Annotated in this window: 64 protein-coding genes and 1 pseudogene (2 of these 65 only partly in view); 32 read left to right on the top strand and 33 right to left on the bottom strand. The window is 70.8% G+C overall.

The features are described 5' to 3' along the window. Positions 1-107, top strand: the end of a protein-coding gene (locus FM051_RS38535; RefSeq protein ID WP_158852051.1) for a TetR/AcrR family transcriptional regulator. It extends 484 nt beyond the left edge of the window; only the last 107 of its 591 coding nucleotides appear in the window; its start codon lies beyond the left edge, outside the window; its stop codon occupies positions 105-107. A gap of 45 nt (positions 108-152) precedes the next feature. Here the strand turns inward: FM051_RS38535 and FM051_RS38530 are convergent, their stop codons facing one another. Both FM051_RS38530 and uvrA read right to left on the bottom strand, forming a co-directional pair. Next, on the bottom strand, positions 153-614 hold the full coding sequence (locus FM051_RS38530) for an SRPBCC family protein (protein ID WP_158852050.1): 462 nt from the start codon (positions 612-614) through the stop codon (positions 153-155). Positions 615-681: 67 nt separating this feature from the next. Then, positions 682-3,555, bottom strand: coding sequence for an excinuclease ABC subunit UvrA (gene uvrA / locus FM051_RS38525; RefSeq protein ID WP_158852049.1), 2,874 nt, complete (start codon positions 3,553-3,555; stop codon positions 682-684). Between the two features lie 242 nt (positions 3,556-3,797). Here uvrA and FM051_RS38520 point away from each other — a divergent pair. Then, a pseudogene (locus FM051_RS38520) lies at positions 3,798-4,493 on the top strand (maleylpyruvate isomerase N-terminal domain-containing protein); the annotation flags it as partial. Here the strand turns inward: FM051_RS38520 and FM051_RS38515 are convergent. Then, on the bottom strand, positions 4,445-5,632 hold the full coding sequence (locus FM051_RS38515; protein ID WP_238412956.1) for an acyltransferase family protein: 1,188 nt from the start codon (positions 5,630-5,632) through the stop codon (positions 4,445-4,447). The pseudogene FM051_RS38520 and the gene FM051_RS38515 sit on opposite strands and share 49 nt — an antisense overlap. A gap of 116 nt (positions 5,633-5,748) precedes the next feature. On the opposite strand from FM051_RS38515, the gene FM051_RS38510 reads away from it, so the two are divergent. Beyond that, positions 5,749-6,426 (top strand): MBL fold metallo-hydrolase, encoded by a 678-nt coding sequence (locus FM051_RS38510; protein WP_158852047.1) that lies wholly within the window; start codon positions 5,749-5,751, stop codon positions 6,424-6,426. A gap of 19 nt (positions 6,427-6,445) precedes the next feature. On the opposite strand, the gene FM051_RS38505 is transcribed toward FM051_RS38510, so the two are convergent. After that, positions 6,446-6,850 carry a type II toxin-antitoxin system VapC family toxin gene (locus tag FM051_RS38505; RefSeq protein WP_158852046.1) on the bottom strand — a complete coding sequence of 135 codons (405 nt, stop codon included), beginning with the start codon at positions 6,848-6,850 and terminating at the stop codon, positions 6,446-6,448. After that, the gene (locus FM051_RS38500; RefSeq protein ID WP_158852045.1) at positions 6,843-7,121 is read right to left on the bottom strand and encodes a type II toxin-antitoxin system Phd/YefM family antitoxin; all 279 of its coding nucleotides are present in this window, start codon (positions 7,119-7,121) and stop codon (positions 6,843-6,845) included. Before FM051_RS38500 ends, FM051_RS38505 begins: the two co-directional genes overlap by 8 nt. A gap of 172 nt (positions 7,122-7,293) precedes the next feature. On the opposite strand from FM051_RS38500, the gene FM051_RS38495 reads away from it, so the two are divergent. Next, positions 7,294-8,076 (top strand): nucleoside phosphorylase, encoded by a 783-nt coding sequence (locus tag FM051_RS38495; RefSeq protein ID WP_158852044.1) that lies wholly within the window; start codon positions 7,294-7,296, stop codon positions 8,074-8,076. Here the strand turns inward: FM051_RS38495 and FM051_RS38490 are convergent. Further along, a complete protein-coding gene (locus tag FM051_RS38490) occupies positions 8,043-8,636 on the bottom strand; it encodes a DUF7711 family protein (RefSeq protein ID WP_158852043.1) in 594 nt (197 codons plus the stop codon). The genes FM051_RS38495 and FM051_RS38490 overlap by 34 nt on opposite strands. A 42-nt stretch (positions 8,637-8,678) precedes the next feature. Continuing rightward, positions 8,679-8,924 carry a hypothetical protein gene (locus tag FM051_RS38485; protein WP_158852042.1) on the bottom strand — a complete coding sequence of 82 codons (246 nt, stop codon included), beginning with the start codon at positions 8,922-8,924 and terminating at the stop codon, positions 8,679-8,681. Between the two features lie 151 nt (positions 8,925-9,075). Between FM051_RS38485 and FM051_RS38480 the strand changes: the two genes are divergently transcribed. Beyond that, positions 9,076-10,047 carry a hypothetical protein gene (locus FM051_RS38480; protein ID WP_158852041.1) on the top strand — a complete coding sequence of 324 codons (972 nt, stop codon included), beginning with the start codon at positions 9,076-9,078 and terminating at the stop codon, positions 10,045-10,047. 99 nt (positions 10,048-10,146) lie between these two features. On the opposite strand, the gene FM051_RS38475 is transcribed toward FM051_RS38480, so the two are convergent. Next, complete coding sequence (locus FM051_RS38475) at positions 10,147-11,004, bottom strand: SGNH/GDSL hydrolase family protein (protein WP_162470781.1); 858 nt, start codon at positions 11,002-11,004, stop codon at positions 10,147-10,149. 175 nt (positions 11,005-11,179) lie between these two features. On the opposite strand from FM051_RS38475, the gene rnhA reads away from it, so the two are divergent. After that, the gene (gene rnhA / locus FM051_RS38470; RefSeq protein ID WP_158852040.1) at positions 11,180-11,659 is read left to right on the top strand and encodes a ribonuclease HI; all 480 of its coding nucleotides are present in this window, start codon (positions 11,180-11,182) and stop codon (positions 11,657-11,659) included. Positions 11,660-11,823: 164 nt separating this feature from the next. Here rnhA and FM051_RS38465 read toward each other — a convergent pair whose 3' ends face one another. Both FM051_RS38465 and FM051_RS38460 read right to left on the bottom strand, forming a co-directional pair. Then, a complete protein-coding gene (locus tag FM051_RS38465) occupies positions 11,824-15,384 on the bottom strand; it encodes a toll/interleukin-1 receptor domain-containing protein (RefSeq protein WP_158852039.1) in 3,561 nt (1,186 codons plus the stop codon). Continuing rightward, a complete protein-coding gene (locus tag FM051_RS38460; RefSeq protein ID WP_158852038.1) occupies positions 15,381-16,100 on the bottom strand; it encodes a hypothetical protein in 720 nt (239 codons plus the stop codon). The genes FM051_RS38465 and FM051_RS38460 overlap by 4 nt, the downstream gene beginning before the upstream one ends. On the opposite strand from FM051_RS38460, the gene FM051_RS38455 reads away from it, so the two are divergent. From FM051_RS38455 to FM051_RS50905, 3 genes are all read left to right on the top strand, one after another. After that, positions 16,057-17,409, top strand: coding sequence for an NsdA family TPR-like regulatory protein (locus FM051_RS38455; protein WP_338019518.1), 1,353 nt, complete (start codon positions 16,057-16,059; stop codon positions 17,407-17,409). The genes FM051_RS38460 and FM051_RS38455 overlap by 44 nt on opposite strands. A gap of 885 nt (positions 17,410-18,294) precedes the next feature. Then, entirely contained in the window at positions 18,295-18,531 is a 237-nt protein-coding gene (locus FM051_RS38450) for a hypothetical protein (protein ID WP_158852036.1), read from the top strand. Positions 18,532-19,207: 676 nt separating this feature from the next. Further along, positions 19,208-19,369 carry a hypothetical protein gene (locus FM051_RS50905; protein WP_202919233.1) on the top strand — a complete coding sequence of 54 codons (162 nt, stop codon included), beginning with the start codon at positions 19,208-19,210 and terminating at the stop codon, positions 19,367-19,369. A gap of 78 nt (positions 19,370-19,447) precedes the next feature. Here the strand turns inward: FM051_RS50905 and FM051_RS38445 are convergent, their stop codons facing one another. From FM051_RS38445 to FM051_RS38415, 7 genes are all read right to left on the bottom strand, one after another. Then, a complete protein-coding gene (locus FM051_RS38445) occupies positions 19,448-20,113 on the bottom strand; it encodes a hypothetical protein (protein WP_158852035.1) in 666 nt (221 codons plus the stop codon). Positions 20,114-20,127: 14 nt separating this feature from the next. Next, positions 20,128-20,523 (bottom strand): hypothetical protein, encoded by a 396-nt coding sequence (locus FM051_RS38440; protein WP_158852034.1) that lies wholly within the window; start codon positions 20,521-20,523, stop codon positions 20,128-20,130. Between the two features lie 147 nt (positions 20,524-20,670). Beyond that, on the bottom strand, positions 20,671-20,826 hold the full coding sequence (locus FM051_RS52345; RefSeq protein ID WP_238412955.1) for a LuxR C-terminal-related transcriptional regulator: 156 nt from the start codon (positions 20,824-20,826) through the stop codon (positions 20,671-20,673). 16 nt (positions 20,827-20,842) lie between these two features. Next, positions 20,843-21,964 carry a sensor histidine kinase gene (locus FM051_RS52340; RefSeq protein ID WP_158852033.1) on the bottom strand — a complete coding sequence of 374 codons (1,122 nt, stop codon included), beginning with the start codon at positions 21,962-21,964 and terminating at the stop codon, positions 20,843-20,845. Beyond that, the gene (locus tag FM051_RS38425; RefSeq protein WP_158852032.1) at positions 21,946-22,131 is read right to left on the bottom strand and encodes a hypothetical protein; all 186 of its coding nucleotides are present in this window, start codon (positions 22,129-22,131) and stop codon (positions 21,946-21,948) included. Before FM051_RS38425 ends, FM051_RS52340 begins: the two co-directional genes overlap by 19 nt. Continuing rightward, positions 22,128-22,388 carry a hypothetical protein gene (locus FM051_RS38420; protein ID WP_158852031.1) on the bottom strand — a complete coding sequence of 87 codons (261 nt, stop codon included), beginning with the start codon at positions 22,386-22,388 and terminating at the stop codon, positions 22,128-22,130. Before FM051_RS38420 ends, FM051_RS38425 begins: the two co-directional genes overlap by 4 nt. A gap of 226 nt (positions 22,389-22,614) precedes the next feature. Next, the gene (locus FM051_RS38415; protein WP_158852030.1) at positions 22,615-23,763 is read right to left on the bottom strand and encodes an aminotransferase-like domain-containing protein; all 1,149 of its coding nucleotides are present in this window, start codon (positions 23,761-23,763) and stop codon (positions 22,615-22,617) included. 212 nt (positions 23,764-23,975) lie between these two features. Between FM051_RS38415 and FM051_RS38410 the strand changes: the two genes are divergently transcribed. The 3 genes from FM051_RS38410 to FM051_RS38400 are packed head-to-tail and all read left to right on the top strand — an operon-like array spanning position 23,976 to position 25,422. Continuing rightward, a complete protein-coding gene (locus FM051_RS38410; protein ID WP_238412954.1) occupies positions 23,976-24,176 on the top strand; it encodes a hypothetical protein in 201 nt (66 codons plus the stop codon). A gap of 47 nt (positions 24,177-24,223) precedes the next feature. Next, entirely contained in the window at positions 24,224-24,547 is a 324-nt protein-coding gene (locus tag FM051_RS38405; protein ID WP_158852029.1) for an ArsR/SmtB family transcription factor, read from the top strand. Beyond that, positions 24,547-25,422 (top strand): SRPBCC family protein, encoded by an 876-nt coding sequence (locus FM051_RS38400; RefSeq protein WP_158852028.1) that lies wholly within the window; start codon positions 24,547-24,549, stop codon positions 25,420-25,422. The genes FM051_RS38405 and FM051_RS38400 overlap by 1 nt, the downstream gene beginning before the upstream one ends. On the opposite strand, the gene FM051_RS38395 is transcribed toward FM051_RS38400, so the two are convergent. Next, complete coding sequence (locus tag FM051_RS38395) at positions 25,404-26,243, bottom strand: ADP-ribosylglycohydrolase family protein (protein WP_158852027.1); 840 nt, start codon at positions 26,241-26,243, stop codon at positions 25,404-25,406. The two genes, FM051_RS38400 and FM051_RS38395, sit on opposite strands and share 19 nt — an antisense overlap. Before the next feature lie 60 nt (positions 26,244-26,303). Beyond that, positions 26,304-27,209, bottom strand: coding sequence for a LysR family transcriptional regulator (locus FM051_RS38390; RefSeq protein WP_158852026.1), 906 nt, complete (start codon positions 27,207-27,209; stop codon positions 26,304-26,306). Positions 27,210-27,341: 132 nt separating this feature from the next. Between FM051_RS38390 and FM051_RS38385 the strand changes: the two genes are divergently transcribed. Next, positions 27,342-28,004 carry a type 1 glutamine amidotransferase domain-containing protein gene (locus FM051_RS38385; RefSeq protein WP_158852025.1) on the top strand — a complete coding sequence of 221 codons (663 nt, stop codon included), beginning with the start codon at positions 27,342-27,344 and terminating at the stop codon, positions 28,002-28,004. On the opposite strand, the gene FM051_RS38380 is transcribed toward FM051_RS38385, so the two are convergent. Beyond that, complete coding sequence (locus tag FM051_RS38380) at positions 27,956-28,366, bottom strand: winged helix-turn-helix transcriptional regulator (protein ID WP_158852024.1); 411 nt, start codon at positions 28,364-28,366, stop codon at positions 27,956-27,958. The two genes, FM051_RS38385 and FM051_RS38380, sit on opposite strands and share 49 nt — an antisense overlap. A 48-nt stretch (positions 28,367-28,414) precedes the next feature. Between FM051_RS38380 and FM051_RS38375 the strand changes: the two genes are divergently transcribed. After that, positions 28,415-29,212, top strand: coding sequence for an SDR family NAD(P)-dependent oxidoreductase (locus FM051_RS38375; protein WP_158852023.1), 798 nt, complete (start codon positions 28,415-28,417; stop codon positions 29,210-29,212). A 92-nt stretch (positions 29,213-29,304) separates the two neighbouring features. Here FM051_RS38375 and FM051_RS38370 read toward each other — a convergent pair whose 3' ends face one another. Beyond that, a complete protein-coding gene (locus FM051_RS38370) occupies positions 29,305-30,687 on the bottom strand; it encodes an MFS transporter (RefSeq protein ID WP_158852022.1) in 1,383 nt (460 codons plus the stop codon). Positions 30,688-30,769: 82 nt separating this feature from the next. Between FM051_RS38370 and FM051_RS38365 the strand changes: the two genes are divergently transcribed. Beyond that, complete coding sequence (locus tag FM051_RS38365) at positions 30,770-31,465, top strand: TetR/AcrR family transcriptional regulator (RefSeq protein WP_202919231.1); 696 nt, start codon at positions 30,770-30,772, stop codon at positions 31,463-31,465. 112 nt (positions 31,466-31,577) lie between these two features. On the opposite strand, the gene FM051_RS38360 is transcribed toward FM051_RS38365, so the two are convergent. Continuing rightward, a complete protein-coding gene (locus tag FM051_RS38360) occupies positions 31,578-32,609 on the bottom strand; it encodes a DNA polymerase IV (protein WP_158852020.1) in 1,032 nt (343 codons plus the stop codon). A gap of 32 nt (positions 32,610-32,641) precedes the next feature. On the opposite strand from FM051_RS38360, the gene FM051_RS38355 reads away from it, so the two are divergent. The 6 genes from FM051_RS38355 to FM051_RS38330 all read left to right on the top strand — a co-directional run bounded on the left by FM051_RS38355 (position 32,642) and on the right by FM051_RS38330 (position 35,343). Continuing rightward, positions 32,642-33,049: a helix-turn-helix transcriptional regulator gene (locus FM051_RS38355; protein WP_238412953.1), complete on the top strand. Its 408-nt coding sequence runs from the start codon at positions 32,642-32,644 to the stop codon at positions 33,047-33,049. Positions 33,050-33,072: 23 nt separating this feature from the next. Next, the gene (locus tag FM051_RS38350) at positions 33,073-33,483 is read left to right on the top strand and encodes a VOC family protein (protein ID WP_158852019.1); all 411 of its coding nucleotides are present in this window, start codon (positions 33,073-33,075) and stop codon (positions 33,481-33,483) included. A gap of 75 nt (positions 33,484-33,558) precedes the next feature. Continuing rightward, the gene (locus FM051_RS38345; protein WP_158852071.1) at positions 33,559-33,999 is read left to right on the top strand and encodes a DUF309 domain-containing protein; all 441 of its coding nucleotides are present in this window, start codon (positions 33,559-33,561) and stop codon (positions 33,997-33,999) included. 1 nt (position 34,000) lies between these two features. Then, positions 34,001-34,633: a GNAT family N-acetyltransferase gene (locus tag FM051_RS38340; RefSeq protein ID WP_158852018.1), complete on the top strand. Its 633-nt coding sequence runs from the start codon at positions 34,001-34,003 to the stop codon at positions 34,631-34,633. Between the two features lie 32 nt (positions 34,634-34,665). Next, positions 34,666-34,848: a hypothetical protein gene (locus FM051_RS38335; protein ID WP_158852017.1), complete on the top strand. Its 183-nt coding sequence runs from the start codon at positions 34,666-34,668 to the stop codon at positions 34,846-34,848. A 54-nt stretch (positions 34,849-34,902) separates the two neighbouring features. After that, positions 34,903-35,343 carry an SRPBCC family protein gene (locus FM051_RS38330; RefSeq protein WP_202919230.1) on the top strand — a complete coding sequence of 147 codons (441 nt, stop codon included), beginning with the start codon at positions 34,903-34,905 and terminating at the stop codon, positions 35,341-35,343. A gap of 95 nt (positions 35,344-35,438) precedes the next feature. Here the strand turns inward: FM051_RS38330 and FM051_RS38325 are convergent, their stop codons facing one another. From FM051_RS38325 to FM051_RS38315, 3 genes are all read right to left on the bottom strand, one after another. Further along, positions 35,439-35,672 (bottom strand): hypothetical protein, encoded by a 234-nt coding sequence (locus tag FM051_RS38325; RefSeq protein ID WP_162470780.1) that lies wholly within the window; start codon positions 35,670-35,672, stop codon positions 35,439-35,441. Next, complete coding sequence (locus tag FM051_RS38320) at positions 35,669-35,827, bottom strand: hypothetical protein (protein WP_158852016.1); 159 nt, start codon at positions 35,825-35,827, stop codon at positions 35,669-35,671. Before FM051_RS38320 ends, FM051_RS38325 begins: the two co-directional genes overlap by 4 nt. An 87-nt stretch (positions 35,828-35,914) precedes the next feature. After that, positions 35,915-37,261 carry a helix-turn-helix domain-containing protein gene (locus FM051_RS38315; protein ID WP_158852015.1) on the bottom strand — a complete coding sequence of 449 codons (1,347 nt, stop codon included), beginning with the start codon at positions 37,259-37,261 and terminating at the stop codon, positions 35,915-35,917. A gap of 104 nt (positions 37,262-37,365) precedes the next feature. Between FM051_RS38315 and FM051_RS38310 the strand changes: the two genes are divergently transcribed. After that, on the top strand, positions 37,366-38,127 hold the full coding sequence (locus tag FM051_RS38310) for an EI24 domain-containing protein (protein WP_338019517.1): 762 nt from the start codon (positions 37,366-37,368) through the stop codon (positions 38,125-38,127). On the opposite strand, the gene FM051_RS38305 is transcribed toward FM051_RS38310, so the two are convergent. Next, complete coding sequence (locus FM051_RS38305) at positions 38,120-40,057, bottom strand: beta-propeller domain-containing protein (protein ID WP_158852014.1); 1,938 nt, start codon at positions 40,055-40,057, stop codon at positions 38,120-38,122. The two genes, FM051_RS38310 and FM051_RS38305, sit on opposite strands and share 8 nt — an antisense overlap. A gap of 157 nt (positions 40,058-40,214) precedes the next feature. On the opposite strand from FM051_RS38305, the gene FM051_RS38300 reads away from it, so the two are divergent. The 5 genes from FM051_RS38300 to FM051_RS38280 all read left to right on the top strand — a co-directional run bounded on the left by FM051_RS38300 (position 40,215) and on the right by FM051_RS38280 (position 42,730). Then, positions 40,215-40,589, top strand: coding sequence for an FKBP-type peptidyl-prolyl cis-trans isomerase (locus tag FM051_RS38300; RefSeq protein ID WP_158852013.1), 375 nt, complete (start codon positions 40,215-40,217; stop codon positions 40,587-40,589). Positions 40,590-40,762: 173 nt separating this feature from the next. Beyond that, on the top strand, positions 40,763-41,308 hold the full coding sequence (locus FM051_RS38295) for a YbaB/EbfC family nucleoid-associated protein (protein WP_158852012.1): 546 nt from the start codon (positions 40,763-40,765) through the stop codon (positions 41,306-41,308). A 21-nt stretch (positions 41,309-41,329) separates the two neighbouring features. Further along, positions 41,330-41,632: a type VII secretion target gene (locus FM051_RS38290; RefSeq protein WP_158852011.1), complete on the top strand. Its 303-nt coding sequence runs from the start codon at positions 41,330-41,332 to the stop codon at positions 41,630-41,632. Continuing rightward, positions 41,625-41,765 (top strand): hypothetical protein, encoded by a 141-nt coding sequence (locus tag FM051_RS38285; RefSeq protein ID WP_158852010.1) that lies wholly within the window; start codon positions 41,625-41,627, stop codon positions 41,763-41,765. The genes FM051_RS38290 and FM051_RS38285 overlap by 8 nt, the downstream gene beginning before the upstream one ends. Before the next feature lie 95 nt (positions 41,766-41,860). Continuing rightward, positions 41,861-42,730 (top strand): hypothetical protein, encoded by an 870-nt coding sequence (locus FM051_RS38280; RefSeq protein ID WP_158852009.1) that lies wholly within the window; start codon positions 41,861-41,863, stop codon positions 42,728-42,730. On the opposite strand, the gene FM051_RS38275 is transcribed toward FM051_RS38280, so the two are convergent. Next, positions 42,714-43,892: a glycosyltransferase 87 family protein gene (locus tag FM051_RS38275; RefSeq protein ID WP_158852008.1), complete on the bottom strand. Its 1,179-nt coding sequence runs from the start codon at positions 43,890-43,892 to the stop codon at positions 42,714-42,716. The two genes, FM051_RS38280 and FM051_RS38275, sit on opposite strands and share 17 nt — an antisense overlap. Positions 43,893-44,104: 212 nt before the next feature. Between FM051_RS38275 and FM051_RS38270 the strand changes: the two genes are divergently transcribed. Both FM051_RS38270 and FM051_RS38265 read left to right on the top strand, forming a co-directional pair. Then, a complete protein-coding gene (locus tag FM051_RS38270; protein WP_158852007.1) occupies positions 44,105-44,689 on the top strand; it encodes a DNA-binding protein in 585 nt (194 codons plus the stop codon). Positions 44,690-44,829: 140 nt separating this feature from the next. Continuing rightward, a complete protein-coding gene (locus tag FM051_RS38265; RefSeq protein WP_158852006.1) occupies positions 44,830-45,486 on the top strand; it encodes an RES family NAD+ phosphorylase in 657 nt (218 codons plus the stop codon). A 5-nt stretch (positions 45,487-45,491) separates the two neighbouring features. On the opposite strand, the gene FM051_RS38260 is transcribed toward FM051_RS38265, so the two are convergent. From FM051_RS38260 to FM051_RS38240, 5 genes are all read right to left on the bottom strand, one after another. Continuing rightward, the gene (locus tag FM051_RS38260; RefSeq protein WP_158852005.1) at positions 45,492-46,058 is read right to left on the bottom strand and encodes a GNAT family N-acetyltransferase; all 567 of its coding nucleotides are present in this window, start codon (positions 46,056-46,058) and stop codon (positions 45,492-45,494) included. A gap of 67 nt (positions 46,059-46,125) precedes the next feature. Further along, on the bottom strand, positions 46,126-46,719 hold the full coding sequence (locus FM051_RS38255) for a nucleotidyl cyclase domain-containing protein (protein WP_238412952.1): 594 nt from the start codon (positions 46,717-46,719) through the stop codon (positions 46,126-46,128). A gap of 58 nt (positions 46,720-46,777) precedes the next feature. After that, positions 46,778-47,461 carry a Crp/Fnr family transcriptional regulator gene (locus FM051_RS38250; RefSeq protein ID WP_158852004.1) on the bottom strand — a complete coding sequence of 228 codons (684 nt, stop codon included), beginning with the start codon at positions 47,459-47,461 and terminating at the stop codon, positions 46,778-46,780. Positions 47,462-47,534: 73 nt separating this feature from the next. Further along, positions 47,535-49,445: a S9 family peptidase gene (locus FM051_RS38245; protein ID WP_158852003.1), complete on the bottom strand. Its 1,911-nt coding sequence runs from the start codon at positions 49,443-49,445 to the stop codon at positions 47,535-47,537. A gap of 53 nt (positions 49,446-49,498) precedes the next feature. Beyond that, the gene (locus FM051_RS38240) at positions 49,499-50,509 is read right to left on the bottom strand and encodes a TerC family protein (protein WP_158852002.1); all 1,011 of its coding nucleotides are present in this window, start codon (positions 50,507-50,509) and stop codon (positions 49,499-49,501) included. A 318-nt stretch (positions 50,510-50,827) separates the two neighbouring features. Here FM051_RS38240 and FM051_RS38235 point away from each other — a divergent pair, with 318 nt between their 5' ends. From FM051_RS38235 to FM051_RS38225, 3 genes are all read left to right on the top strand, one after another. Next, positions 50,828-53,689 (top strand): alpha/beta fold hydrolase, encoded by a 2,862-nt coding sequence (locus FM051_RS38235; protein ID WP_158852001.1) that lies wholly within the window; start codon positions 50,828-50,830, stop codon positions 53,687-53,689. Next, positions 53,686-54,612, top strand: a complete 927-nt coding sequence (locus tag FM051_RS38230) for an ABC transporter permease (protein WP_158852000.1) — start codon at positions 53,686-53,688, stop codon at positions 54,610-54,612. The genes FM051_RS38235 and FM051_RS38230 overlap by 4 nt, the downstream gene beginning before the upstream one ends. Positions 54,613-54,708: 96 nt before the next feature. Continuing rightward, positions 54,709-55,080, top strand: a complete 372-nt coding sequence (locus FM051_RS38225) for a VOC family protein (protein ID WP_158851999.1) — start codon at positions 54,709-54,711, stop codon at positions 55,078-55,080. On the opposite strand, the gene FM051_RS38220 is transcribed toward FM051_RS38225, so the two are convergent. Next, a protein-coding gene (locus FM051_RS38220) for an MmcQ/YjbR family DNA-binding protein (RefSeq protein WP_158851998.1) crosses the window boundary here: on the bottom strand, positions 55,032-55,146 show its 3' end. It continues 278 nt past the right edge of the window; only the last 115 of its 393 coding nucleotides appear in the window; its start codon lies beyond the right edge, outside the window; the stop codon is at positions 55,032-55,034. The genes FM051_RS38225 and FM051_RS38220 overlap by 49 nt on opposite strands.

The following is a 55,146-nucleotide window of genomic DNA, read 5'->3' as shown; positions in this document are numbered from 1 at the left end:
TCATGCCCCGGATGGTGCGCCGGATCACCGGGGAGGACCCGGAGTCCGACGACTTCGCCGAGCGCTACGCCGAGCAGCTGGCCCGGCTCGTCCGGCACCTGAGCTGATCAGCTCTCCGGGATCGACTCTCCCGGGGATCGACTCTCCCGGGATCAACTCCCGGCGGACGGGTACCCGGCCAGGTAGGTGCGCAGACCCCGCTGGCCGCTGCGCATCATCAGCTCGTGGTTGGCCCTGAGCAGTGGCCGGCCGATGATCGCCAGACGCCGCAGCAACGGCTTGCGGACCACCACTTCCTGGTCGTAGACCAGCCGCGACCCGCCGCCCTCGGGGAAGATCCGCCAGCTCACCGTGCCGTCCAGGTCCCCGACCAGGTCGGCGCGCAGCAACCCCGCCTCCGGCTCCCTGGCGTTGTGGTGCGCCTGGAACACCAGGTCGTAGGGCAGCACGGAACGGCACCGCAGCTCGGCCGCGTGCTCGCCCACCTGGCGCGCGTCCCGCACCTCACGCCACCACTGCGGGTAACTGCCCAGGTCGGCGAGCACGTCGAAGGTCCGCGCGGGCGTGCTGTCCACCGACCACACGCTGCGGAAGCGGTACGAGTTCAGCGGCATGCCGCCATGGTCACGCACGCCGGCGGGCCAGGCCAACCGCGCGCGTGACCCCGCCGGCCCGACGACCTCAGCCGACCGCCGCCTCGGCGGGCAGCACGTCCCGCAGGAACTGCCCGGTGTAGCTGTCGGCGAAGTCCGCGACCTGCTCCGGCGTGCCTTCGGCCACCACCATGCCACCGCCGGACCCGCCCTCGGGCCCCATGTCGACCACCCAGTCGGAGGTCTTGATGACGTCGAGGTTGTGCTCGATCACGATCACCGTGTTGCCCTTGTCGACCAACCCGTTGATCACCCCGAGCAGCTTGCGGATGTCCTCGAAGTGCAGGCCGGTGGTCGGCTCGTCCAGGATGTAGACCGTCTTGCCGGTCGACCGCTTCTGCAGCTCGGCCGCCAGCTTCACCCGCTGCGCCTCACCACCGGACAGGGTGGGCGCGGGCTGCCCGAGCCGCACGTACCCGAGGCCCACGTCGACCAGCGTGCGCAGGTGCCGGTGGATCGAGTTGATCGGCTCGAAGAACGTCGCGGCCTCCTCGATCGGCATGTCGAGGACCTCGGAGATCGTCTTGCCCTTGTAGTGCACTTCCAGCGTCTCGCGGTTGTACCGGGCGCCCTTGCACACCTCGCACGGGACGTAGACGTCCGGCAGGAAGTTCATCTCGATCTTGATCGTGCCGTCGCCCGCGCACGCCTCGCAGCGCCCGCCCTTGACGTTGAACGAGAACCGACCCGGCTGGTAGCCGCGCACCTTCGCCTCGGTGGTCGACGCGAACAGCTTCCGGACGTGGTCGAACACGCCCGTGTAGGTGGCCGGGTTCGACCGCGGGGTGCGGCCGATCGGCGACTGGTCGACCTGCACCAGCTTGTCGACCTGCTCCAACCCCCGGATCCGGGTGTGCCGGCCGGGCACCTGCCGCGCGCCGTTGAGCTTGTTCGCCAGCACCGTCGCCAGGATGTTGTTGACCAGCGTCGACTTGCCCGAGCCGGACACGCCCGTGACCGACACCAGGCAGCCGAGCGGGAACGACACGTCGATGCCGCGCAGGTTGTGCTCACGCGCGCCCACCACGGTGAGCTGCCGCTTCTTGTCGACCTTGCGGCGCGTGGCGGGCATCGGGATCTCCTTGCGCCCCGAGAGGTACGCGCCGGTGACCGACTCCTTGTTCGTCAGCAGCTCCTGGTACGGGCCGCTGTGCACCACCTTGCCGCCGTGCTCGCCCGCGCCGGGGCCGATGTCGACCACCCAGTCGGAGGTGCGGATGGTGTCCTCGTCGTGCTCGACCACGATCAGCGTGTTGCCCAGGTCGCGCAGCCTGGTCAGGGTGTCGATCAGCCGGTGGTTGTCGCGCTGGTGCAGGCCGATCGACGGCTCGTCCAGCACGTACAGCACGCCGACCAGGCCGGAGCCGATCTGCGTGGCCAACCTGATCCGCTGGGCTTCTCCACCCGAAAGAGTGCCGGACGCGCGGTCCAGTGACAGGTAGTTGAGGCCGACGTCGAGCAGGAAGTGCAGCCGGGCCTGGATCTCCTTGAGCACCGCGCCCGCGATCATCGACTCGCGTTTGGCCAGCTTGAGCCCGTCCAGGAACTCCGAGCACTCCGCCACCGACATGGCGCACACCTCGGCGATGGACTTGTCGCCCTGGCGCGCGTGGTGCAGCGTGACGGCCAGGATCTCCGGTTTGAGGCGGGTGCCCTGGCACGTGGGGCACGGCACCTCCCGCATGTAGCCCTCGTACTTCTCCCGCATGTACTCGGACTCGGTCTGCTCCTGCCGCCGTTCCAGGAACGGGATCACGCCCTCGTAGTTGGCGTAGTAGGAGCGCTCGCGGCCGTAGCGGTTCTTGTAGCGGACGTTGACCTGCTCGTCGACGCCGTGCAGCACCGCTTTCTGCACCTTGGCGGGCAGCTGCCGCCACGGCGTGTCCATCCGGAACCCGATCGCCAGGCCCAGCGATTCCAGCAACCGGGTGAAGTACTCGGCGGTCTGACCGGACGCCCACGGGGCGATCGCGCCGTCGGCCAGCGACAGCTCGTCGTCCGGCACGACCAGCTCCGGGTCGACCTCCTTGCGCACGCCGATGCCGGTGCACGCCGGGCACGCGCCGTAGGGCGAGTTGAACGAGAACGACCGGGGCTCCAGGTCCTCGATCGCCAGCGGGTGGCCGTTCGGGCAGGCCAGGTTCTCGGAGAAGCCGCGCACCCGGCCGGGGTCGTTCTCCGGCACGTCCACGAACTCCAGTTCGACCAGCCCGTCGGCCAGGCGCAGCGCCGTCTCCACCGAGTCGGTCAGCCGCTGCTTGGAGCTCGACTTCACGCTCAGCCGGTCGATCACGACCGCGATCTGGTGCTTCTCCTGCTTCTTCAGCTTCGGCACCTCGCCCAGCGCGTACACCACGCCGTCGACCTTGGCGCGCGAGTAGCCCTGGGACTGGAGGGTGGAGAACAGGTCGAGGTACTCGCCCTTGCGGCCCCGGATGACCGGCGCGAGCACCTGGAACTTGGTGCCCGGCTCCATGGCCAGCACCTGGTCCACGATCTGCTGCGGCGTCTGCTTGCTGATCGCCTCGCCGCAGGTCGGGCAGTGCGCCTTGCCGGCGCGCGCGTACAGCAGCCGCAGGTAGTCGTAGACCTCGGTGATGGTGCCGACGGTCGACCGCGGGTTGCGGCTGGTCGACTTCTGGTCGATCGACACCGCGGGCGACAGGCCCTCGATGAAGTCGACGTCGGGTTTGTCCATCTGGCCGAGGAACTGCCGCGCGTACGCCGACAGCGATTCGACGTAGCGGCGCTGGCCTTCGGCGAAGATCGTGTCGAAGGCGAGGCTGGACTTGCCCGAGCCGGACAGCCCGGTGAACACGATGAGGCTGTCCCTCGGCAGGTCGAGGTCCACCCCTCGCAGGTTGTGCTCGCGCGCCCCGCGAACGACAAGCCGGTCGGCCACAACGGTTCCCTTCGGTTCTCGACCTTCCCCCGAACAGACGTTCGAAAAGCCTATCGGACCGCTCCGGGTCACTGCGGACAGCCCTGTCGGGGAGGGCATCGACCATGCTAGGTGCGACCACCGACAAAAACCGCGACCGGCACTTCCACGATCGTGCGCCAACGGCTCTACCGGTCGGTAGTGAACGCCCCTACGCTGGAGCGATAGGCCGTTCGGCCGCATAACTCCGGGATGAGGTGCCCATGAGCTTCGCTGATGCCGCCCAGGTCCGATCCGACCGGACGAGCGTACCCGCGCCCCGTGAGCAGTCGGCCGCGGTCCAGCACGCGGTCGCCTGGCTCGCCGAGGTGGAACGGGCGACGCGGACGTTGTACGAGGTCGTCGGGGCGATCGACCTGGCCGCGCTGCGCGGTCCCAGCCTGTTGCCCGGCTGGAGCCGGGCGCACGTGGTGACGCATCTCGCACGCAACGCCGACGCCCTGGTGAACCTGCTGACGTGGGCCAAGACGGGCGTCGAGCACCAGATGTACCCGAGCGCGGCGGACCGTGACGCGGACATCGCGGAGGGCGCGGGCAGGCTGCCGCAGCTGCTGCGGGCGGACCTCGACGCGGCGTGCCAGCGCTTCGCCACGGCCGCCGCCGAGCTGCCGCCGACGGCGTGGGAGGCGGAGGTCGTGCACCCGAGGAGCGGGGCGCTGCCCGCGTACCGGGTGCCGTGGCTGCGGCTGCGCGAGGTGTGGTTCCACCTGGTCGACCTGGATCGGGGTATCGGGTTCGAGGACCTGCCGGCCGAGTTGCTGGAGGGCTTCCTGGAGGACGCCGTCGCCCAGTACACGGGCCGGCCGGGCGTGCCGTCGGTGCGCGTGGAGGCCGTCTTCCCGGACGGCCGTCAGCGCAGTTGGGCGCTGACGGCGGACAGCGAGACGTCACCGACGGTGAACGGTGCGGCGGCCGACGTGCTGGGGTGGCTCACCGGGCGCCAGAGCGGCGCGCGGCTGAACGGGACGGCGCCGACGCTGCCCAAGTGGCTCTGAGCGGTGTGCAGCCGGGCGGTGAGCACCAGGCCGGCCAGGGCGGCCGGACGGCGGCTCGCGGTCAGGGCGCGGTGCGCGGGGCGTTCGACGAACTTGGTGAGCAGCCAGCCGAGGACGACGGCGGTGCCGGCGAAGACCGCCAGCTCGACCCAAGGGCCGAAGCGCGCGACCTTCGCCATCACGACGTAGCCGATCTCCTGGTGCACCAGGTACACGCCGTATGAGATGCCCGCGAGCCACTTGATGGGTCGGGCGAGCGCGCGCACGGGGAGGACGTCCCAGTCCGGGCCTCCGGCGGCGGCGCACACGCCGATCAGCAGCACGCCGAGCCCGATGGTCGACCTGAGGTCGGCGGTGTGCACCGCCTGGGCCCCGAGGGACGCGGTGAGCAGCGCGAACAGGTGCCAGTCGCCGAGCCGGCCCTTGGACCACAGCCAGATGCCGACGCCGATGGCGAACAGCTGCGCGCGGTGCACGCCGAGGCCGTCGTAGAGGGTGCGGATCGCGCCGGGCTCCACCGTCCAGACCCGCGCGACCAGGGGCGCGACGACGAGCGTCCAGAGCAGGACCTTGACCGCCCGGCCGCGGATCCTCGACACCAGCAGCGCGCCCGCGACGAAGCCCGTGACCTGCACCGGGAGGGTCCAGTAGGAGAAGTCGACCAGGCGGACGCCCGGGAACCAGTTCTGCAGCATGAGGGCGTTGAAGAGCAGGTCGCGCGGTTGGAGGTGGCTCCAGCCGTTCGGGGCGAGGTAGCGCAGCACGGTGTACGTGCAGGTGGCGGCGACGACGTAGGCGGGGACCAGGCGGGCCAGGCGGTTGCGCAGGAAGCGGGCCGGTTCCCCCTTGGCCAGTGACGCGCAGGCGAAGAAGGCGGAGATCACCACGAGCGCGCTCGCGCCGAATTCGACGTCGAAGACGAACGGCGGTGGCCCGAGTTCGGAGTGGACGGACGGCCCGGCGTGGGTGGCGTGTTGGAGGAGCACGCACAGCACGGCGAGGATGCGAAGGACGTCCCAGTTGATCCGACGTTTTGTAGGCACGAGGTGGAAAAACCCTATTCGGACGGCATCGGAGGGGCAGCGGTGATCGTTGTCAACCCTATGGGGTCGAGCTGTGGGGACCCTGAAGGGTGCCCGGTCGGATACCGTCGGCCACTGTGGACGTACTAGAGGACTACACGGGGCACGTTTCGCCGGGCGGCCCGGCGGCACGGCGCACCCTCGACGCGCTGACCATCACGAAGATCTCGGTCGGACCGATGGACAACAACGCGTACCTGCTGGTCTGCCGTGCGACGAACGAGGGCCTCCTCATCGACGCGGCGGCCGACCCGGAACGCCTGTCGGACGTGGTGGGCCACTCGGTGAACCGCCCGAGGTTGAAGACCGTCGTGACCACGCACCAGCACCCGGACCACTGGGGAGCCCTGGGTGCGGTGGCGGGCGCGAACGGTTCGAACACCATCGCGCACGAAGCGGACGCGGGCGTCCTGCCGATCCCGCCGGACGTCCTGGTGGAGCACGGCGACACCGTGCACGTCGGCGAGGTCCCCCTGACGGTGATCCACCTGCGCGGCCACACGCCGGGCTCGATCGCCCTCCTGTACCGCGACCCAACCGGACACCCCCACCTCTTCACCGGGGACTCGCTGTTCCCGGGAGGGGTCGGCAAAACCACGTCACCTGAAACCTTCAAATCGTTGATCGACGACTTGACGTCGCGGGTGTTCGGCGAACTGCCCGACGAGACGTGGGTCTACCCAGGTCACGGCGACGACACCACCCTGGGGAGTGAACGACCTCACCTGGACGAGTGGCGTTCGCGGGGCTGGTGAACCCGTCCGGTCGTACTTCTCACACCTCGACGACCTGGACCATGCCGTCGAGTCCTGCGAAGTCCTTGGCATTGCGGGTGTAGAGCGGCATACCCCGGGCCGAGGCGATGGCGGCGATCATCAGGTCCAGCCGGCGCGGTTTCGGCTCGCGGTTCGCTTCGAGGGTCAACGCCACGAGCGTGCCGAAGCGAGCCGCGGCCTGACCGTCGAAGGGCAACGGCTCGAACTCGACGATCGCCGCACCCAGCTTCTCGGTCCGCACCGCCCGCGCCGCAGCGTCCTTGGCCATCGCCACGCCCCGGTGCAACTCGGCCAGGGTGATCACGGTCAACTCGGGGACCTCCGGCAGCACCGCCGGGTCCAGCAGTCCGAGGTCGATGTACGTGCAGGTGTCCAGTACGCCCGACTCGTGCCGGTCAGCCACGGCTGCGCTCCCACGGGTCGTCGTCACCGATCCGGTCTTCCGAGCCGAACACCTCGTCGGCTTCACGCCGCATGAGGCCGTGATCGACCTTCGGCAGCTTCCTGTGCCGCTCGACCAGTTCCTCAGCGGTCAGGCGCCGACGACGGGGCAGCGGACGGACCTCGGCGATCTCCACGCCGTTGCGGGTGACGTGGTACGTCTCCCCCGCCTCGACCGCGTCCATGACCGCGGCGGAGTTGTTGCGGAACTCCCGTTGACTGATGACCTTCACCGACACAGTGTAGCCCTGCGTAGCACAAGGAGCTACTCAGCTTGACCTATTGCCCGTTCAGGTGATCCGCTGTCCTGGGAAGGGTCGACCAGGACAGCGGATCACCGTCCTCGACTACCGGGCCCGGCAAAAGGCCTGGTCCGGTGATCGGCTCTCGGTCAGACTCGGGGGCGTGGACCTGCCGCTGCTCCGGTTCGACCCCGACGTCGACGCGTTGATCACCCCGTCCGCGCCGGAGTTGTCCGAGCCGTGGCCGGAGCGGGCGGTGCTGTGCTACTTCCACGAGCAGATCGAGGCCTTGCACGAACGGGGTATCGCCCGGCTGGTGGGCCGGTTCACGGAGGAGATGGGCGGGCACGGCATCTACGTGGTCGATGACGGCGCCCCGGTGGTCGTGTTCCACCCTGGAGTGGGTGCCCCGGCCGCCGTGCACCATCTCGAACGGGTGATCGCCGGTGGTGTGCGCGACATCGTGCTGTGCGGCAGCGCCGGGGCGCTCGTGCCCGGACTGGTGCTCGGACGCGCGGTGGTGGCGACCGGGGCGATCCGGGACGAGGGGACGTCGTTCCACTACGCGCCGCCCGCGTCCGCGATCGACGTCGACCGGGACGTGGTGGAAGCCCTCGTCGGCCTGCTCGCCGAACGGTCCGTCCCCCACGTCACCGGGTTGACGTGGACCACGGACGCGCCCTTCCGGGAGACCAGGGCGTCGGTGAAGGCCCGCCGGGATCAAGGGTGCCTGGTCGTGGAGATGGAGGCGTCGGCGCTGCTGGCAGCCGCACGGTTCCGCGGCGTGAAACTGGGCCTGCTCCTCTACGCCGCCGACGACCTCAGCGGCCCGACCTGGGACTCACGCGACTGGACCAGCAGCGACGCGCGCGCCGACCTGCTCACCCTGGCCATCGAAGCCACCGCCCGGATTCACCCGACCGACGCGTCCAGCACGTCGAGGTAACCGTCACTGACCCGCCACAGCGCGTCCGACACCGCCGTGAGCTTGCCGGGACTCCAGCGTTTGTCCTCGTAGGCACGGGTGTGACGGCGCAGTGCCCGCAGGCTCACCGCCAACTCGTCACGGAGCCGTGCACGCATCTCGTCCGCCGTGGGCGCGGGCAGGCGAACCTCCTCACCACGCCCGTCGGCGAGCGCGGCCAGGGTCTCCTCCACGGTCCCGTCCACCGAGTCCCACACCAGAGCGGGCCGGTCGACGTGGTGGTTCCAGACAGGGGCGCGTGACGAGCGCCAGAGCGGCCTGATCGGGTTCTTCGCCACCCGGGTCGCGTTGGCCCAGTGCTCGGCGCCGTGCGGCTCGCTCAACCACGGCACGTCGTCGACCGGGAGATCCACCACCAGTGCGACGGTCACCCGTTCGAGATCCCGAGGCTCACCGAGGATGTCCCCGACAGCCCACAGTTGCACCACGCGCAACGGGTGGATCGAACTCGGCAGACCCGCCAACTCGCCGCACTTGGCCGCCAACTCCTCGACATGCCGCACCGCCCGTGACCACTTCACCCGCCCATCCTCGCCCATCCCGGCGAATCAGCAGGTCCTCCATCACGGCGCGCGGCAGGGACGGGTTGGCCGCGGCGGCCTCCGCGACCCGTGGAGCACGAGTGCCCGCGGCCCGGCGTTGGGGTGGCGGGCGATCTCGCGGTAGGCCTTCTGCGCCGGTGGGGCGCTGACGGCCAGGTCGTCCGGCAACCGCGGTGTGCACGTCGGGTCAAGCAGGTCGGCGGGCAGTGACGTGTTCTCGGTGAGCCCGCACAACAGCTCCGGGTGTTCCAGCTCAGGCTCCAGCACCGATCTCCGTTCCCGTTCGCACCGAAGGCGACCGCTCTGTGCGGCGGCACGGTGTGCGCGGCGGAAACTTCCGCGGACAACGGGGTTTCCCGCGACGGGACCGTCCGTAGTGTCGAAGTCATTCGCCGCAGAGGGAACGGGGTAGCTGTTGGTGCTCCTGGGGAACGCGCCGAAGCCGGACGTGAGGAAGCTCAAAGCGGTCGCGGCGCTGGTTCTGGTCGGTGTCGGCCTGGGTGCGATGGCGTCCTTCGGCGGACGCTGGATCGCCGAGGGCCTCGCCGGGACGTACACCGTGCGCGCCGTCGTCAGCGTGTACGACAGCGAAACCGTCGAGAGCCAGGACGGGCCCGACACCTTCTACACGGTGGAGGCGCGCGCGGAGGACGGTCGGGCGATCAGCCTTCCGGGGAACGAGGAGTTCGGCATCACGGACCCGGTGGTCGTGCGGCTGTCGTCGTTGACGCACCGCGTGCTCTCCGTGCGCGGGGCCGACGCCCTGGTGAAATCACACGATCGGGTGTGGAAGGCCGTGCCGGCGGTCGCGGGCGTGGTGGCGGTGCTGTTCGCCGGCTGGATGCTGGTCGCTGGGCGGCGCGTGATTTCGTCCGGTCTCGGTCCGCGTGGGGTCCTGGCGGCCGTTGTGTGCGGTGCGGTGATCGCCGGGTTCGTGCTGCTCTCGCCGTCGGGTTTCGGGCGCGGGGCGTTCATCGACTCGACCGGACCCGTGCCGGACCTGTCCGGCAGGTACTCGCGGGGAGGCGAACCACCGACCGTGGAGCGCGGTGGGGTCGTGCGCAACGAGGACTTCACCTTGCGCGCCTCCGACGTCCGGCGTGGGGCACCTGAAGGTGCGGCGGCGTGGTTGAGCGAGTTCGAGGTGGTGACGGTGCGGGTCGAGGCGACCCGGCTCACGGACTTCCCGATCCCGCTCGAACTCCGCGCGGACGAGCACGGCCGACCGGGGTTGGTGCGTGACTGCGCGGGCGCGCCCGGCGCGTTCGACCACGAGTCCGTTGTCGGGCGAACGGTCACCGGGCTGGTCTGTTTCGTCGTCCCGCAGGGGTATCAGCCGACGCAGCTGGTCGTCGGGCAGCTCGAACAGCGGGTGATGCTGACGTTGTAGCCCTCACCGGCGTCCGGTCAGCACGGTCACGTGGACGACCCGGTGTCCCGCTCCGCCGGGTGGGGGCGGAGCGGGACGGTGGCCGCTACTTCAGGGCCGCTACTTCAGGTAGGTGGCGAGGCTGATGTTCTGGTCCCGCAACGCCTTCGCGACGACGCGCGCGATCTGCTCCGCGCCGGCGGCCTCGAAGTGCGTGTGGTCGTTGCAGAAGAACGCGCCCACCGCGCCCTGGGTGTAGTCACCGTTGTTCGGGCACAGCTTGAGCGTGTTGTAGAGCGTGTAGCTCAACCGGTGCAGGTCGATCACCGGGACCTGGTTGGCGGAGGCCGCGTTCGTGGTCTCGGTGAGGAAACCCCGGCTGCCGACGGCGGTGCTGCCGCTGCACCTGACCGCCGACACCGGCGTCAGGAAGATCGGCCGCGCGCCGCGGTCCTTGGCGGCCTTCGCCATCGCGCCCAGCAGCTGCTGGTAGCGCGCCGAGCCGACGTGCCGGGGGCAGGCGCGGTCGCCGTCGTTGATGCCGAACTGGATGACGAGGTAGTCGCCCGCTTTCATCCCGTTCAGCATGTCCAGCCAGCGCTGCGCGTACGTCGTGGGACTGACCACGCACTCGCCGCTGGAGTCCATGGTGCTCTTGACGTTGCCCTCGTAGAGCCACGTCTGGATGCTCCGGCCCGCCACCGCGCTGTTGACCACGGTGACGTCGTCCCGGAACAACGCGTCGAACCGGCTGCCCCAGCCGACCGGGCACGTCGTCCTGGGGTTCGCCATGGTCGAATCACCCGCCATCCACACCGTGGGGCCGGCGGTCGCGCCGACCTCCCCGTCCTGCTTGACGACGCAGTCGGCGGCCGACTCCGGGTCGGGCGACGCGGCGGCACGGTCGACCCCGACCGCCGTCGTCGCCACGAGCAGGGCAAACACTGCGACAAGCCGTTTCCCCGAGGGAAGCTTCATTGTTTCTCCACCAGGATGACCGGACCGGAACAGCGGCGTGCTCCCCACCTTCGCGCGGTGGTGGGAGGCCGGCCTAACGCCGTGTCTCGGCTGGTCCGGCCCGTCTCGGATGGCGGGTTGCCCACACAGCCCATCGGGCCGCCGGCGCGTCCGGGGCGCTCGGTATCTTCCCCGCATGGAGCAGGTGGTGGAGATCTACACCGACGGCGCGTGCAGCGGGAACCCCGGGCCGGGCGGGTGGGGCGCCGTGCTGCGGTACGGGGCGCACGAGCGCGATCTGTTCGGCGGTGAGTCCGAGTCCACCACGAACAACCGGATGGAGCTGATGGCCCCGATCCGGGCGTTGGAGACGCTCAGGAGGCCGTCGGTGGTGCGGATCTACACCGACAGCACGTACGTCCGCAACGGGGTCATGTCGTGGATGACCAAGTGGAAGACCAACGGGTGGATGACGTCCGGCAGGCAGCCGGTCAAGAACGTCGACCTGTGGCAACGCCTGGACGCCGCCACCACCCCGCACCAGGTGGAGTGGCACTGGGTGAAGGGCCACTCGGGGCACCCGGAGAACGAACGCGCGGACCGTCTCGCGGTCCGCGGCGTCCGAGCGGCGATGGAGTCAGATCTGAGGGCAGACGTCGTACACGACGCGACCTAGGCCAATCGACCCAGGTGGTCGTTCGAACAAACCTGGAGTGCCGCAACGTCTCCGGTTCTGCTCACCACTTCGCGGTGACCGCATCGACGGCAACGCGAGGCCCATCCATCGGAGGATATACGCAGGTACACCGGTGGTGCTCTCGTCGAGAGCGTCATCAACCGCTAACAGCCGATCTGCAGCCTCCACTTGGTGTGCGGAGCTGTTTGGGAGACACCGGTGCCGCAGTAGATCGCGTAGTCCCCTCGAATCGGAGCCGAGTCGAACCGCTGCGGCGTCAAGGCGAGGAGCCTGCGAACGCTGCGGCACGGATCGCGGGTGAGCACTTCTCGCACATCGCGGTGTTCCGGCCGTCCACCCAGTGCCGCCGCGAGACTGGCCCGGACCACCCGATCCGGACTGCTCGCGAACCTCAACCCCAGTTCGCGGTCATCCGGCCGGTCGGCCCACAGCCACGCGGCGAGCGCGTGGACTTCCGGACGGCTGCGCGGCAGGAGTGCCACGTCGTCGACGCTCAGCCCGAGGCTCCGCACGAGTGTCGGCACGTGCACGTCGTCGTGCCCGGTGAGCAACCGAACCGCGTGTTCCCGGACGAAGGCGCGCTCCTCGTCGGTCATGGCCAGACTCGCGCACGCGCAGACCGCGATGTCGGAGAGCGTGCTCGGCCCGAGATCGGCTCGGTACCAGCTCAAAGGGTGCTTCATCCCGGTGAACATCTCGTCGCCCGCACTGCCGTCGCACTCACCGCGGGCAAACGGGCGCAGCGCGTCGAAGAGCTCCCGGCGGTGATCGACCGCGAGTTGCGAAGCCAGCAGAGCCAGTCCTTCGAGGGCCGTCCGCCGGTTGCCGGCCGTGTCGCGGCAGTCGCGTGCCTGCCGGAGCAGCGTGTCGCCGAGCCGGGCCAGCAACTCAGGCTCGAGCAGGCCGGCGACCAGCGGCATGTCCTGGTAGCCCCGGTAGATGGACATGCGACCGGGGACCGGTTCGGGACGAGCGAAGACTTGTTCCGCCAACGCACGTGCGTGCGCGCGGGCACGATCGGTTGGACGGCCCACGAGGGCCAGCACCAAGTGGGCGTGGTGGTTGTCGACGAACGCCAGGCTTGAAGCGACGAAATCGGCGTGTGCCCGGAGCAGCGGCGCACCTTTCGGTCCCAAGGCCACGTCGGCGTAGTGGTCGCCGTGCGGGAGGCGCGCCAGCAGCAGGGCCAAGGCGCGTTCGGCGAGTGGCCCGTGCTTCTCGGCGATGTCCACCAACAATGTGCCGTGCTCTTCGAGGTCGATCGGGCCGGCGACGTCCAGCGCCGTGGCGGCCTGTGTCTCGGTGAGGCAAGGCGCGAGCGCCGCGATCAGTCCGCACGCCCGTCCGACCAGGTCGTCGGCCTCCGTGCAGCGCGGTGGCGCCTTCACGACGTCCAGCGCGAACTCGACCCAACCGGGCACGTCCTCGTCGACCAGCAGATCCGCGGAAGCGGCCACCGCGGCCAAGGCAGCGCTCTGCTGAGCCGCACCGGCGGTCGCGACGTCCTCACGCCAGCGCACTGGCTGTGCGGGCAGCACACCGGCCACCGCCACCGCCGCCTCTCGTGCCCCGGCCCAGACGAGCTCGCGCAGGCCGTCACGAGGCTCCTTGTTCGCGGCCAACAGGCAGCCCAGTTCACGAGTCGCCTGGATCTCGTCCGCCAACCCGGCACGCACGTACGCCTGCCACCGCCATTGGGACAACAGGCCCAACGCACGAACCGGGCTGCCGTCGGACACGCGACCCATCGCCCGTTCCCTGATCGTCCGACTACCCGGCAACTTGGTGAGAGCCGGCATCGACCGCAGGTGCCGGGCCAAGAAGTGCTGCTGGTCCCCCTCGTCGGGCAGCCGCCCGAGGCGGTCGCGAACGACGCGCAGCGCATCCAGCCACTCCGCGGCCTCATCGTTCATACCGGCCACGACCGCGTCGGAAACGGCTTCCTCGTAAGCGTCACAGGCCAGGTCGAGGTCGTTCCCGATCGCCAGGCGGCGCGCGTGACGGGCGGTGATCCACGGCCCGTGCCAAGGGGCGAACTCCCGACGAGCCCGTCGTTTGAGCCGTTCCCACTCACCGGTCGACTCGGCGACGCACATACCCAGGCGTGCGACCAACCGCTCGGCCCTCGATCCCTGCTCCTCCGTGACGTCCGCCATCGACGTCAGCACGTCGAGCCGTGCTGCCACCACGTCTTGACGACGGGCCGCGAGAGCCTGCTCGCTCAGGAACACCGCCGCGTCCAAGCGGTGGAGATCGTCGAGCACGAGGTTGTCGAACGCGCTCGCGACCTCGTCGATCGCCGCCCCGTACCCCAAGAGCACGTCGCCACCGCGGGATGCGACGGCCACCGCCCGAGCGACGTCCGGGCTCAACGAAGTGTCCAACGGTACGGCGGTCTTCCAGGACGCCACACCGTCGTCGACCTGCTGCCAGAACAGTTCCAGGATGAGCGTGGCGGCCCGGTCGCCCTCACCGGCGTTCCGCAGCGCCTCGGCCTGGCCGCGGCGCACCGACGCGGCAGGTACCACGAAACCGTGGTCGAGCAACCGATCGGCCACGAGCCCGTACAGCTCGGCCGCACGCGCCGGGTCCGAGTCGATCAGCGCACCGGCCTCGGTCACGACCCCGTCGAGCTTGAGGAGCCGGAGCGGGCCGGCGGACACAGCCGCGGCGAGCGCCCCACGATCAGCCTCGACCTGCGTGCTCTCGGGTGCCGGAGACCGGCCCGTCCTCGACAGGTCGCGCCACAGCACGGGAAGCCCGCGCCTCGCCCGGGTCGCATAGCGAAGTGCCTCGTCACGGGAACAACCGACGGATTCGAACGCAGCCATCACCTCTTGGAACCCGACCTGCGGCACCTGCAGTCCAGTGCCACCGTGCGCACGGGGTAGCACGACGCGGTGATGTCCGAGAGCAGTGAGATCGGGCTCGTCGAACGCGGGCACCAAGACCAGGCTCCGCTTGCTCGCCGCGTACCGGTCCCAGGCGGCCGCCTCGTGGACGATCCGCACATCCCACCGCGTCAACGGCAGCAGTGCCGCGTTGACGAAGACCAGCATCTCCTCGACGGAGTCTCCGCAGACCTCCAGAAGAGGAGAACCCGCTTCCACCGACGAGCGCAGTTCCGCCGCCTCCGCCTCTCGCCCGGCGAGCAACACCTCCGACGGGAACAGCGGGTGTTCCTTCACCCACCGCTGCCACCAACCGTTCAGGTCCTCGCTCCCGGAGAGGCACACGTGCGCGAACTCGGGGAGTTCGAGCAGGTCGACGACCAGGCGTTCGATGTCCTGCGGCACGCTGCGGTAGGACATCCGACGGTACTGGCGGCCGGCCAACTCGGCGATCTCGTCCGGCAATTCCCGTGCCGAGGGCAGCACAGCACCGTCCAGCAGGACGATGATCACCCGGTTCCCACAACGCAGACCCTCGGCGATCTCGCGGCGCACCCAGTCATCCGGGTCGTCCAACTTCCTGCCGCCGGACCGCCTGGTGGCGGTGAGCCAGTGCGGTCCGACGACCGCCAACAGCACCGGACACGCACGCACCTCCGCGAGGAGGTCGGCGTCGAAGGGGCTGCCCAGTTCGATCGACTGCGGCGCGTAGAAGACCTCGTTCTTCCCGATTCGTTCCTTGAGCATCGTCGCGATCGCCCCGGCCGCGAACTCCACATCCCCTGTGCGGTAGCTGACGAAGACGGTCCTCACCGCTCACCCCGGTGGCCGAGGTAGTCGGCCAATCGGCGTTCGGCTTCGTGAAGTCGCAATCGGCAGTCGGCGTAGGACAACCCGAGATCCCTGGCGACCGTCGTCAGGTGCAAGCGCTCGATCCGATTCCGACCGACGACTTCGGCGTCCACTCCGGTCAACACCCCGGCGTCGACCGCTCGGAGCAGGACGAGGTCGACGTGGCCTCGTCGGGACACCAGCGGTACCGGCCTGCCGGGCGACGCCCAGTCCGAGTCGCGTTCGGTCGCCGACCGGGTCGCGAGTCCGCGCTGGTAGGCCATCCGCCACAGATGCGTGTGCAGACGCCTCATCGCGGGGTCGGCGCCCCGCAGTGCCTCGAGGAAGCCGATGATCACGTCCGCCTCGACGTCACCCGCATCGCCGTTGACCTCGTCCTTGACCAGTCTGGCCGCTCGGCGCAGTCCGGGCAGCCCGACACCGAGCGCGCCCACCGTCCAGAACTGGTCGTCCGACTGGACCCGCCGGACGATCTCAGCCCACGCCGCGTCCTTCGTCTGCCAGTCGACGCGCCGCTGGAGCAGGAGACCGGACAGTTCGTCCAGCGGAATCATCCGATCGGGAAGGCTTCCACCGACTTCCCAGCCGTCCAGGACGAGCTGCGGATTCTGCTGGATCAGTGCGGTGAACTGCATGGCAAGCCTGGCGAGCGGTGACATGTGCGGCACGTTCGACATGAACTGTCCTTCACCTTTAAGTGTCTTTCAGCGGGCTTTCCTCCGCCACCCAGCATCGACTCCGACGACGATCACCGGAAGGTGTTGCCCGTTGCCTGACTCGTGCGGACAGCAGGCAACGGCGCGTGATCACAGGGACAGGAGACGTATGTTCAGCACGGAGTTGCACCGCTGTCGAACGGCCGCCGCACTATCCCAGTCGGCCCTGGCGAAGAAGATCCCGTGCACGACGAGCCACGTGAGCAGGTTGGAAAGCGGTGAAAGGCGCCCCAGCTTGCGGACGGCCATCAAGTGCGACCAAATCCTGAGCGCGGACAACGCGCTGATCAGGGCTGCCGCAGAGCAGCGAAGCCAGACGGAGGTGCACAAGATGAAAACCCTGTGGTCGAACGCTTCGAACCCGGATGACCCGACGATGATCGCGTACGACGCTCTTCTCAGCGCATACCAGAAACGGGGGCAACAACGTCCGCCCGCCGAAGTCCTGGAGTCGGTGGGCCCTGAGGCCCGCTTGCTCCTCACGCTCGCGGACAAAGCCTCGGCGGCGGATCGACGTCTGTTCCTGTCGGCTGCCGCGAAGTTCAGCGAGTACGCTGGTTGGCTCGCCCAAGAGAAGGGAGATGACCGGCTGGCGGTGAAGTGGATCGACCGGACCGCGAGTTTGGCCGACCGCCTCGGCGACCGCGATCTGGCTTCGTACATGCTGATCCGCAAGGCGCTGATCGCCTTCTACACCGACAATTCGGCGATCACCATCACGCTGGCCGAACAGGCTCAGGGCGACACGCGGGTCTCGCCGCGGGTCCGAGGACTCGCCGCGGTGCGCGAGGCGCAGGGCCATGCCTTGGCTCATGACGAATACCAGTGCGAGCGCGCCCTCGACCGGGCCCGGCGGCTACTCGACGCACCGTCAGGGCACACGCCGGCATTCGGCTCCCGACATGTGCCCGGTCTGGTCGCCACGGCTGAGGGGTGGTGCAGGCACGACCTCGGTGATCACCTGCGCGCCGCCACCACACTCGCCGAAGAGTTGGCCCGCATTCCCGCGCAAGCAGCACGCGCCCGAGCGAGGTTCGGCGTTCGGATGCTGTTGGCCCAGGCTGAAGGCGACCAGGTCGATCAGGTCTGCGCACAGGCGGAACCGATCCTCGACGACGCACAGCAGGTGGACTCGGCGACGATCCGCATCGACCTGCGTCACCTCAACCGGGCGCTCGGACGATTCCACCGCCAGGAGGGAGTGGCGGAGATCTGCCGACGCATCAGTTCGCTGTTGAGCCCGGCGATCCCGCCGGCTGAGTCGGCGTGATCCAGCGGGTTCACCGGTGAACCCGTCCAGGCGGTGGACAACAGGACGAACGAATCTCGTCCGAGCGGCGATGGAGTCAGATCTGAGGGCAGACGTCGTACACGACGCGAACTGAACGCCCCAGCTGGCGCGATGAATTGCAACACCCGCTCCGACCTGCCGGTTTGTACTCGTTGCGTCCGGTCGTGTCGGGATGCTTCTGGACGTTCGACGGCCTGACGACGGCCTGAAAAACGATCATGACGGTCCATCGGCTCCACGCTCACGTGCGGAGTCGATGGGCCGTCGGTCGCGGTGACCGGTGCCGGAAAGACCGGCTGAGGTCGACCGGAACGAGGAACGTCGGGAGTAGTTCGACACGGGGCGCGGGGAGGGAAACGTTGGCCTGGTGGCGTGGTGCCGGTATCGCCCAAGTCGGCTCGGGGCGGACCTGGCGGCGGTTGGCGTGGATGACGGCCAGGTCCTCCAGCTCGTAGCGTCCCCAGAGCGCGAGCTGTCCGGGGCTGCTGGTCCTGGTGCTCCGCATTGCTGCCTCTCCCAACCGCCTGCCGACATCGGGTCCGGTGAACCTTGGTGGCTGGTCGCCCCCGTTCCCCTGCCCTTGCCGCAGTTAGGGCCCGGTGTTAAAGGATCTCAGGGCCATCCGGGGACAGTCAGCGTGAGAGTTGCGGTCCAGGCCGACCCGGTGTCAGGCCCCTGTGCAGTGGTGTCCACCGGTGTTGCCGGACGGGTGAGACGGCGGGAGCGATGCAGGGGAACCCGGCTGGTAGTGCGCCCCCATCATCTGGGCGTTTCCGGTGAACTTCGCCGGATGCGTTGCGCCGAACTGTGACCGGTTGTGGACAACGCTGGTCGCAGGTTCGAGCACACTGGGAAGGTGGCGAGATGGGTTCACGCTACCGACCGCCACCCCCTCCGAGGATGCCTGGCTGGAAGCTCGCGACGGCCGCGCTAACACCGTTGAGTGGACTGATGATGATCTGGTACAGCCTGCTGGGACGCGGCGACCTCCTCTTCACCGGTTTGGGCGTCCTTACGCTGGCGTTCGCATACTCGGATATCAGTCAGAAGCTGGAGCAATACCGGGAGTACAAGCGGTACAGCGAGAAGTACCCGTCATAACGCCCGCGACCGTGGCCGCCCGTCCAGGGAGGCCGACGCTCGTCGGAGGCTCGGTGCCCGTTGAAGATCGTGCTCTCCGGAGTTGGCGATCCTGGTGCCGGTGGCCGTTGCCGGCGGCTCGCCTCGACCCTTGTAAGGCGAAGAGCATCAAGAAGCCCAGGGCGGAGAACACCGAGCTTGTTCCGTGGCCCGAAAGCAAGGTCCACCAGCTCCACCTGGCGCTACCGCACCGGTACCGGATCATCGTTCCCCTGGGAGCGGGGCAAGCTCTCCGGCAGATGGAGATCTTCGGGTTGAGTCCCGAGGACATCAACCGCGACGACATGGACCTCAACGTCGTCCGACAGATTCGCTGGATCGGCTCGACTCCGGTCTCCCGTGGTGTGCTCCAGGCTATTGACGACTACCGGGAACAGTTCGAGTCGGTGGAGGTGACGTTGCCCTGGCTGGACCCCAACGGCAAACCCGTCACCGCTGAACTCCTGGTCAACTTCAAGGACAAGGACCGGTGGCGCTACGGCCGTCCCAACGAACGACAGCAGGCCTGGCACGGGCGGGACTTCACGGCAGAGGTCTGGATGAGGGCCTACCAGCGTGCTGGACTGGTCCACCGTGGTCGACGGGACGGGATGCACGGGATGCGCACTTCTGCGCCTCCAACTGGCTCGCACAGGGTGTGTCGATCAAGGAGGTGGCCGAATACCTCGGCCACCACGACCCCGGCTACACCATCAAGATCTACACGCACCTCGTCCCGTCGAGCCACAAGCGGGCACGCCTCGCCGTCGATCGGGTCTTCAAGCCGCGTCCATCCACAAAGGACGACACCGCGTCGTGAAGACCCGACCCCTCGTTTCGACGGGAGACGGCCTACAGACGGCCTGGCAAGATCCACAACACTAAAAGTGCTGCTCAGTCAGATCTGAGGGCAGACGTCGTACATGATGCGGAACAGGCGTGAGGATTCCGGGCTCTGCTCGGGTGGGAGGTCGAAGTAGGCCTTGGCGGCGTCCACGCACTGGGTGAGCAGGTCGTGCTCGGAGGTCAGGGTGGACTCTCGGGAGCGGTTGGTTTCCAGGGTGTTGTCGGCTTCGTCCTGCTTCTCGGTCAGGTCGGAGAGGGCGCCTTCCTTGTCGGCGCGGGTGGCGGCGACCTGGTCGCGGTCGGAGGTCTCGCCGACGTAGAGGACGGTGAAGAGGCCTGCGACGATGGCGAACACGGCGGCCAGCGTGGTCAGGGCGATGATCGGCGCCCGGCTGGGGCGGGCGACCGGCTGGGGCATCTGCGGGTGCTGCGGCTGCATCCCGTTCGGCGGGGTCGGGACGGACTGCGCCATGGCCGGCGGGTAGGCCTGCTGCATGAAGTCCGACGGCGACGGTTGCGCTGGGATCAGGGGTGGCGGTTCCTGGTGGGCCACCGGGGTCTGCGGCACGGCGGCGGCCGGCGTGGCGGTGTGGACCACGGTGGGCTGCTCGGCGAGCGGCGGCGTGGAGTGCACCGCGGTCGGCTGCTCGGACAGCGGCGGCGCGGAGGTGTGCGTCGTGGTGACGGAGGGCTGCTGGTCGGGTTCGGGCGTGGTCATGTCGGCTCCCCAGCTCAGCAGTTGTCCGAGGCGCGCCCGACGGCGGACCGCAGGACCGCGTCGTCGTCGCCCTTGGCGGCGTTGATCGACTCCTTGGCCGGGTCGGCGCACTTGTGCAGCTCGGCGTTCTGCGCCTCCAGCGTGGAGATCCGGCCCGCCACGGTGTCGATGGACGTCTCGGTCTCCTCCAGCCGCCCCTCGGCCTCGGTCAGCGACCGGTTCGTCTGGTCCAGGCGCTGGACCTCCAGCCCGTGCTCGTCACGAGCACCGACGAACAGCACGATCGCCAACGCGGACGCGCCCACCAGCACCAGGACGAGCGCGCCCAGCACGACGACCGCGGCTCGCGGCCCGGCCTTCGGCGGCGGAGGTGGTGGCGGCGACGGGATCGGCAGCGCGTGGTCGGTCATATGCCCCTCTTTTCCCAAATGAGATACCTGGAAAAGTAGGGACGCCGGACGGCCGGGCCAAGCCCCGGGCCGCCGGAAACTTCCGCTACCTGCCGGGACCCCGGTGATCGGGTCCCCGGACCGGCCCGGTCCGGCCCGTTCCGGGGCTCAGAGCCAGCCGTTGTCGTGCGCGGTCAGGTACGCCTCCGAACGGCTCGTCGCACCGAGTTTCGCCACCGCCGCCGACAGGTGGTTGCGCACCGTCCCGGCGGACAGGTGCGTCTTCCGCGCGATCACCGCCACCGGCGTGTCGTACTCCGCCAACCGCAGAACCTCCAGCTCACGCGGCGTCAACGGGCACGGCGGCGTGGTCAGCGCGTCGGCCGCCAACGCCGGGTCGACGTACCGCGCACCACCGTGCACCCGCCGGATCACGTCGGCCAGCGTGCCGCCAGGCGACCCCTTGGGCAGGAACCCCTTCGCCCCGGTCGTCAACGCGCGCTGGAGGTGGGGCGGTTTGCCACCGCGCCCGGCTGTGCCGCAGCACGTTCGTCCCCGCCTCCCGCAACGCCCACGACAACTCACGCGCCGCGGCCGGCAACTCCCGCGGCACCGACACCGTGCACCGCACCCCGGACGAGGTCAACACCTGTTCGATCGCCGAAGCCTGCTCACCCAGCTCCACGGTCCGGTACCCGTGCACGGCCTCCCGCATGTCCGCCAACGCCGCCGCGGCCAGCACCCGCACCTCGTCCGCCTCCGCACCGGCCCGCGAGGCGTCCACGGCCGCCAGCCGCGAAGCCAACTCCGCCTTCAACGCGATCACGGTCAACCGGTGCCCCAACAGGTCGTGCACGTCCCGCGCGAACCGCAGCCGCTCCTCGATCACCGCCAGCCGCGCCCGCGCCTCACGTCCCTGCTGCGCCTGCACCACCAGGTCCCACAACCACACCGGCAGCACGTGCACCAGCGCCAACCCGACGCCGATGCCACCGGAGATCACCAACGCCCGCAAGGGTTCCGGCGACAGCACCACGGCCACCGCCACCACGACCGGAGCCATCACCCACCACCGCCGGACCAGCACCGGAGCCGTCCCGACGAGCGACGCGCCGACCCAAGCCCACGTGTCCCACCGCCCTGCCGCGACCGGCGCCAGCAACGGCACCGACAACACCGACGCCACCGCGAAAACCACGTTGAACGGCGTCCGCGAGACCGGTGTCACCGCCGCGTACAGCACGCCGGCGTGCGCCGCGCTGAACAGCACCGCGCCGACCAGCCCCAGCACCACCCGGGTCAGCCGGGGTTCCAGGAACAAGCCGATCCCCGGCCCGACCGAACTGGTGGACCACGCCATGCCCAACGACACCAGCGTGAGCACCCGAGCCCGCCGCATCCTGCCCCGCCGCATCCTGCCCCGCCACATCTTGCCCCGCCACATCATGCGCGGTGCCGCCACATCACCAGGACCATGCACGGCAGCATCAGCAGGTGCCCGGCCACGAGCAAGGTCGACGCCGACACCCACTCCGCCCAGAACGGCCCGAGCAGCACCAGGAACGGCACGTACATCGCCGCGCCCATCTCGACCACCATCGCCACCAGCATCTCCACGAAGTGCCTCACCGTGCCGGCGACACCCCCACGAACGTGTCGACCACGACGCACCCGAGCGCGTACCAGGTCGGCACGACCAGCCGTGCGCGGAAGTGCACGAGGTCCCACGCGGCGTGCGCGAGCCAGCCGGTCGCGACGACGTACCGGCCGACGTCGGGGTCGACGAGCAGTGCGACCGACGCGAGAGCACCGAACGCCACCACGCCGCCGAGCTGCGCCCACGCCACCCGGGTACGGCGCAGCTCGCCCCGCGCCAGCCCGATCACCAGGTACGCCAGCGCACACGCGACCAGGCCCCACGTGCCGAAGCCGGTCCATTCGCCGTCGCCATCGGCGACGATCGATCGCGACGCCCAACGCGGTCGACACCGCGAGGGAGAGGATCGAAGAACGTTTCATGGGAACCACGTTGCGGCCGGCGGCGCACAACTCCCACCCTCGCGGTGTCACCGCAAACCCGTGCGGAACACACGGCCCGACCGTGCACCGCCGTCAACGCAGGACCGTCGCCAACCTCCGCATGCCCTCGGCGATCTCGGCGGTCGTGTTGGTGGTGAACGACAACCGCAGGGTCGACCGGTCCGGCGTCGTCGCGTAGAACGACGCGCCCGGCACGAAGGCCACGTCCCGCTCCAACGCCGACGTCACCAACGCGGCAGTGTCGACGTCACCGTGCCCGACCCCATTGGGCAGGGTCAGCCACACGAACATCCCGCCGTCCGGGTCGCTCCACCGCGTCCCGTCCGGCACGGTCGACGGCAGCGCCGCGATCATCGCGTCCCGCCGCTCCCGGTAGGCCGCGCACAGCCCGCGGACGTGCTCGTCCAGGTCGTGGGACTTCAGGTACACCGCCGCCGCGGCCTGGTCGATGGTGGACGTGTGCAGGTCCGCCGCCTGCTTCACGATCACCAGCGTGCGCATGATCGACGCGGGCGCGCGCAGCCAGCCCAGCCGCATGCCCGGCGCGCCGACCTTGGAGAAACTGCCCGCGTACAGCACGCGTTCGCTCAACGAAGCCAGCGCGGGCACCGGCTCACCGCGGTAGCGCAGCTCGCTGTACGGGTCGTCCTCGACCACCCACAGGCCGTGCCGGTCGGCGAGCGCGGCGATCTCGGCCCGCCGTTCGAGGCTCAGCGTCCGGCCGGTCGGGTTGGCGAACGTCGGCACGAGGTACAGCAGCTCCGGGCGTTCCCGCGTGATCACGTCGGCCAGCGCGGCCGGGTCCATGCCGTGCTCGTCGCCCGCGACGGGCACGATCCGCGCGCCGGCGAGCCGGAAGCACTGCAACGCGGCGAGGTAGGTCGGCTCCTCGACCGCGACCACCGCGCCCGGTTCCAGCAGGGCGGTCACGAGCAGCGTCAACGCCTGCTGCGAGCCGGTGGTGACGAGCAGGTCGTCGACGCCGGTGGGCAGGCCGCGCCGGGTGAGCCGGTCGGCGACGAGGGCGCGCAGGTCGACGTCGCCCTCGGTGGGCGCGTACTGCAGGGATCGGCGGGACAGCGCCTGGTCGAAGGCCGTGCGCAGGCCGTCGACGTCGAAGAACTCGGGCGCGGGCAGGCCGCCGGCGAACGAGATCACTTCGGGGCGGGCGGTGAGGGCGAGCAGATCGCGGACAGGCGAACTGGAGAACGTGCGCGGCATGGTGCTCCTCGACATCGTGGAGTGGGCAGTTCACGCGGTCGTGCCACGCATCAGGTGGGCTGCACTGGGGTCGAGGCGCCGGGTTTCAGCCTACCGGGTGAGCATGGGGTGGTGGACCTGGAAGCGCATCGTGCAGAGCTGACCGGCTACTGCTACCGCATGCCCGGCGGGCCGTTCGAGGCCGAGGACGCCGTGGGGCGCGGTACACGGCGGTGTTCGAGCGGCACGACGTGGAGACGTTGGTGGCGCTGCTGCACGAGGACGCGACGATGACCATGCCGCCGTTCGCGTGGTGGCTGCGCGGGCGGGCCGACATCGCGACCGCGTTGTCTTCGGGGACAGCGGTTGCGAGACCGCGCGCCTGGTGCCGACGTGGGCGAACGGCGGGCCGGCGTTCGGCCAGTGCCGGTTGACGCGCAGCGGTTGACAGTGCATATGCCGTATTGGCTATATTGCCGTCATGGCATCTACATTCGCCGTGCTCGCCGACCCGCACCGCCGGCAGATCCTGGACGCGCTGCGGGACGGTGAGCGACCGGTCAACGACCTGGTCGACGGGCTCTCGGTGAGCCAGCCGACCGTGTCCAAGCACCTGAAGGTGCTGCGCGAGGCCGGGTTGGTGGAGGTGCGGCGGGACGCCCAGCGGCGGCTCTACCGGTTGCGGCCGGGGCCGTTGGCCGAGGTCGACGCCTGGCTCGCGCCCTACCGGCGGATGTGGGAGGACAGCCTCGACGCACTGGAACGCCGACTGGACGGGAGTGGCCGAATGGATGGGGTGGACTGATGAGCACCGAGTTGCGGCGGATCGACGGCAAGCCCGTGCTGAGGTTCGAACGGGTGCTCGCGCACCCACCGGCCAAGGTGTGGCGGGCGATCACGGAGCCGGGCGAGTTGGCGCACTGGTTCCCGGCGGCGGTGGAGATCGACGGGCGGACGATGACGTTCTCCTTCCCCGACCAGGTCACCACCGGTGAGGTGCTGGAGTTCGACCCGCCGAAGGTGTTCGCGTTCCGCTGGAACACCGATGTGCTGCGGTTCGAGCTGCTGCCGCACGAGCGCGGGTGCCTGCTGGTGTTCACGCACGTCCTCGGCGACGAGCACGGCGCCGGGCGCAACGCGGCGGGCTGGGACACCTGCCTCGCGGGCCTCGAAGCCCGGCTCGCCGACCGGCCGTTCGAGCCGCGCACGGACGTGCTCGGACCGATGGAGCACTACATCCGGGAGTTCGGGCTGGACGAGGGCCGGCTGGACGACGGCGTGGTGCGGTTCGTCCGCGACCTCGTCTGGCGACCGCTGGACGAGGTGTGGTCGCTGCTCACCGAAGACGAGGAGGACGGCGAGGGAGAGGATCGGGTGCCCACCCGCGCCACCAACCCGCACGTGCCGGCCGGCCCGGTGGTCGAGCGCACCCCGCCGCGCGTGCTGGAGTTCGACTCACCCACCGGGCGGGTGCGCTGGGAGTTCCGGCACGACCCGGAGCAGGGCACGACGGTCGAGCTGACGCACGCGGTCGACGACCCGGCGTTCGCACCGCAAGCGCTTGCGGCCTGGCACGCGCACCTGGAGCTGTTCTTCGCGGCGACGTTCGGCGACATCCGCTGCCCGTGGCCCGAGGAGCGGGTCGCCGAACTGGTCCGGCACTACGAGAGGAGGAGCTGAGCGTCCAGCCTGGCGAGGTGGTCGCGCCCGAACGGCCCGTTCTCCAACCCGTCCACCAGCACCGGGGGCAGGTCGGCGCGGATCTCGTCGGACCGTGACGCGGCGGCCAGGGCGACGGTCGCGACCGTGTCCACGTCACCGGTGAAGGCGACGCAGGCCCGCAGCACCGCGCTCAGCGAGCCGCCGCCGGACAACGCGGTCAACGCCGCCCGCACGCTCATCACGCCCTTCGACCCGACCTCGCCCCGCCACGGCCGCGCCCACACCCCGGAACCGAGCCGGTCCGCGATCCACGAGCCGACCGACGCCACCGGCCCCAGCCCGTGGTGGCAGTAGTGCACGGCCAGCGCCGCCGCACGCGCCGACGCCACCCCGTCCGGTGTGTCGTGGGTGACCTCGGCCTGCACGTCGGTGTGGTGCAGCACGTCGGCAACGGTGGGCAGCAGACCGGCCGGCGCGGCCCGCATCGCCGCGCCGCTCTTGTCGCTGTCCGGACGAATGCGCGCCAGGAACTCCGCACCCGTGTGCACGGTCGCCAAGAACGCCTGGAACCCGCGCGCATAACCCTCGCGCGGGTCGCGGTGGAACGCGGTCACGAACGCCGACGCCACCGCCTCACGCGTCCACGGCGCACCGGATGCCCGCAGTTCCGCCAGCGCCAACGTCATCTGCGTGTCGTCGGTGTAGCAACCGGGCCGAAGTCCGGTGCGAGTCGGGTGCGTGACGTACCCGGCGAGGGTGTTGTGCCTGGTCACGAAGGCGGGATCGGCGTACTCGAAGCCCGCGCCGTACGCGTCCCCGATGGCCAGTTCGACGAGCACGGCGTCACGCTACAACGGCTACAACGGCTACAACGGGCGACATCGACACCGACACCGACGTCACAGCACGCTCCAGTCACGCGAGCGGGCCATCAGGTGGTTGTGCACCAACGCCACCGACGGGTTCGCCAACCCGCCGACCCTGGTCGCCAGGAACAGCGTGTTCAACGGCGGCACGGCCGCCTGGTGCGCCAACTCCACCGACCCGGCCGCCAGCGCCGGATCGGCCAGGTAACGCGGCAACGCCGACACACCCGCCCCCGCGACCACCGCCGCCAGCACCGCCCGCAGGTCCGGCACGACGACCGCGACCGGGTTGGGCGGACGGCGGCCGAACTCGCTGCGCCAGTACCGCCGCACGATCGGCAGTTCCTCCGCGTACGCGACCAGCGGCAGGTGCGCCAACGCCCGCACCGGGTCCTCCGCCAGCAGGGAACGGTCGATCGTGCGCACCGACGTCGGCGCGCCGACCAGCACGAACTCCTCGTCCACGAACGGCGTGGCGACCACCGCCCGGTCGGTCGGCCGCACCGAGGACACCACCAGGTCCAGCCGGGCGTTGACCAGCGCGGCGAGCAGGTCGTCGGCCAGGCCCAGCGTGATCCGCAGCCGCAGCCCGCGCGTGGTCAACGGCGCCAACGCGGGCAGCACCCGTGCGGCCAGCAGCTCGACCGCCCCGGCCAGGTGCACGGTGCCCGCGTACGCCTGGCGGTCGTCGACCTCGCTCAGCGCCGACCGCAGCTCGTCGACGTGCGCGCCGACCCGGCGGGCCAGCTGGTCGGCCCGCGCGGTCGGCGTGACGCCACGGCTGGAGCGCACGAACAGCGGCTCGCCGAGCTCCCGTTCCAGCCGGGCGAGGTGCCCGCTGACGGCGGGCTGGGTGAGGCCGCGGCGCTGGGCGGCGGCGGTGAGCGAGCCGGCCCGGTAGATCTCCACGAACGTGGACAGCAGATCGAGGTCGGCCACCGCGCAACTCCGGAGCTATAAGAATCGTGATGACCCCAACCACCGTACCCGGATGAAACGTGATGGGCTGGCGGTTGTCGAAGTCGAGTCACAGCTGAGTCACGATGAAAGCTCTCGAAAGGGTTCAGGCAGATGAGCAGGGTTCTGGTGGTCGTTTCGGCGGCCGACAAGCTGGTGCTGGCCGACGGGTCGAGCCACCCCACCGGGTTCTGGGCCGAGGAAGTGGTCGAATCGGTGCGCGTGCTGCGGGACGCGGGCGTGCGGGTCGACATCGCCACGCCGGGCGGCGCGCGGCCGACCGTGGACGCGGTCAGCCTCACCGACGAGTTCGGCGCGTACCTGGAGTCCATCGAGGACGAACTGGCGGCGCCGCTGCGGTTGGCGGACGTCGACGTCGCGGACTACGACGGCGTGCTGCTGCCCGGCGGGCACGGTCCGATGGCGGACCTGGCGTTCGACGCGGACCTCGGCCGGCTGCTGGTGGCGTTCGACGACGCGGGCAAGGTCGTCGGCGCGCTGTGCCACGGGCCGGCCGGGCTGCTGTCCGCGGTGCGCGAGGACGGCGCGTTCGCGTTCGCCGGGCGGCGGCTGACCGTGTTCACCGACGAGGAGGAACGCCAGGGCGGCCTGGCCGTGCCGTACTTCGTGGAGACGCGGTTGCGCGAGCTGGGCGCGGCGCCGGAGACCGGACCGGCGTGGTCCAGCACGGTCGTCGTGGACGGCAACCTCGTCACCGGGCAGAACCCTCAGTCCAGTGTGGACACCGCGCGCCGGGTGCTGGAAGCCTTGTCGTAACGGGATCGCGCGGCCTCGATCGTCTCCTCGTGCTCCAGCACCCACCGTCCCAAGGGGACGACGAGGTCCAGCAGGGAGCGGCCCAGGCCGGTCGCCGCGTACTCCACGCCGGCGGCCTTGCCCGGCCGGACTTCGCGGCTGATCAGGCCGTCGCGTTCCAGGTTCCGCAGGGTGCGGGTGAGGATGCGGCGGCTCAGGTCGTGCACCGAGCGGTCGAGTTCGTTGAAGCCGTAGGGGCGTTCGGCGACCAGGGTCAGCACCAGCAGGCTCCACTTGTCGCCGACGCGGGCCAGCAGGTCGGACACCGGGCAGGCGGCGCGGTCGGCCGTCGTGACCGGCACCGGGACCAGTGACAGTGACATCGATGTGCCTTCTTCCGTGTCGTCGCGGCGCGCTCCAGGCTTCAGGTTATGGCGAACGTGGTGATCACCGGTGGCACGAACGGCATCGGCAAGGCTTTGGCGGCGCGGCTGGCGCGCGAGGGGAACCGGGTGGCGGTGGTCGGCCGGTCGGCCGTGGCGCCGGACGGGGTGGAGTTGATCCGGGGCGATCTGAGCACGGTGGCGGGTACGAACGCGGTGGCCGACGAGGTGGCGTCGCGGTTCGACGTGGTCGACCACGTCGTGCTCGGCGCGGGCCGGTTCACGCCCCGGCGGGTGGTGACCGCCGAGGGGTTGGAGCACACGTTCGCGCTGCTCGCGGTGAGCCGGTTCCTGCTGGTGGAACGGCTGCTGCCGGTGCTGGAGCGGTCCGCCGCGCCGGTCGTGGTGAGCGTGTGCGGGGTGGCCGGGCTGCGCGGGCCGGGCATCCAGTGGGACGACCTGGCGTTGAGCGGGAAGTTCCGCGCGTTCGGTGCGGTCAGCCAGGGAGCGCGGGCCGCCGACCTGCTCGGCGCGGGGTTCGCCGACCGGCACCCGGACAGCGCGGTCCGGTACGTGCTGCACAACCCGATGTTCGTGGACAGCGGACTCGGCGCGCAGGTCGGCGGGCTGCGCGGCAAGGCGCTGGACCTGGTGGCGCGGGTGTTCGCCAGGTCGGTGGTCAGCGCGGCGGGACAGGTCCACCGGTTCCTGGCGGACCCGCCCACCGCGCCGCTCACCGCGTCACGGGCGGGCACCCCGATCGCCTTGGACAGGCCCGAGTTCGACCGCGACACCGCCGCCCGGCTCTACACCGTGCTGGACGGCATCACCACGGACGTGAGCTGAGCAGGCACGCCGGACGAGGGGCCATCTTCAGGAACATGCTCCAGGAACATGCTTCGCAGCCGTCCCCGCCCAGGGGATCCCTGAATTCGATTTTACCGACGGGGTCTGACAATTTCGGCTGATCGGTGGTCTCGCCTGAACGCCAGGAGAGCACCGCCGACGACGGTCGCGAGCCCGCCGACGGCCAGCGCGCCCGCCGCGCCGAACCCGGTGCCCGCCAACGCGATCAGCACCGCCAGCCCCATCGCGCCGCCGACCTGCTGGGACGTGGTGGTCAACGCCGACGCCACCCCCTGCTCGGCGTCGGCCACCCCGGACGCGGCGGCCACGAACATCGCCGGGAACGTGAGCCCGCCGCCGACACCCCAGACCAGCAGCCCCGGCAGCAGGAGCCAGAACCCGCCGTCCCACGCCATCGCCGCGGCCAACAGCCCGATGCCGACACCGTTGACGACCATGCCGACGACCAACGTGATCCGCACACCCCACCGCGTGATCGCCGCGCCGGTGCCCTTGAGCGACGCGGTCATCGACACCAACGTCAACGGCACGAACGCCAACCCGGCGGCCAGCGGCCGATACCCCAGTTGGTCCTGCAGGTAAGTCGTGAACAGGTAGTACGCCCCGCCCAGCGAACTCTGGAACAGCAGCACCACGCCGATCGCGCTGACCAACGCGCGGTTGCGGAACAACCGCAACGGCACGAGCGGGTCGCGCGTGCGCCGTTCCACGGCCACGAACACGCCGAGCAGCACCACCCCGCCCGCCAACGCGAGCCCGCCCCGCACCCAACCCGCCTCCGGGCCGCTGACCAACCCGAACACCAGCAGCACCGACCCGGCCGTGGCGAGCACCGCGCCCGGCACGTCGAAGCTCTGCCGCACACCGCCCACCCGGTCGGCAGGCAACACCCCGAACGCAAGCACCGCGGCCCCCAGCGAGAGCGGCACCAGCACGAACAGCGTCCACTCCCAGCCCAAAGCGTCGGTCAGCACGCCGCCGAGCAGCGCGCCCGCGGCCAACCCGCCGCTGCCAGCCGCACCCCACACCGACAACGCCCGGGTCCGCTCCGGCCCCTCCGCGAACGTCGTGCTGATCAGCGCCAACGTCGCCGGCGTCAGCAGCGCGCCGCCGACGCCCTGCACCGCCCGCGCGGCGACCAGCACACCCGGCGACGTCGCCAAACCGCCGACCAGGCACGCCAACCCGAACACCACGAGACCGGCGACGAACGCCCGACGCGCGCCGAGCCGGTCGACCACCCGCCCCGCGCAGAGCAGGAACCCGCCGAACACGACCGCGTAGGCGCTGACGACCCATTGCAGGGATTGGCTGGAAAAACCGAGCGCACGCCCGATGTCGGGCAGCGCCACGTACACGATGTTGTAGTCCACGGCCACGATGAACTGGGCAAACGCCAGTAAGGCGACCGCGAGGCCGGCACGGGGGCGCGCGGGGGCCACGGTGGTGTCCATGCGTGATTCACTCCGTATTTTTACTGCACGGCGTATAGTTTGGATACGCCGGACAGTACCGCAACGCTGTAGAGTGTCAACCGTGGGAGATCAGGTGCCCAACCGGCGGGCGCGGCTGCGGGCGGAAACGTCGGCCGAGATCAAGGCGATCGCGCTGAAGCTCATGGCCACCGGCGGGCCGGACGCGATCTCGCTGCGCGCCATCGCCCGCGAGATGGGCATGACGGCCAACGCCATCTACGGCTACTACGCGACCCGCGACGACCTGGTCACCACGCTGATCAACGACGTCTACAGCGACCTGGTGGAACGCCTGGAGGCGGCGCGCGACGCCCTGCCGCCCGACGACGCGGCGGGCCGGATCCTGGCCTGGGCGGAGAACTTCCGCACCTGGTCGCTGGCCAACCCGGAGGGCTTCCGGCTCATCTACGGCGACCCGGTGCCCGGCTACCAGCCGCCGGAGGAGGGTGTGGAGGCGGAACTGCGGGCGTGCGCGGCCCTGGTCGGGCTGGTCGCCGCCGCGTGGCCCCGTGCGGTGGAACGGCAGTCGCACGGCGACCACGAGTGGACGGACTTCGACCCGCACGTGGTGGACACCGTGCGGGCCGACCACCCCGACCTGCCCCCGGCGGCCGTCGTGCTGTCGTTGCGGGTGTGGGGCCGGATGCACGGGCTGGTGGCGCTGGAGGTCTACGGCCACCTGCGCACCCAGACCCGTGAGCCGGGCAAGGTCTACTCGGCCGAGATGGCCGACCTCATCTCCTCACTCGGCTTCTGAGCACCCCCGGCGTCACCTGAGCACGCGGAACCGCAGGTGCACGACGTCGCCCGCCTCGGCCACGTCGATCCGCTCCAACCCGGTCGGGTGCAGCCCGCGTCCAGCAGGCGTGTCATTCCCCGATGAACTCCGCGCGCACGCCCAACAGGCGCACGGCGCGAGTGTCGTCGAACCTTGCCAGCGCGGCCACGGCCGCGGCCTCGATCGGCTCCGCTTCCGTCGTCGGCTCCTCCAGCGCCACGCCCCGCGTGCAGGTGAAGAACGGCACGAACCGGATCTTCACCACGACCCGGACGGCGGGCCGCCCTTCCGCGCGCACGTCCTCCACCACACGCTGCGCGAGCAGCCGCACCCGGGCGAGGATCTCCTCCCGGTCGGTCAGGTCGTGCTGGAACGTCGTCTCCCGGCTGCGCGATTTCGCCACCCACGGCGTGGCGGTGACTTGTGTGTCGCCCGCGCCCAAGGCGAGTTGCCGGAAGTGCGGCCCCATCGCCGGGCCGAACCGCGCCGCCAACACCTGCGGGTCCGCACGGACCAACTCCTCGACGGTGCGGATGTCCAACGAAGCGAGCTTGTCCGCCGTGCGGCTCCCGATGCCCCACAGCGCGGTGACCGGCCGTCCGGCCATCACCTCGACCCAGTTGTCCCTGGTCAGCCGGTAGACGCCGGCGGGCTTGGCGAACCCGGTGGCGAGCTTCGCGCGCAGCTTGTTGTCGCCGACGCCGACCGAGCTCTCCAACCCGGTCTCCGCCTTGACCGCACGCCGCACGGTGTCCGCCAACGCCTCCGGGTCGTCGGTGCGAGCGCCCAGGAACGCCTCGTCCCAGCCGAGCACTTCGACCACCACGGGCAGTTCTCGCAGCACGTCCATCACGTGCGCGGACACATCCTCGTAGGCGGGCGCGTCGGAGGGCAGGAACACCGCGTCCGGGCACTTCCTCTTGGCCAGCCGCAACGGCATCCCGGAGTGGACGCCGAACTCCCTCGCCTCGTAGGACGCGGTGGCCACCACGGCGCGTTGCGTCGGGTCGCCTGTTCCTCCGACGACCACGGGCCTGCCGCGCAGCTCGGGTCGGCGCGCGACCTCGACCGCCGCGATGAACTGGTCGAGGTCGACGTGCAGGACCCAGTCCTGTTCGGACACGTCCGCCAGTATCGCCGTGCGATGCTGTCCCCGTGCGACCGGGAGAACTCGCCCACCTGCGCCGGGCACGCGATCTGATGGACCGCGAGTACGCCCGGCCCCTGGACGTGCCGGCCATGGCGCGCACCGCGCTCATGTCGGCCGGGCACTTCGCCCGCCAGTTCAAGCTGGCCTACGGCGAGACGCCGTACAACTACCTGATGACCAGGCGCATCGAGCGGGCGAAGGCCCTGCTGCGGCGGGGCGACCTCACCGTGACCGAGGTCTGCATGGAGGTCGGCTGCACCTCGCTCGGCTCGTTCAGCTCGCGGTTCACCGAGCTGGTCGGCGAGACGCCGAGCGCCTACCGGGCCCGCTGCCACGAGGCCACCGCCGTCGTGCCCGCGTGCTACGCCAAAGTCGCCACCCGACCGGTCAGATTTCGAGAAGCACGGTCCTGACCGGCCCGCATAGGTTCGGCGGCATGAACATCAAACTCACGCACACGTTCCTCCCGGTCCACGACCAGGAGGAGGCCCTCGTCTTCTACCGCGACGTGCTCGGCCTCGAAAAGCGCAACGACATGCCGTTCGACGCCTTCCGCTGGCTCACCGTCGGCCCCGCCGACCAGCCGGAAGTGGAGATCGTCCTGGAGGACCCGGCCATGGGGCGGCCCGCGCAGGACGTGGAGGTGGTGAAGGAACTGCTGGCCAAGGGCTCGTTGTTCGGCCTGATCTTCTACGTCGACGACTGCGACGCGGTGTTCGAGAAGGTGCGCGCGTCCGGCGCCGAGGTCATGCAGGAGCCGATCGACCAGCCGTACGGGGTGCGCGACTGCGGGTTCCGCGACCCGTCCGGCAACGCCCTGCGGTTCTCCGGGCCGATCAAGGGCTGACCGGTCCGGCGGCGCTCCACACCGGATCGGGCCGTTTCGCGGCGGCCGGGTTCGTGACACGATCAAGAGGTGCCGATCAGCCCCCGCGACCGCGACGAGCAGGGCCGGGCCCGCAACGCACGACCGCGCGACGGGCTCGGCCGGCCACTGCCCTACGGGCTGACCGGCGTGGAGCGCCAGCCGGAGGGCGTGCCGCGCACACCGGAGGAGGCGTTGACCGAGGCCCAGCGCCTGCTGGACCTCGGCCGCCCGTTCCACGCGCACGAGGTGCTGGAGGACGCGTGGAAGGCGGCGCCCGAGCCCGAGCGGGAGCTGTGGCGCGGGCTGGCGCAACTGGCCGTGGGGCTGACCCACGCCGCGCGCGGCAACCCGTCCGGCGCTTCGGCGCTGCTGAGCCGCGGTGCGAAGAACATCTCGCCGTACATCGACAACCCGCCGCACGGGGTGGACGTGGCGGCCCTGGTGGCCTGGGCCGCGGAGGGCACCGGCGTGCCGCGACTCACCGGGGGTTCGTGAAGTGCGGATCAGGCCTTACCGGGAATCGGACCGGGACGCGGTCGGCGACATCTGCGTGCGCACCGCGGACGCGGGCGGCGACTCCCGGCACGTCTACCCCGACCTGGAGCTGATGCCGACGATCTTCGCGTGGCCGTACACCGACATGGAGCCGTCGCTGGCGTTCGTGGCGGACAACGGGGAACGCGCGGTCGGGTACGTCGTCGGGACCGCGGACACGCCGTCGTTCGTGTCGCGGTTCGAGTCGGAGTGGCTGCCGAAGGTGTCCGACCGGTACCCGCCGGTCACCGAACCGTCCACGCCCACCGAGCACATGGTGTGGCTGCTGCACAACCCGCGCCGGATGGTCGTGCCCGCGCTGGCGGACTACCCGGCGCACCTGCACATCGACCTGCTGCCGGAGTACCAGCGGTCCGGGCACGGGCGGGCGTTGATGACGGCGTTCCTCGGCGCGCTGGCGTACCAGGGCGTGCCGGCCGTGCACCTGGGGATGCTGTCGGTGAACACGGCGGCCCGTGCGTTCTACGACCGGCTCGGCTTCCACGAGATCGACGTGCCGAACGCGGAGCCGTTGACCTACCTGGGGCTCGAAGTTGGGCCGAACGCCTGCTTGGGCGGGTCCGCGACGGGGTAACTGGTGGGTAACCACCTACCCTGGAGGCTCCCGTGTTAGCGATCATCGCCGCGGTCATCTTCGGCCTCGCACTCCTGCTCGACCTGGCGAACGCCTCGCTCGGCACCGTCCTCGACGGCGGGACGCTGCTCATGGCGGGCTTGCTCTGCGTGGCGCTGCACCTGGCCGGTGTCGGCGTCGGCGCACGCGCGTTCAGCTTCCGCCGCCGCCGCTGACCGGCCGACCCCGTCCGCCGGGTGCGGGCGGGGTCCCGGGTGGACAATTTGCCGGTGGACGTGACCGAGAGCCGGTACATCCCCCGGCCACCCGAGGTCGTGGCGAAGTACGCCATGGACTGGCGGCACGACCACGAGTGGACGCAGGGCATCAAGCGGGCCGAGCTGAGCTCACCCGCGCCCGGCGGCGGGTTCGGCGTGGGCGCGGAGGTGACGCGCACCGCGCACTTCCTCGGCAAGAAGATCGACTACGTGCTGCGGGTGGTGGCGCACGAGCCGCCCACGTCGCTGGAGATGAGGTCGGTCGCCGGGCCGTTCCCGATGAACGTCACCTACCGGTTCGACCCGGCGTTCGCCGACGGGACGTCGGCCTCCATCCGCATCCGCGGCGACACGGGCCGGTACTACAACCGGCTGTTCGGGCCGCTCATGACGCGGTTCGTGCGGGCGCGGATCCGCAAGGACCTCAAGGACCTGGCCCGCCACGTCGGCTGATCGGCCGGGTCATGCTTCGCGAGGGTCCCCGCCAGGGGGATCCCTTGCTTTTATTCTGCCGGCGGGGTCTGACAATTCGGCCGAAACCGCGGGTGTCAGCCGCGCTGCGGCGGCACGGACAGCAGGCACGCCACGCACGGCATGCCGTCGGGCTGGGGCAGCAGTTCCACCGCGCCCACCTCGATCCGCTCGCCGCACAGGGTCAGCAGGGTCGACAGGGTGCCGTCGGGCAACGGCGCCAGGTGGCAGCTCCGGTCCCACTCGCCCACGAGGTCGCCCCGTCTGCGCACGAGCAGGACCGGGTCCTCGAAGCGTTGCGAGGCGTTCACGAGGCCACCAGTTCGTCATCCGTCACGACGCACACCACGGCATCGGGCGTCGCGTAGAAGTCCAACCGGTACGGCCCGCAGTGCTGCCGCGCGTCGACGCGGCGGTCATCGGCCGCGTCCGACGGTGGCGACTGCGTGGGTTCCGCTTCGATCACCCCGTCATCGTGCTGGGTAACCGGCCGGTAGCGCAGGGTGGATGCGGATCCGAGGCCGCCGTACCCGCAACTCGCATACGGATCGTTTCAACGAGCCGAGCGGGCCAGTTCCGCGACGTCCCGCGCGCCCTCCCACGAGCCGAGCCTGCCCAGCTCGCGCAGCACCTGCGCGGACCCGGTGGCGCGGGCGGTCTCCAGGGCGTCGTAGGCCAGTGACGAGGCGTGCTCGGGTTCGCCGGCCACGGCGTGCGCGTAGGCGAACTTGGCCATGTGCACCCCCTGCTCCCACCGCGACAGGCGCCGCCACACGCGTTCCTGTATGTCCTCGTAGATCTCGATCGCCCGACCGGGCTTGCCCAGCGTCAGCCAGCTCGCCGCGCGTTCCATCCGGAAGTGCTCGGCGGTGTTGCAGTAGCCGAGCCAGTACTCGTCGGCGCCGCCCGGTTCGCTGCGCTCGAACTCGGCGCTCGCCTCGTCCAGGCGCCGCATGCAGCCCACCTCGTCGCCCGTCAGGGCCAGGCCCCGCGCCTCCTGGCGTAACGCCTTGGCCCGCACCATCGGCCCCACACCGCGCTCGCGGCGGGCCGCGCGGGCCAGGCCGATCATCCGGTCGGCATCGCCGTCGGCCTCGGCGAGCTGGGACATCCGCACGTAGGAGTACGCGACCACGTCCCGGTTGTCCGCGGCCTGGCCCTGCTCCAGCGCGCGGGTCGTCCACCGCAGCGCGCCGCCGGGGTCGCCGGTCCCCTGGTGCAGCCAGCCGTAGAACTCGGCGAACATGGCGGTGATGCCGAGCAGGTCGCGGCGCGGCTCGCCACTCGCCGAGCGGCGCAGCAGGTCGACGAAGTCGTACATGCCGCGCGCGGTGGGCATGAGCGCGCCGGGGCCGCGCCAGTTGTGCGCGTCGTCGATGATGCGCCGCAGCACGAGCAGCTTGTGCAACGCGTCCTCCTCCAACGCGCCACCGGTCGCGCCACCGGTCGCGCCACCGAACACGGCGCCGGCGGCGAGCGTCATCAACGCGTTGTGGTCGACGCCGACCGTGCCGTCCGCCACGCCGGCGAAGCCGGGCACGAGGCGGTCGAGGGCGTCCGCGCCGACCGGCAACGAGTGGTCGGCCAGCCCGAGCAGGTGGGCCGGGATGCCGAGCAGGCGTTGCAACGGCCGCAGCACGCGCAGGTCGTAGGCGATGTTGCTGCCCGACTCCAGCCGCGAGATGGCCGATTGGGAGAAGCCCGCGAGGGTGCCGAGTTCGTCCTGGCGGAGCCCGTGCGCCCGCCGTGCCACCGCCACGACCGTGCCCGGCGAGTCGTTGGCGACCGCTTCCCGCACTTCGCGGCTCTCCCACAACGACCGCGGTAACGGCGGCAACGGCGCCTCCGGGACCACCACGGAGGGCTGTCCCGCGGTCAGGCCGGTGCGATCGAGTGCCATGCGCATCCCCTTCACGAGAGACCCAGCATCCTGGCACCGCTTCCCAGGGGGGCGCGACCGCCGTTACGGGGTCTCGCCGCCCGCCGCGCCGATATGCTCCGCCGGTGATCAGGGTGCTGCGGGACTTCTCGACCGGTGTCGGACTGCTCGGCCAGGGTTTCGGGCTGGTGTTCCGGTCGCCGAAACTGCTGCTGGTCGGCGCGATCCCGGCGTTGATCACGACCGTGCTGCTGACCGGCGGCGTGGTCGGGTTGGCGGTCTGGATCGACGAGATCGCCGCCTGGGTCACGCCGTTCGCCGACGACTGGAACGAGGGGCTGCGCACGGCCACCCGGTTCGCCGCCGGGTTCTCGATCATCGGCGCGTTCGTCGCGATCGGACTGCTGCTGTTCACCGCGATCACGCTGATCATCGGCGGTCCGTTCTACGAGCACATCGCGGAAACCGTCGAGGACACGCACCTCGGCGGCGTGCCCGAGGCGGAGCGGGTGACCTGGCTGAAGTCCGCCGCGGTCGGCGTGCGGGACGCCGTGCTGCTGGTGGGTCTGGCGATCCTGTGCGCCATCCCGTTGTTCGCGGCCGGGTTCATCCCGGTCGTGGGGCAGACCGTGGTGCCGGTGATCGCGGTGTGCGTCAACGCGACGCTGCTCGGCATCGAGCTGACCGGCATCCCGTTCACCCGGCGCGGTCTGAAGCTCGACGTGCGCAGGCGGACGTTGCGCGAGCGGCGTGCCGTCACGCTCGGCTTCGCCGTGCCGACCTACCTGCTGTGCCTGATCCCGTTGGCCGCACTGGTGGTGCTGCCGGCGGCGATGGCAGGCGGCACGGTCCTCGCGCACCGCCTGCTCCACAAGCAGATCAGGTGAACGGCACCCACGCCTGCTGCGCCAGCCCGTCGATCCGGCTGACCTGGACACCCGCCGCGGACACCGTCCACAGGTCGTCGCCGATGACCAGCGCCCGGCGGATGCCGGGGTCGTAGGTCGACGACTCGTGCCGGACGGTGCCCAGCGCGGAGAACGCGCCGTCACCGAGCCGCAGCACCAGCAGGCCACTGGCCACCGGCGTCACCGGCTTCTCGGCCGTCGGCATGGTCAGCACCGGCAGCACCACCAGGTCGCGGGCCGGCCAGTGCAGGAACGCGTGCGGGTCGTACTCGACCTCCGAGTTCGCGCCCGGCAGGTGGTGGCCCGCGACCTTGGTCGGCGCGGCCGGGTTCGACACGTCGAACAGCGACACCTGCGTGCCCGTGGTCCGGCCCTGGTCGGTGGCCTCCTGGCCGACGCCGATCAGCTTCCCGTCACCTGCGGGGTGCAGGTACGCCGAGAACCCGGTGATCTTCAGCTCGCCGACCTTGCGCGGCTCGGCCGGGTCGGACAGGTCCAGCGTGTAGAGCGGGTCGACCTGCCGGAACGTCACCACGTACCCGACCGGGCCGACGAACCGGACGCTGTAGATCCGCTCGCCCAGGCCGAGGCCGTCGACCTTGCCGACCTCCTTCAGCTGCGCGCCGTCCCGCTTCAGCACGGTGACCGCGCTCTGCGTCGCGGGCGCCTGCTCGGGGATGCCCGGCGCGTCCGCGGACGTCGTCGCCACCCGCAGGTGCCCGTCGTGCTCGGACAGCGAGTACTGGTTGAGCAACGTGCCCGCGACCCGGCCGGACGCCACGTGCTTCGGCGGTCCCGGCTGGGAGATGTCGAACTGGTGGATCGCGGTGGTCTGCGGCGCGTTCGGCGCGGTGCGCGTCATCGGCCGCAGGTGGTGGTCGTCGGCCACGTACAGCGAAGCGCCGGTGCCGTAGACGGTGTCGCCGTCGGCCATGACCGTCACCGCGTCGCCGGTGCCGAGGTCGCCGGGGAAGTCGAACGTCAGCACGGACAGCATCGACGTCGCCGAGTGCTCCTCGGGGTGGCTGACCCGGTCGCACGCCACCAGCGTGCCCTCGGAGCGGGAGCCGTCGGCGGCGGTCAGCTCGTACTGCGGCAGCCACGACTGGATCGGCGCGGTGGCGACGAGTTCCCGGTTCGCGATCAGGGATTCCGCCTCGGTGCGACCGTCCATCGGGTACACCCACGGCAGCCTCGGTCCCGAGTGCAGGACCACGCGCACCACGCCGTCGACCTGCCGGGCGTCCACGTACCGGCCGTCCACGGTGAGGGTGCCGAGGATGCGGGGTGCGCCGGTCAGGTCGACCAACGTCACCGATGCGTCCTCGGAGTACACCTCGTACGGGCCGTCGACCGCGATCCGTTGTCCCGCCACGCCCGGTCCGCCGCCGATGATCAGTGCGCGGTCCTCGTGCAGCAGCAGTTGGGAGGCGTGGCCGGCGGGCACGTCCAGCGTGCCGGTGAGCGCGCGGGTGGCGACGTCCAGCACGCGGAGCTTGCCGTCGGCGACCGACACGACCCGCTTGCCGTCGGTCTTCACCAGGTCCGGCTCGTCCACGCCCGCCTCGTGCGCGTTCGTCTTCGAGTGCTCGGGCACGGCGGCCGACTCCTTCGCGGCCGGCGGCGTGCCCGCCCGGGTGTCGGCCTGGGCCTGGCCTTCCGCGGTGGTGGCGTAGCCGGCGCCGCCCAGCCCGTACACGCCGACGTGGGGCGTGATCGCGTTCCGCAGCTCGGTCAGCGCGGTGTCGCACGTGTCGAACGCCACCAGGTCGACGGGCACCGCCTCGATCGGCGGCACGACCCGCCAGTCCTCCTCCGCGGTGGGCACGGCTGAGGCCGCGCTCACCCCCACCACCAGGGCGGCACCACCGAACAGCGCCACCCGCGTACCCCAGGACCATCGCCTCATGCCACCAGGACGGGACGAAGCGGGTAAAGGGTTGCGCGCACCGGGTCGCGGTCCGGGTGTAGGCCGATCGGCCGCACCGACGGCGACGTGATTGAGTAGGCCAGGACCGATTGCCCAGCACCCCTCGTCCGGGGTGGAGCGACCACAGGAGAGACAAATGGCCCCGAGCAAGCCCGAGGTCGAGCCGTACGAGGGCGCCCCGCCCGCCGACCTGGTGATCGAGGACATCACCGTCGGCGAGGGCCCCGAGGCGGCCCCCGGTCAGCTCGTGCACGTGCACTACGTCGGTGTGTCGCACTCGACCGGCGAGCAGTTCGACGCCTCCTGGGACCGCGGCGAGGCGTTCAGCTTCCCGTTGGGCGGCGGGCGGGTCATCGCCGGCTGGGACCGCGGTGTCGCGGGGATGAAGGTCGGCGGCCGGCGGAAGCTGGTCATCCCGCCCCACCTGGGTTACGGCGACCGCGGCGCGGGCGGCGTCATCAAGCCCGGTGAGACGCTGATCTTCGTGGTGGACCTGCTCGCCGTGAAGTAGCGGTATCGGGTTGCCGCTGTTCCGCGCGGACGGCGGCGTGGTGGTGGTCCGGTTCCGACCTCTGCTCCGTTCGGAGCATTTGGCCGGCGGTCGGAACCGGGCCGTTCACCATTGCGTCATCCTGGAGGGACCAACCACCGGCGTTACCGCCGTCATCTCGAGGGGGAGCCGCCGTGCCCGAGGACATCGGCGCGTCCGAGCGGATGCTCGGCCAGTGGCAGCAGAGCATCGAGCAGAAGGCCCAGCGCTACCAGGAGATGGCCGGCCGCGTGCAGGGCATGACCATCTCCGAGGCGTCGCGCGACGGATCGGTGCGGCTCACCATCGGCTCGAACGGCATCCTGACCAACCTGGAGATCGCCGAGTCCGCGCGGGACAAGCGGATGGTCGAGGTGTCGGCCGAGGTGATGCGGACGTTGCAGCGCGCGCAGTCGCGCATCCCGGAACTGCTCCAGCAGGCCATGGCGGAGACCATCGGCACCCAGGACGAGACGGCCAACGTCCTGTTCAACGAGGCGAAGCGCAACTTCCCCGCCCCGCCGCACGAAGAAGAGCCGCCGCCGGTCGCCCGTGAGATCCGGTTCGGCATCGAGGACGACGACACGCCGCCTGCCTCGCGTCCCGCTCCGCCGTCCACTCCCACCCCGCCACCACCTCGCAGGCCCGCGCGCAGGCCGGACGAGGACGACGACTTCGGCGGACAGTCCTTCCTTTCCTAACCAGCCTTCCAGGGGGATCGCATGGCCGGTTTCGAGATCGTCTCCGAAACGCTCGACGCGCACAACAAGCAGCTCGACGACTTGAGCGCGCGGTTGCAGGGCGCGGTGGACGCGGCGAAGACCGTGAGCATGCCGACCGACGCGTACGGCATCATCTGCCAGCCGTTCCGGATGATGCTCGACCCGGTCGAACAGTTCGGGCTGGACGCGCTCCAGGGTGCGGTGGAGGCGATGGAGGCGGCCGGCAAGGCCGTGAAGGACACCGTGAACCAGTACCGGGAGATGGAAGAGGCCATTCAGGACAGTTTCCGGTCTGGTGACTGACAGCTCCGGAAAACCCCTGGTGGCGGCGGAGAACGTGGCGGCGGTGCCGGATTCGTTGCGGGAGGTCCTGCGCCTGCTCGGTGAGAAGCCCGCGTTCCGGACGAACGGCTTGAGCCGTGGCGGGTTGGGCTGACGTCCCGGCTCACCCAACCGGACCACACTCGCGTGTCCCGGCCGTTAAGATCAGCGCGCAGGTGCCGCGGGGGGAGCCGAAGGGGTGTTCGACGCATGAGCCAGCCAGCCACACCGCTGACCGAGCAGGAGCAGAACCAGCTCGTCAAGCAGATCGGCCGCGCCATGCTCCCCGCACTGCCGCCGGGCTGGCAGCGGGTCCGGGCGGAGTACCGGGCGGCGGGTCGGCACATCGAGGTGGACCTGGCGTTCGCCGGGCCGGACGGCCAGTGGCGGCCGGTGCGCCCGCCGATGGACGTGGTGCAGCTGTTCGGGCAGCTCCGCGCCGGGATGTACCAGGCGGACCGCGGCACGTGGATGAGCGCGGTGTACGAGATCGAGGCGCCGGCCGCGTTCTCGGTCGACTTCAACGCCGAGGACGAGCCGCGCTGGCGCAACGCGCCGCCGGTGATCGGCTTCCAGGACGAGCTGCGCACGTTCCCCCGCCAGGACGAGCGGATCCCGGAGTGGCTGCGCCAGCGGCTGGGCCTGCCGCCGCTGCCCACGCCACCGCCGGCCGAACCGGAAACCGCCGCGCCGGGCCACCCCGCCCAGCAAGGCGAACTGCGCACCGCGCACGTGTACGACGGCCGTGACGAGGCGGGCCGACCGGTGGTCAACCGGCAGGCCATCGACCGCCAACTGGCCGAAGCGCTGCTGACCTACCTGGAGGGCGCGCCGGTCGTGCTGGCCGCGCGCAACCTGGACGTGGACGAGTTCGTCCCGGGCGATCAGGACGTGCCGCTGAACTTCCGCACCGACGGCGCCTGGATCTGGGCCGGCGCGGTGCCGCACTACCTGCGCAAGCACGGCCTCCCGCCGGAGCCGGACCTGGTGGAGCACATCGTGGCCCGCGGTTTCCAGCTCGGCGAGGTGGACGAGGCGACCCGCGACCGGGCGGTCGCGTTGATCACCGACGGCGCCTGACCAGCAGCACCAGCACGGCCACGCCGACCCACACGTAGGCGTTGCCGACGACGTGCTGCCACCAGTTCCACTGCAGCTCCAGGTCCTTCTCGTGCGGCAGGTACCACATCGGCGCGACCAGGAACAGCAGCGCCAGCACCCCGGCCCACGGCTTGGAGCGGTGCACCAGGTAGATCAGGCCGGGCACGATCCACACCCAGTGGTGCGACCACGACACCGGCGACACGAGCAGCCCGCCCACGGCGACCGCGAGCAGCGCCGCCACGTGGTCGTCCTTGGTCTGGTTGTCGGCTCCGGTCTGGTTGTCGGCCCCGCCGACGGTGGCACGCGCGACGGCCACCCACACCAGCGCCACCACGCCGAGGCTGAGCAGCCCCCACGTGACGGTCTCGGCGAACCCGGTGAACCCGAGCCGGTGCAGGGTCCCGCGCAACGACTGGTTGCCGACATAGGCGAGGCCACCCACCCGACCGGGGTCGAGCAGCGCCTCGAACCAGTACTGCTTGGTGTCGGTCGGCGCGACCGCGAACCCGACCAGGCCGAAGCCGACGAACGACGCGAACGCCGTCACCACCGGCTTCCACTGCCGCCGGGGCAGGAAGAACAGCACGAAGATCGCGGGCGTCAGCTTGATCGCGGCGGCGAAACCGATGAGCAGGCCGCGCGGCCACTTCGTCTTCGGCAGCAGGCAGTCGAGCGCGACCAAACCCATCAGCAGCAGGTTGATCTGGCCGAAGTCGAGGGTCTCCCGCACCGGTTCGAGCACCACCGACCCGGCGGCGACGGCGAGGCCGACGAGCACCGCGCGTTCACCGCGACCGTGCACGTGCTGCGCGGTGGCCAGGCAGACCACGGTGAGCAGCGCGAGGCCGACACCGGTCCACACCAGCACGGCCGCCGACCACGGCACGACCGCGAGCAGGCTGAACAGGGCCGCGGCGATCGGCGGGTAGGTGAACGGCAGCGCGGGCCCGTCCAGCGGCTTCGGGAAGCCCTCGGCGTACAGGCGCACGCCTTCGAGCCACGCCCGGCCGCCCACGCGGTAGACCCGCAGGTCGATCAGGCCGGTGCCCGATCGGATGAGGACCACGGCGAGCGCGACGGCCATCACCGCTGCCCACACGCCGACGACCCGCTTGTCCGTGCGAACCGGCACCGCCACCGAACACCCCCACGTTGCGCTTCCGCGGCATCGTAGCCGGCGGCCCGGCCACGCCCGGACACCGTGTGCCGAGCGCCGGAATGAGGTCCAGGTCACCGTGCCCCACCTCGTTCGTTTACGTAGGGTTGCGAAGTGTGCGCACTCGGTCGACGACATCCGACGATCGGGTTACCTGTGCGCACAGAAGCGCACGCTCGGGATACCCTGTGCGCATGAGTCCCGCGCTGGAGGCGGTGTTGGCCAAGGCAGGTCTGCAGGTCACCCCCGACGAATTCCTGTCGCTCGTGGCCGACGCCGCGAAGAGGCTCGCCCCACCACACCCGGATCCGGCGAGCTACTTCCCACCGGACCAGCGGGACGCGCTGGTCGACGTGGGCCTCGACCTGAGCCCGCACCGCGTCACCGACGACCAGGGTCGGGCGCGGACCGTGGTGGCCCACGCCGTGCTGCGCGATTCGGCGCTGACCGTCGCCGAGGCCGCACGGCAGCTGGGCGTGGACACCAGCCGCATCCGGCACCGGCTCGGCGTCGGCCGCCTGGTCGGCTGGAAGGACCGGGGCAGCTGGCGGCTGCCCGCCTGGCAGTTCGCGGGCACCGGTGTGCTGCCGGGGCTGGAGGCCGTGCTGGCCGCCGTGCCCCCGGACCAGCCCGCGCTGGTGGTGGCCGGGTTCATGACGACCGAGCAGGAGGACCTGTTGGTGGACGGCACGCCCACGACGCCGCGCGAGTGGCTGCTGGCGGGCGGCGAACCGCGCCGGGTGGCGGCGCTGGCCGCGCAACTGGGCACGCCCGCCTGAACCGGTCACCCCGTGCCGGTCCGCTGTGCCCTTCCCCTGTGCCACTCCCCCCGCGCCGGTCACCCCGCGCCAGTCACCCTGGGCGGCTCGCCCTGAGCCGGTCGCCCGCCTGATCCTGTCGCCGAGAACCTTGGACGCGAATGTCACGGCTTCCGCAGCCGCCCGCTCCCGCTGTGCTCCAGGCGAACCTGCGCCGCACCGAGGACGTCGTGGCGGTGCACCGCGCGACCCGGCTGGTGCGCATCTTCGCCGCGAAGGGCCTGCACCCGCAGCGCTGGAACAGCTTCCGCTACACGGGACCGCTGCCGCACGCGCGGTTCGACACCCAGCCGCCCGGCCCTGACGGGTCGCCCACGCACGCCCACGACCAGGGAGTGCTGTACTTCGGGATGTCCGTGCGGACGTCGGTGGCCGAGGTGTTCCAGGCGACGTCGGTGGTGGACCGGCGGACCCGCAGCCCGTTCCTGGTGGTGTTACGGCCCCGGCGGACCCTGCGGCTGCTCGACCTGGCCGGGCTGTGGCCGACCAGGGTGGGCGCCTCGCAGGAGATCAGCTCCGGCCCCAAGGCCATGACGCAGCAGTGGGCGCGGGCGATCCGGGCGGCCTACCCGGAACTGGACGGGCTCTGGTACCGGTCGTCGATGGACTCCGGCGACCCGGCGGTGTGCCTGTGGGACCCGCCCGGCGGCACGGGGCTGCCCGCCTCGCCGGACGTGCTGCTGCCGTTGGAGCACCCCGGCCTGGACCTGCCGCTGGCGCGGGTCTGCGAGGAGCTGAACTACACCCTGCTCGGGTGAGCCGCTCAGACGTTGGTCGGCTGCCCGCCGCGCCGGCGGGGCGCCGGGAGGAACCGGCCGTACCGGACCTCGGGCAGTTCCTGGCCGCCCAGCTCGTACCGGTGCACCAGCCCGTCGTGCCGCCAGCCGTGCGCCTCGTAGAACGCCCGGCTCTTGGCGTTGTCCTGGAAGACCCAGAGGACCGCGTACCGGAACCCCTGATCCATCAGGTGCCGCATACCGGCCTCGTGCACCTCGTGGCCCGCGCCCCGGCCGTGGTAGCGGGGGTCGGCGTAGATCGCGACCAGCTCGCCGGTGTGCAGGTCGGGGTGCGCGTCCTTGGACTCGCGGACCGCGTCGACCGCGCAGTAGGCGCCGATCTTGCCGGTGCCCTCCTCGACCGCGACGAACACCCGACTGGGTTCGGGCAGCCGCAGCACGCGCGCCCACGCCGGGAGCCTGCTCTCCGGCAGCATCCGGTCCAGCACCGGGTCGTCCACTATCCCCCGGTACGAGTGCTGCCAGGCATCGACGTTGATCCTGGCGATCTCGGGCGCGTCGTCGGGCTTTCCGGCCCGCACGGTCCACTGCATCCGGAGAGCGTGCCGCACGCACCGCGCCGTCCGCTAGCCATTCGGTCAACCGTTGACAAACCCCTGACTAACCCCGTCTGGGTGCGCCCGCGCACAGGTAGCCCGAGTACACCTGGTTCTTCATCCGGAACCGGGTCGGCCGGAACCTGGTCGGGTCGAGGTCGTGGAACCGGGTGCGCACGACGTCGTCGTGCAGGCGCTGCGAGATCACCAGCACCAGGTCGCTGTCGGCGGTGGCCAGCGCGTCGCGGACCACCTTGGCGTCGAGCAGGCGGCAGGTCACGATCGGGGCGTCGCCGACGAGGCCGAACGCGCCGGCGGTGAGCGGGCCGCAGTGCATGGCCACGCGCATCCGCAGCGGGGTGCCCGCGGCGCGCAGGTCCGCCAGGGCCTGCGAGAGCTGCTCGGTGAAGTGGGCGACCACCCACGCGGCGTCGGCGTCGGTGGGCAGCACGGCCAGTTCGCCGTCACCACGCACCTGCCGGTACCACAGGTCGCGGTCCAGCCCGGCGTTGCGGGCGGCCACGTCCAGCACGTCGCTCAGGCGGGACTGGACCAGGGACTGGTCCAGCGCGTCGAGCTTGCTGTAGCCCTCCACGTCCACGGCCACCACGAGGCGGTAGACCAGTCCGTGGAGCGGCATCACCATTTCCAGCGTCACACGACGAGCATCCCGCCCGTCCGCGATCGGAAGTAGGGCGATCACCGGGTTTCCGGTTTCACAATTCGGCGATCTCACGCAACACGGCGCGATCCACGATCGTGGTGGTCCGGTATCCCATGGTGATGACCCCGCGGTCGCGCAGCGTGCGGAAGTCCCGGCGCGCGGTGTCCTCCTCCACGCCGACGAGCGACCCGATCTCCCCCTGGGTCAGGTTGAGCTTCAGGGCGATGCCGTCGGCGCCCTGGTTGCCGTAGGCGTCGGTGAGGTAGGCCAGGACGCGGGCCAGCCGCACGGACGCCGGGTAGCCGTTGAAGTCGATGCGGCGCTGCTCGCCCCACTCCAGCGTGCGCAGGATCATCCGGTCGAGGTCGAAGTGGGCGGCCGGGAACCGGGTGAGGAAGTCGGTGAACTCCGCGGCGGTGATCACCCGCGTGCCGGTGTCGACGCACGCCGTCACGGTCGCCGACCGCGGCTTGCCGGTCAGGAACGCCATCTCGCCGACCAGGTCGCCGCCGACCTTCACGTTGAGCAGCGCGACCCGCCCGTTCTCCAGCGTCACGGTCGCCTTGACCAGCCCCTGGACGAGCAGGATCACGTGGTCGGACCGCTCGGACTCGCGCACCAGCGCCTCGCCGCGCCGGAACACCTTCCGCACGCCGAGTTCCAGCAGCGCCTCCCGACCGGCGGCGGACACCGTCTCCAGGTACGTGCCGGTGGGCCAGGGTGATGGGAACGCCATTCTCGTTCGTCCTCCCTCCGCGAGGGACCAGTGTGCCGCCCGCGGAGGGGGAAGACCCCGGATTACGACCGGTTCAGCCCAAGTGGCGGGCCCACCACGCGAGGACGTGGTCGAACCTCTGCTTGCGGTGGCGCGGTTTGCCGGAGCGGGTGAGCTCGTGGCCCTCGCCGGGGAACACCAGCATCTCCGCCTCGACGCCGTTGCGGCGCAGTGCGACGAACAGCCGCTGCGCCTGTTCCAGCGGGCAGCGCCAGTCGTGCTCGGAGTGCACGACCATGAACGGCATGGAGATCTTCTCGGCGTAGGTCAGCGGGCTCATCGCGCGCTGCGTCTCCTGGCTCGGCCCGCAGTAGGCGTCGGTGAAGAACCAGCCGATGTCCGACGACCCGGAGAACGAGTCCCAGGCGTTGACGGCGCGCTCGCTCCACGCGGCGCGGAACCGCTCGCCGTGGTGCGCGGCGAGCCAGGTGGTCATGAACCCGCCGTACGAGCCGCCCATCACGCCGACGCGGTCGGCGTCGAGGTCCGGGCGCTCCAGCGCGACGTCCAGCACGGCGAGGATGTCGTCCACGTCGACCGTGCCGAAGCCGCCGATCACGGCCTGCCCGTGCGACTGGCCGTACCCGGCGGAACCGCGCGGGTTGGGCAGCACGACCGCGTAACCGGCCGCCGCGTACACTTGGGCCTCGTCGAAGAACCCCTTGGTGTGGTACATGAACGGGCCGCCGTGCACGGCCAGCAGCACCGGGTGCGGCCCCTCGCCCTCGGGCAGCACGAGCCAGCCGTGCACCGGGTAGCCGTCGGGGGCCGTGCCGGTCAGCTCCAGGCTGGGCCGCAGCGGCACCGTCGAGCCGAAGTCGGTCAACGTGCCGCCGCCCACCAGCACGACCTCGCCGGTGTTGTCCGACCTGGACACCACGGCCACGACCCGGTCGCCGTCGGCGGCGAACGACTTCACCTCGGCCAGTTCGCCCGCCACCAGCTCCAGGTCGGACAGCACGGCGTTGTCGGCGTCGAGCGGCACGCGGCGCAGCTCGACCGCGCCCCGGTTCCGGACCGCCACGAGCACGCCCGCGTCGGTCACCACCGACGGGCCGGCGGCCTTCTCGCAGTCCACCGTCTCGGTGTCGGTGAGCCGGGTGGCGCGCTCGCCGTCGAACCGCCACAGGCCCATGTTCCGCGCGACACCAGACGTGCCGGGCGCGTGCTCGGTCGAGTAGAACAGCACGCCGCCGTCGGGCAGCGCGACCGGGTGCGCGGTCCAGCCTGGGCTCTGCACGACCAGCTCGGGGGCGCCACCGGACGCGGGCACGGAGTACAGGTCGTTGTGGAACGTCTCGGCCGCGCCGAGGTCGCGGTCGGCCAGGAACAGCAGCCGCTCGCCGTCCGCGGTCCAGGCGGGCTCGACGGCGGAGAACGTGCCGTCGGTCAGCTCCACCGGCTCGGCGTCGGGGTCCAGCGCGTCCACGGTGAACAGCCGCGCGTGCCGGTCGGCGGTGAAGCCGACGTCGTCGATCCGGTAATCCAGCCGGGTGATGTGGCGGGGCGCCTCGGCGTCCGGCGTCGGCGCGTCCTCGCCCTCGGCGACCGGCGAGCCGTACCGGCCGCGCTCGGGCACCCGCGAGCTGAACGCGATCCGCCGCGAGTCCGGCGCCCACACCGGCACGCCCGCGCCCAGCTTCAGGTCGGTGAGCCCGCGCGCCTCACCGCCGTCGGCGGGCATCACGTGCAGCTGCGGCGGCTTGCCACGCTCCGTGACGCGCAGGAACGCGACCCAGCGCCCGTCCGGTGAGATCCGGGGGGCCAGGTCGCGTTCCGCCCACGTCCAACGGCGTGCCCCGCTTCCGTCCAGGGCGACGCGGTGCAGCCCGCCCCGGTAGGCGTTCGCGGCGACGTCAGGGGTGGCGACGTTCACCAGGACGAGGTCCCCGCGCACCGACACGGAGCCGGGCTGGGTCAGCGATTGCAAGTCATCGGGGCGCACGCTTCAGCACGTTACCGCAATGATCATTAGCAAGGCTCACGAGAATTTGACGCTCACAGATGGTCGCTGGCTTCGACCTGCTTGACCGGCGCCGGGTCGCGCCGCGTCTTGACCAGGCTGGCGATCGTGGTGATGGCCAGCACACCCACGATCACCGACAGCGACAGCTCGATGCCGATGGTCGGCACGTGCAGCGGCTCACCGCCGTTGAGGAACGGCAGCGAGTTGGTGTGCAGCGCCTCCAGGATCAGCTTCACGCCGATGAAGCCCAGGATCACCGACAGGCCGATCGACAGGTACACCAGCTTGCTCAGCAGGCCGCCGAGCAGGAAGTACAGCTGCCGCAGACCCATCAGGGCGAACGCGTTGGCGGTGAAGACCAGGAACGGCTCCTTGGTCAGGCCGAAGATCGCCGGGATCGAGTCGAGCGCGAACAGCAGGTCCGTGGTGCCGATGGCGACCATGACGATGAACATCGGGGTGACGAACCGCTTGCCGTCGATCTTCACGAACGACTTCGCGTCGTGGTAGCGGTCGGCCACCGGGAACACCCTGCGCACGAACCGCAGCGCGGCGTTCTCCTTGTAGCCCTCCTCTTCCTCCTCGTTGTGGTCGGTCCGCGCCAGCTTGTAGCCGGTGTAGATGAGGAACGCCCCGAAGAGGTAGAAGACCCAGCTGAACTGGGCGATGACCGCCGCGCCGACGGCGATGAAGATGCCGCGCATGACCAGCGCCATCAGGATGCCGACCAGCAGCACCTTGTGCTGGTGGATGGCGGGCACCTTGAAGGTGGTCATGATGATCAGGAAGATGAAGAGGTTGTCGACGCTCAGCGAGTACTCGGTGATGTACCCCGCGAAGAACTCACCCGCGTAGGTGCCACCCGACCAGTACCAGATGCCGAGGCCGAACAGGACCGCCATGCCCACGTAGAAGGTGACCCACCGGGCGGCTTCGCCGATGGTGACCTCGTGTGGTTTGCGGTCGACGATGAAGAGGTCGATGGCCAACAGGACCAACAGGCCGGCGATCGTGGCGAACCACAGCCACACGGGTACTGACATTGAATAAACCTCCGGTGCATCGCGCGCACGCCAATGACCGGAGGTCTCCTCCGCCGATTCACCGAACCGACCGGCGGCACCGGGAACCCCACGCCAGGCTCCGTGCTGACGACACCGCCGCGAGGGAGTACTCCCCTCCACGCAACCCACAGTCTCACGCATAAGTGCGGGTTTGCGCCAGCCGAGGTGATCAGAGGCACCCGACCGGGGCAGGTGACGCCGGTTACGCTGAGAGCACGACACCCCCGCTGCCAGCCTGTTCTCAGCTAATCACGACTGACAGCCCGTTCTCAGCAAGCGACGCCTATGGTCAACTCCGTGGCCCCCCTCAACCGCCTCCGCGGTAGGTGGTCGCTCCCTGCGCTGGTCGTGCTGGTCGCCCTGGTGGGCGCCATCGTGGTCTGGACGCGCCAGGGAGACGACCCCGCCCCGGTGAGCACCCGCGAAGCGGTGATCGACGTGCCGGAAAGTCCGGACAGCGACCGCACCGTGCAGATCGACACCACCCTGTACCTGCCCGAACGCACACCAGCGCCCGCCATCCTGCTGCCGCACGGCTTCGGCGGCAGCAAGGCGAGCGTCGCCGACCAGGCGACCGAACTCGCCCGGCGCGGGTTCACGGTGCTGGCCTACTCGGCGCGCGGCTTCGGCCGCAGCACCGGGCAGATCGCGCTCAACTCGCTGGACCACGAGGTCCGCGACGCGCAGAAGCTGCTCGACTGGCTCGCCACCCGCGCGGAGGTGATGACGGACGGCGCGGGCGACCCGAAGGTCGGTGTGACCGGCGGCTCGTACGGCGGCGCGCTGGCGCTGTCGCTGGCGGGCGTCGACCCGCGGGTGGACACCATCGCCCCGGTCATCACCTGGAACGACCTGGGCCAGGCGTTGCTGCCGAACGCGGCGGGCGCCGACGGCGTGCAGACCTCCACCCCGGCGGCCGGCGCGTTCGCCGACGACGGCGTGTTCAAGCGGTCGTGGGCGGGCATCTTCTTCTCCGCGGGCCTGTCCGGCGCGGACGGCACCAACCCGGGCCGGGAGGCGTCCGAGCCCGGCGACGACGATGACGACGACCAGGCCGCGAACAACGCCGCGGCGGCGGTCACCGCGCCACCGCAGCAGCAGGGCGACGGCCGGCCCGCCGGCCCGGTGAACGGCGCGTGCGGCCGCTTCCAGGCCGACGTCTGCGCCGCGTACACCGAGGTCGCGACCACCGGCAAGGCCGGCCCGCAGACCCTGGAGGTGCTGCGCCGCGCCTCGCCGTCGGCGGTGACGAACAAGATCACCCAGCCGACGCTGCTGGTGCAGGGCGAGCAGGACACCCTGTTCGGCCTCGACCAGGCCGACGCCAACGCCCGCCAGATCGCCGCGAACGGCGCGAAGGTCAAGGTCGTCTGGTACGCGGGCGGCCACGACGGCGGCTCGCCCGGCCCCGAGCTGCGCGGGCAGATCGCCGACTGGATGGCGTTCCACCTGGAGGGCGAGGGCTCCGACCCCGGCACCGAATTCGAGTACACCGTGGTCGGCGCGTTCCGCAGCAGCGGCGCCCCGGCGTTGCGCAACGTCGTCGCGCCCGGCTACCCGGGCCTCGACGGCTCGACGGCCACCGAGCGCCAGGACATCGAGCTCTCCAACCGCGAGCAGACCGTGGTGAACCCGGCGGGCGGCAACCCGGCCTCCGTGTCCAGCCTGCCCGGACTCGGGTCGGTGGTGGCGTCGTCCAGTTCGCTGTCGTCGCGGCTGTCGATCGACATGCCCGGTCAGGCGGCCGTGTTCCAGAGCGAGCCGCAGACCGCGCAGACCCTGCTGACCGGCGCGTCCACGGTGCGGCTGCGCGTCGCGGCCGTGCCCGGCCAGCCGGTGCCCGCCGAGGGCGCGGTGCTGTTCGTCAAGCTGTACGACGCCGACGCGAACGGTGTGCGCACGCTGCCCGGCTCGGCGGTCTCGCCGGTGCGGGTGGCGAACCTGCCCGCCGACGGCACGCCGGTCGACGTCACCGTGACGCTGCCCGGCGCGGTGCGCCCGGTCGAGGCCGACCACCGGCTGCAACTCGTCGTGTCGACCACCGACATGGCGTACGCGAACGCCACGACGCCCACCGCGTACCGGATCTCGCTGGCCTCGCCCGCGCTGTCGGTGCCGGTGGTGGCGGGCGTGAACGCGACCAGCGAGGTGCCGACCGCGGCGCTGTGGGGCATCGCGATCGTGCTGATCATCTGTGTGATCGCGGCCGTGGTGGCGTGGTTCCGCCGCAGGCTGACCGCGGACGTCGACCCGTCGCTCGAGTCGGTGCCGCTGGTGATCGAGAACCTGACCAAGTCCTACCCCGGCGGGTTGACCGCGGTGAAGGACCTGTCGTTCCGGGTGGAGCACGGCCAGGTGCTGGGTCTGCTCGGGCCGAACGGCGCGGGCAAGACCACCACGCTGCGCATGCTGATGGGCCTGATCCAGCCCACCGAGGGCGGGATCAGGGTGTTCGGCCACCGGGTCAGCCCCGGTGCGCCGGTGCTGTCCCGGATCGGGTCGTTCGTCGAGGGCTCCGGCTTCCTGCCGCACCTGTCCGGCGCGGAGAACCTGCGGCTGTACTGGGCGGCCACCGGCCGACCGCTTCCGCAGGCGCACATCGAGGAGGCCCTGGAGATCGCGGGTCTGGGCAACGCCGTGCACCGGCGCGTGCGGACCTACAGCCAGGGCATGCGGCAGCGGTTGGCGATCGCGCAGGCCATGCTCGGCCTGCCGGACCTGCTGGTGTTGGACGAGCCGACCAACGGGCTCGACCCGCCCCAGATCCACCAGATGCGCGAGGTGCTGCGCCGCTACGCGGCGGCCGGGCGCACCGTGCTGGTGTCGTCCCACCTGCTCGCCGAGGTCGAGCAGACGTGCACGCACGTGGTCGTGATGCACAAGGGGTCGCTGGTCGCGGCCGGTCCGGTCGACGAGATCGCGACGGGCGGCGGCGAGGCCAGCTTCAAGGTCGACCGGCCCGACGAGGCGGCCACCGTGCTGCGCGGCCTCTCCGGCGTGCACGACGTGCACGTGGACGGCGAGCAGGTCCACGCGAGCCTCAACGGAACGCCCCGCGCGTCGGCGTTGCAGGCCCTCGTGGCGGCGGGCGTTGCGGTGGACCAGGCCGGTCCGCGCCGGCGGTTGGAAGACGCGTTCCTGGAGTTGGTGGGCGAATGACTGAGAACGGTGTGCACACCGATCCGGCCGCGATCTCAGACCTGACCGACGCGGCCGCGGCCGAGGAGTCGTCGGTCGCGCCGGACGGGTCGAAGGTCGGGTACCGGGCCTCCCGGACGTTGCCCGTCCGGGTGGAGTTGGCGCGGCAGTTGCGCCGCAGGCGGACGCAGTTGGTGCTGGGTTTCCTGGTGCTGCTGCCGTTCATCCTGGTGGTGGCGTTCGAACTGGGGCAGGCGTCGCCGAACCGGCGGTCCGGCGGGTTCGTCGACCTGGCCACGGCCAGCGGCGTGAACTTCGTGATCCTGACGCTGTTCGTCAGCGGGAGCTTCCTGCTGCCGATGATCGTGGCGCTGTTCTTCGGCGACACGATCGCGTCCGAGGCGTCGTGGTCGTCGTTGAAGTACCTGCTGGCCGCGCCGATCCCCCGGCACCGGCTGCTGCGGCGCAAGGCGCTGGCGTCCGGGCTGATGTCGGTGTTCGCGCTGGCGCTGCTGCCCGCGGTGGCGCTCGGCGTGGGTGTCGTCTGGTACGGGGCCGGGGAGGCGGTGTCGCCGACCGGCGAGGCCGCGTCCTTCGGGTCCGGTGTCTACGGCATCGCGCTGGCGGTGGTCTACATCTCGATCCACCTGTTCTGGGTGGCCGGGCTGGCGCTGTACCTGTCCGTGTCCACGGACGCGCCGCTGGGCGCGGTGGGCGGCGCCGTGCTGGCGTCGATCCTGTCGCAGATCCTCGACCAGATCACCGCGCTGGAGGGCCTGCGGGACTACCTGCCGACGCACTACGCGATGGCGTGGGTGGACCTGCTGTCGTCGGACGTCGACTGGTCGCAGATGGCGAAGGGGACGTTCTCCGCGTTGGCGTTCGGGGCGTTCTTCACGCTGCTGGCGGCGCGGAAGTTCGCGCACAAGGACATCACCAGCTAAGAGGCCTTGTCCGTGAGAAACGGCGCACCCGTCCCCCGGGGGGCTGGTGCGCCGTTTCGTCGCGCAGGTGCGGGCCGGTCGTCGTACCGTGCCGTCATGCCTCGACCAGTGCACTTCGAGATCTACGCGGCCGACCCGGCCAGGGCGCGGCGGTTCTACGAGACGGTGTTCGGCTGGAGCTTCAAGCAGTGGGGCGACCAGGACTACTGGATCATCACCACCGGCAACGAGGGCCCCGGCGTGAACGGCGGCCTGCTCCCGCGCCAAGGCGCGGACCCGGCCCCGGACGGGCCGGTGAGCGGGTACGTGATGACGACCGAGGTGCCCGACCTGGATGCGACGATCGCCTCGATCGAGGGCGTGGGTGGAGTCGTGGCGATGCCGAAGAGCCACATGCCGGGCGTCGGGTGGCTCGCCTACTACCGCGACACCGAGGGCAACCTGTTCGGCATCCTCCAGAGCGACTGACCGGGCCTCTTCGACTTGGGCAGCTTGCCGACGACCAGCTCGTAGGAGTGGTCGAGCAGTTCCCGC

The sequence above is a fragment of the Saccharothrix deserti genome (assembly GCF_009769385.1).
GTDB classification, from domain to species: Bacteria; Actinomycetota; Actinomycetes; order Mycobacteriales; family Pseudonocardiaceae; genus Actinosynnema; species Actinosynnema deserti.
Note: the sequence above shows the minus strand (reverse complement) of the source record. Positions and strands in the feature narration are given on the sequence as shown.

What these genes read in the sequence shown, in the direction of transcription:
- FM051_RS38240 (WP_158852002.1), bottom strand. Translation starts at nt 50,509, where the DNA reads ATGTCAGTACCCGTGTGGCTGTGGTTCGCCACGATCGCCGGCCTGTTG.
- FM051_RS38455 (WP_338019518.1), top strand. Translation starts at nt 16,057, where the DNA reads ATGGCAAGCCTGGCGAGCGGTGACATGTGCGGCACGTTCGACATGAAC.
- FM051_RS38440 (WP_158852034.1), bottom strand. Translation starts at nt 20,523, where the DNA reads ATGACCGACCACGCGCTGCCGATCCCGTCGCCGCCACCACCTCCGCCG.
- FM051_RS38375 (WP_158852023.1), top strand. Translation starts at nt 28,415, where the DNA reads ATGGCGAACGTGGTGATCACCGGTGGCACGAACGGCATCGGCAAGGCT.
- FM051_RS38530 (WP_158852050.1), bottom strand. Translation starts at nt 614, where the DNA reads ATGCCGCTGAACTCGTACCGCTTCCGCAGCGTGTGGTCGGTGGACAGC.
- FM051_RS38260 (WP_158852005.1), bottom strand. Translation starts at nt 46,058, where the DNA reads ATGCAGTGGACCGTGCGGGCCGGAAAGCCCGACGACGCGCCCGAGATC.
- FM051_RS38265 (WP_158852006.1), top strand. Translation starts at nt 44,830, where the DNA reads ATGTCACGGCTTCCGCAGCCGCCCGCTCCCGCTGTGCTCCAGGCGAAC.
- FM051_RS38230 (WP_158852000.1), top strand. Translation starts at nt 53,686, where the DNA reads ATGACTGAGAACGGTGTGCACACCGATCCGGCCGCGATCTCAGACCTG.
- FM051_RS38475 (WP_162470781.1), bottom strand. Translation starts at nt 11,004, where the DNA reads ATGAAGCTTCCCTCGGGGAAACGGCTTGTCGCAGTGTTTGCCCTGCTC.
- FM051_RS38450 (WP_158852036.1), top strand. Translation starts at nt 18,295, where the DNA reads ATGGGTTCACGCTACCGACCGCCACCCCCTCCGAGGATGCCTGGCTGG.
- FM051_RS38250 (WP_158852004.1), bottom strand. Translation starts at nt 47,461, where the DNA reads ATGGCGTTCCCATCACCCTGGCCCACCGGCACGTACCTGGAGACGGTG.
- FM051_RS38315 (WP_158852015.1), bottom strand. Translation starts at nt 37,261, where the DNA reads ATGGCACTCGATCGCACCGGCCTGACCGCGGGACAGCCCTCCGTGGTG.
- FM051_RS38380 (WP_158852024.1), bottom strand. Translation starts at nt 28,366, where the DNA reads ATGTCACTGTCACTGGTCCCGGTGCCGGTCACGACGGCCGACCGCGCC.
- FM051_RS38350 (WP_158852019.1), top strand. Translation starts at nt 33,073, where the DNA reads ATGAACATCAAACTCACGCACACGTTCCTCCCGGTCCACGACCAGGAG.
- FM051_RS38305 (WP_158852014.1), bottom strand. Translation starts at nt 40,057, where the DNA reads ATGAGGCGATGGTCCTGGGGTACGCGGGTGGCGCTGTTCGGTGGTGCC.
- FM051_RS38445 (WP_158852035.1), bottom strand. Translation starts at nt 20,113, where the DNA reads ATGACCACGCCCGAACCCGACCAGCAGCCCTCCGTCACCACGACGCAC.
- FM051_RS38370 (WP_158852022.1), bottom strand. Translation starts at nt 30,687, where the DNA reads ATGGACACCACCGTGGCCCCCGCGCGCCCCCGTGCCGGCCTCGCGGTC.
- FM051_RS38290 (WP_158852011.1), top strand. Translation starts at nt 41,330, where the DNA reads ATGGCCGGTTTCGAGATCGTCTCCGAAACGCTCGACGCGCACAACAAG.
- FM051_RS38400 (WP_158852028.1), top strand. Translation starts at nt 24,547, where the DNA reads ATGAGCACCGAGTTGCGGCGGATCGACGGCAAGCCCGTGCTGAGGTTC.
- FM051_RS38415 (WP_158852030.1), bottom strand. Translation starts at nt 23,763, where the DNA reads ATGCCGCGCACGTTCTCCAGTTCGCCTGTCCGCGATCTGCTCGCCCTC.
- FM051_RS38405 (WP_158852029.1), top strand. Translation starts at nt 24,224, where the DNA reads ATGGCATCTACATTCGCCGTGCTCGCCGACCCGCACCGCCGGCAGATC.
- FM051_RS38300 (WP_158852013.1), top strand. Translation starts at nt 40,215, where the DNA reads ATGGCCCCGAGCAAGCCCGAGGTCGAGCCGTACGAGGGCGCCCCGCCC.
- FM051_RS38280 (WP_158852009.1), top strand. Translation starts at nt 41,861, where the DNA reads ATGAGCCAGCCAGCCACACCGCTGACCGAGCAGGAGCAGAACCAGCTC.
- FM051_RS38270 (WP_158852007.1), top strand. Translation starts at nt 44,105, where the DNA reads ATGAGTCCCGCGCTGGAGGCGGTGTTGGCCAAGGCAGGTCTGCAGGTC.
- rnhA (WP_158852040.1), top strand. Translation starts at nt 11,180, where the DNA reads ATGGAGCAGGTGGTGGAGATCTACACCGACGGCGCGTGCAGCGGGAAC.
- FM051_RS38460 (WP_158852038.1), bottom strand. Translation starts at nt 16,100, where the DNA reads ATGTCGAACGTGCCGCACATGTCACCGCTCGCCAGGCTTGCCATGCAG.
- FM051_RS38225 (WP_158851999.1), top strand. Translation starts at nt 54,709, where the DNA reads ATGCCTCGACCAGTGCACTTCGAGATCTACGCGGCCGACCCGGCCAGG.
- FM051_RS38385 (WP_158852025.1), top strand. Translation starts at nt 27,342, where the DNA reads ATGAGCAGGGTTCTGGTGGTCGTTTCGGCGGCCGACAAGCTGGTGCTG.